This window comes from Exiguobacterium sp. AB2 (genome assembly GCF_000696055.1).
GTDB lineage: Bacteria > Bacillota > Bacilli > Exiguobacteriales > Exiguobacteriaceae > Exiguobacterium > Exiguobacterium alkaliphilum.
The window spans coordinates 1-57671 of the sequence record NZ_JNAA01000018.1 but is presented as its reverse complement, the minus strand read 5'-3'; the positions used below and the strand labels follow the sequence as shown (position 1 = coordinate 57671).

The window sequence follows — 57671 nt, the reverse complement described above, 5'->3', positions numbered from 1 at the left end:
CTGGTGCAGGGCGGGCATCCTCGTTGACCGAGAGCGTCCGTTCTGGCGGATGAACGATATCTTGATAACCGATCCATAGGCCGTATAGAGCCGTTCCTGTTAGAAAAATCGAGCCGATTAAAAACGCGTACCACTTTCGGTTTTTCATCTGATGACCTCACTTTCGTTGTTCTCATCATATCAAAAAAACGTGAACGTGCCCTATGTGAATGTTCGAATAGGACAGACTGGCATCGTCTCCGCTAGAATGGAAAAGAGGTGAGACGATGCAACCAACATTGAAGATTGATCAATTGACAAAAGTGATTGGGAAAAAGACGATTATCGACAATATGTCGTTCGACGTGTTCCCGGGTGAAGTGTTCGGCTTCCTCGGTCCGAACGGGGCCGGGAAGACGACGACGATTCGGATGATTGTCGGTTTAATCAAACCGACGAACGGGACCGTCTCGATCTGCGGCTATAACGTCGAACGAGAATTCGTCCAAGCGATGAACCAAATCGGGGCGATTGTCGAAAACCCAGAACTGTACAAGTTTTTAAGTGGTCGTGAAAACTTGGAAGTGTTCGCCCGCATGTTGCCGGATGTGACTGAGGCGAGAATCCAAGAAGTGATTGACCTCGTCGATTTGACGGCACGAATCGATGACAAAGTGAAGACGTACTCGCTCGGGATGCGGCAACGGCTCGGGATCGCCCAAGCGCTCCTCAACACCCCGCGCGTCTTGATCTTAGATGAGCCGACGAACGGACTCGACCCGATGGGGATTCGGGACTTGCGCCTTTTCATCCGCCGACTCGTCGAAGAGACTGGCTTAAGCGTGCTCGTCTCGAGCCACATTCTAGCGGAAATCGAACTGCTCGCCGACCGCGTCGCCATCATGTCTCGCGGCAAAATCGTCAAAGTCGGCACGGTCGGGGACTTGATCAACGAGCTCGCCTCGACGGTCGACGTTCATGTGCCGGACAGCTTCGAGGCGCTCCCGATTGTGCGCGGATTCGAGTCGGTGACCCAAGCCGATGTCATCGATGAACGAACGATTCGCGTCTCGATGAACTTGGAGGACACCGCCGACTTGAACCGCTATTTACTCGAGCGCAACGTCGCGGTCTCCGGTCTAGAGCGACGCGTCCAAACGCTCGAAGAGTTGTTTATTTCGTTGACCGGGGGTGACCACATTGTCTAATCCTTCAATCATCGGATTGATTCGAAACGAAGTGTTAAAGATTCATCGCAAACGACGGTTGCTGGTCGTCTCGACGATTCTCGTCGTCCTCGTCTCGATGTTCACGTATGCGAACTATCGACAGATCGAGAAGCAGCGGGAAGAACAGGGAACGATTGATTGGCGCGTCGATTTGCAACAGGAGATTATCGACACGCAAAACCGGCTCGCCTCGGCGAACGTCCAAGACGAGTTCCGGCAAATCCTCGAATTTCGGGTGCAACAGAACCAATATTACTTAGATAACGACATTAACCCGAGTTACCCGGGGGCACCGACGTTCATGCGCGTCTTCTTCTCCCAAGGGACGACGCTCGTCCTGCCGCTCTTCATCATCGTCCTAATGGCCGATATCGTCAGCGGCGAGCATAACGACGGGACGATTAAGACGCTCTTGTCGCGACCGGTCCGGCGCTTCAAGATCCTGCTCGCGAAATGGATGACGACGCTTCTGTATACGTCGCTCCTCATCTTTATCACGGCGCTCGTCAGTTATGCGAGCTCTGGTATCGTGCTCGGCTGGGACGGTTGGACCGCGCCGATACTGACCGGATTCCAAGCCTCGCCGACCGGTACGTTCTCGACCGACTTCGTCCATACGTTGCCGATGTGGCAATATCTACTCATGTCCGTCGGTCTCGCCTGGTTCGTCGTCGCCGCGGTCGGGACGATCGCACTCATGGTGTCGGTCATCGTCAAAAACACGGCGACTGGGATTGGCATCATGATGGCTGTCCTTATCTCAGGTCCGCTTTTGACGTCTCTCGGTTCGAACTGGGACAGTTCGAAGTACCTCGTCAACGTCAACTTCGGTCTTCATACCTATCTCGAGGGTCAAGCACCACCGATCGATGGGATGACGTTACCGTTCTCGCTTATCGTGATCACGCTCTGGTCACTGGCGGCACTCGCTTACGCGTTTTACCATTTCACGCAAAAAGATGTATATTGATTCGACGTCGCCCGTTACGGGTGACGTTTTTTTATACAGTGAGAAAGGCGCTGTCCTGATATACGAGTAGTCATATTTACTTAATATTTTAAATTATCAAAATAATCAAATGGTTGGATATCTTAATTGTGTGAAACTATGTAAAGTTTGAATCACCACATAAGGAGGGACACACAAATGAAAAAAGTATTATCCACATCCATCATCGCCGGCGTCTTACTCGTACCGCAACTCGTCGGGGCGAGCGAACTCAAATCAGGGACGTTGACGAAACCGTCAAACGAGGCACCGACGACAATCGTCAAAGAATATGCGAAAGCGAAAGGGCAATTCAAGACGCTCGAGTCGAAGCAAGACAAAGTCGGTCAAGTCGTCAAGTTACAACAGACTGTTGACGGGGTACCGGTCTTCGGTGGCATCGTCGTCGGCGTTGTCGATGAAGCGGGACAATTGAAGACGGTCGTCGATGACACGAAAGCTGTCAAAGGATTACATAAGTCAATCAAGTTGAACGAACAAAGAGCAATCAACCGCTATAAAGAGCTCGTCGGTCATCAAGGCGCCTATGAGCTTGAACCGAAAGCGGAACTCGTCGTCTATCCACAAGGCGACTCGGCCGTCTACGCGTATGAAGTGACGGGAACGATTCTTGACGCGGACGAGCCGTCACGTTGGACGTACTTCATCGACGCAGCGAGCGGAGAAGTCGTCAACAAGTTCAACCAATTGGCGCATGCGAAGCCGGTTAACGGTGTGACGGGCACGACGTACACGGGAACAGGCATCGATGTTCTCGGCCAAAGCCAGACGTTCAAGACGACGAAGAGCGGATCGTATTACTATCTTCAAGACTCGACTCGTGGTAAAGGAATTTACACGTATGATGCGAAGAACCGGACCCTCTTGCCGGGATCGCTCTGGGCCGACCTCGATAACGTCTTGAATACGACGTATGACCGGGCAGCAGTCAGCGCGCATGTCAACGCGACGAAGACGTATGATTTCTTCAAGAACACGTATGGACGGAACAGTTACGACAACAACGGCGCCGCGCTCAACTCGACGGTCCACTATAGCCGTAGTTACAACAACGCGTTCTGGGACGGTAGCAAGATGGTATACGGGGACGGGGACGGCCAAACGTTCACATACCTTTCCGGGGCGCTCGATGTCGTCGCGCACGAATTGTCGCACGCCGTCACGGAGTACACGGCAGGACTTATCTATCAAAACGAGTCAGGGGCCATCAACGAAGCCATCTCGGATATCTTCGGCACGGTCGCCGAGTACAGTGTCGGCTCGGATTTTGACTGGTTGATTGGGGAAGATATCTATACACCAGGCGTTGCCGGTGACGGACTCCGTTCAATGGCGAACCCGGCCGCATACGGCGACCCAGATCACTACTCGAAACGTTACACGGGGACGCAAGACAACGGCGGCGTCCATATCAACTCAGGGATCGTCAACAAGGCGGCTTATCTACTTGGAAATGGTGGCACGCATTACGGCGTCTCGGTCCAAGGCGTGGGCGTCATGAAGATGGGGGATATCTATTACCGTGCCCTCACAGTATACTTGACACCATCCTCGAACTTCTCGAGCCTCCGTCAGGCGGTCGTGCAGTCAGCGAAAGACTTGTACGGTGCGACGAGCCCGGAAGCCATCGCTGCGGCGAAGTCGTTCGACGCGGTCGGCATCAATTGATAGGCAGACATCGACTTCACAAGGGGTCGATGTTTTTGTGTGGGCGATACAGGCTCTGAACTTTTGGGTATAAGGAAGGGATATGAAAAAAGTGAGGTGAGCCCGAATGAATGATTTTGATGCATATAAAATTGATCAACAACAAACACGGCGACTTGAGGAATTCGATACATCCGTTTCCGACCGACCGACTGACGATGAATTAAAAAACAAACTGATTCCGGAAAGCATCGAACGATTGAAAGAACTGCATTGGAAACTATATGCCGAGGCGGAGACAGGAGTCATTGTCGTCTTACAGGCGCTCGATGCTGGGGGAAAAGACGAAGCGATCAGCTATATCTTTTCGAACTTGAACGCCCAAGGGTTGAAGACGAACGCCTTCCAGAAGCCGTCCGAAAAAGAAAAGAAACATGACTATTTGTGGCGCATGCACGACTTGATGCCAGAACGCGGGCAGGTCGGTATCCTCAATCGCTCCCATTACGAGGAAGTCATTGCCCCCCGAGTACACGATTTGCTCGGGGAAGAAGCGATTCCGGAAGAGACCGACAAAGAGGCGGTTTGGTCGTTACGTTATCGCCAAATCAATGATTTTGAGCGCTACTTGCATGAGAACGGGTTCGAAATCATCAAGTTCTTCTTCAACGTCTCAAAGGATGTACAACGAGACCGATTGCTGGAACGGTTAAAAGACCCGAAGAAAAATTGGGAGTTTTCCTTTAGCGACGTCAAGGAGCGACAGTATTGGGACGACTATCAGGCCATCTTTGCCGACATGCTCTCGAAGACGGCGACGGAACACGCCCCGTGGTATGTGCTCCCGGCCGATGACGAATGGTACGCCCGCTATATCGTCTCTTCGGTCATGATTGACGTGTTAGAGCAAATCGATCCCGAGTTTCCGACGTTCACGGAAGAAGAACAAGAAAAGATTGACGAGGCCATCCGGACGCTTGAGAGCGAGTGAATCAAGGCGTTCTCGTGAACAACAATTTCCCCTCTTGCATTGAAAGCGAATTCACAGTACAGTGGACATATCGAAAGACGTCTGACATCTGTACAAAGGAGTAATGCACGTGGGGAATATCAGTTTATTGTTTGGTGGCGTGGCGCTATTTTTAAATAGCCTCGTCTTATTCGGGAAAGTCGACGTGAAAAGCGCCGGCGCGTTCAGCTTGTTCACCGGTCTATTGCAAGCGTTCATCGCGACATGGCTCGTCGTCCATGCGACACCGGCCGAAGTGTTCGGTTATGCAGGAATTTATTTGTTCGCTTTCACTTATTTATACGTCGGTGTCACGTTCTTGTATGACTTAGACGGTCGCGGCGTCGGTTGGTTCTCCCTTTTCGTCGCGATTGCCGCATTGTTTTACGCAGGGATCGGCTTCGGACGGGCTGATTTTGTGGACGGGGCGATGTGGACGTTTTGGGCGTTCCTTTGGGCGCTCTTCTTCCTCGGCATGGGGCTCGGGCGCCCGATCGATGCGGTAACGTCACGGGTCGCGCTCGTCTTGAGCTGGTTGACGTTGATCGTACCGGCAATGGTCGGAATGTCTGGACTGGCGACACCGCTATATACGATCATGTGGTGGGCTGCGAGTGGTACAGCGGTTCTCTACTTCGGGTTCACGATGTGGCGATACCGCTTGATTGAAGTGACCTCATGAAGATGCTCCGAGCGAGCATCTTTTTTTTGCGTATTAATTTGTGTCTAATGTGTGAAAAGTGGGAATGGAGAAACAAAGGAGGCGGACACGAATGAGTGATGGACTAGTTTTATTGCTCGGCTTGCTATTATGTGGTTGGATGCTGTTTGCCGTCGTATTTGATGATACAATTAAACGAAGAATTTGACTGACCGTCTCCTTCCTGGAGCGGTCTTTCGTTTGAGGAGTGAGCTGGATGGAAAAAACACCCGTCATCGTGATTGTCGGACCAACTGCGGTCGGTAAGACGAAGACTGGAATCGAGTTGGCAAAAGCATTCAACGGAGAGATCGTGTCCGGTGACTCGGTACAAGTGTATCGCGGCATGGACATTGGATCGGCAAAAGTGACGGTCGAGGAGGCGGAAGGAATCCCGCACCATTTGATTGACATTTGTGACCCCGATGAACCGATGAGCGTCGCCAAGTTTCAACAACGGGCACGTCAGGCGATTGACGATATTTATGCCCGCGGTAAACTGCCGATTCTCGTCGGTGGCACCGGACTATACATTCGATCTATCTTATATGATTATGAGTTCGCTGAACGGCCAGTGAACGAGGCGCTGCGAGCGTCGCTTGAAGACGAGGCGAGTCGCCTCGGCGCGGACGCGCTGCATGAGCGGTTACGTGAACTCGACCCGAGACGGGCCGAACAAATCCATCCGAATAACGTGCGTCGTGTCATTCGCGCCCTTGAAGTCGCGATGCAAGGGGACAGTCAAGCAGTCGATAGCGCCCCGTCCGAACATTATGCCTATAAGCTGTTCGTCTTACACGCTGACCGGGACGTTCTCTATGAACGAATCAATGAGCGCGTCGATGTCATGGTCGAGACGGGTTTGGTCGATGAGGTCAAACATCTCCTTGACGCAGGATATGGGAATACACAGGCGATGCGGGCCATTGGGTATAAAGAAGTCGTCCCTTACATCGAAGGTCGCATCACGGAAGAACGGATGCGCGAGACGCTAAAACAACATACACGGCAATTCGCCAAACGACAATTGACGTGGTTCCGTCATCAATTTGATGGGATTTGGGTGGATATGGGAAGAAAATCATTTGAACTATCGTATAAAAATATTTATGATGAAGTTGAGGGGTTTTTTCGAAAATTCCGATTATTTGAAAGAGACACAGACTAGGGGGAATGCAACATGAAGGCAAGCTATAACATCCAAGACCATTTTTTAAATCAGTTGCGCAAAGAGATGGTACCGACGACCGTGTTTTTAGTGAGTGGGTTTCAAATTCGGGGAGTCATCAAGTCGTTCGACAACTTCACGGTCATCGTTGAGTCGGAAGGACGCCAACAGTTGATTTATAAGCATGCGATCTCAACGTTTTCACCAGCCCGTAACGTTACGCTGTATGAACCAGATGCAGTGGAAGTGACAGAAGGATAAGCCATAAAGAAAGAGCGGCCCGGGGACCGCTCTTTCTTTATGCCGTTTTTACGTCTTTGTCATGACCGACCGCCTCGAGCACGCGGTGGATGGCACAACCGCCAAGGATCGAGTCGAGTTGGTCGCAAAGTTGTGACGGTTTGGACCGATACAAGTGGGCGAACGTGCGCTTCCATGACCGCTCCGCCGACTGGATTCGGACGAGCAGGTCGGCGTGGCTGAGCTCTTTCAACTTTTCGATGTTCATACGGTTCGTCCGGGCGAAGGCGGACAAGACGAGCGCTTTTGCGAGCGGTGTCTGCACTGGATAGCCGAGGACGATTAGTGTCGCCATCGCGCCTTTTAGTTCATGGGTGATAATCGATTCGAACACCGCATCGTGCGTATATGGATTCCCGGCATGACCGGAGACGATTCGTTCGAGATCAGCCTCAGGCACCGGGCAGGCGGCTGCTTTGATGATTTGTTCAGTCGTCGGATGTTCACTCGCATAACGTGTCGCTTCCCCCGTCGCGATGAGCCGTTCATACGTGTCTATCAATGAAATCATTTCGATTCCCCCTTTTTATAGCTAACTCTATCGTATCAATACTCGTAAGCGCTTTCAATGAAATCTGAGATTTTTTTCGACCTATAACGAAAGTATGTTCGCCTAGCCTAATGAAAAACGGTACAATGGGCACAGATGCGAAGGAGGGGCTATGATGAACTATTATCAACAAATCGAACGAGTCACAGGGGACGGGTTTGACCGGAATATTTACCAAATCCCGGCCATGGAGCAATCGGACGTGCGCTTGGCTGATTTGACGGACGGGACGCCCGTCGATACGAAAGCGCTCGTCAGCACGGTCGAGGTGAAAGAAAGTAAGTCGGGCGCGAAGTGGCTTCAGTTGAACGTGACGACGGCGAGCGGTTTAATTCGCGCGAAGCATTGGCTGCGTGGCAATGAGGATCAGCTATTGCCGATTTACGAGTCGGGTGTCGTCGCCCTGTCAGGAAAAATCGACGTCTATCCGAAACCGGATGGCGCAAAATCCATCACGATTGACAAGGTGCAAGCCATCTCTCGCGACGAAGCGGTCTCGCTCTTACCTGGCCTGCCAAATGACGAGACGATTGACGCGTTCGCGGACGAATTGTTTGCAATCCTTGCGACGCTATCTCCAGACGCCCAAAAGATTGCCTATGCCCTGCTCGAGGACGTATGGGACGACTTCGTCTTGGCCCCGGCCGCCTTGTATCATCATCACAACTATGCTGGCGGGTTGTTGAAGCACACGACGTGCATGCTTCGGCTCGGCTATCGGATTCAGGAGCAAGACGACTACTTGGCGATGGCGTTCCGTGTCATCAAAGAGGCCGAGCAGTTGCACAAAGTAGACGTATGGAATACGATGAACGGTGTGAAAGTCGAGCAGGCGTTCAAAGGGACGTTCGAGTCGCTGTATGCGGCGTGTGAGGCGGTCGCCGAGCTGAAAGAACCGCTTCGGTGGGATGAACTCGCCCTCGGGATTTTGTTCCACGATATCGGCAAACTGTACGAATATAGTCATCTATTGTCGTCACCGCGTCGCTTCGAGAATTTGTTTGCCGTCTCGGGTACGAGCGAGACGACAGGGATTTCCATCAATCCGATGGGCAGTCTAATCGGTCATATGCCGTATGGAGGGCTGTTGTTCGAGAAGAGCCAGCGTCAGTCTGGCGTCACGTTACCGCTTGATGTCCATCATCGGATTTGGCATATGATTTTGTCCCATCATGGAAAGCGGGAATGGGGATCGAGCGTCCTCCCGGTGACGGCTGAAGCGTGGTTGCTCCATCTCATCGACCTGCTCGACGCTCGGTATGAGAAGTGGGCGCGTGTCCATGACAATCTATGAAGTGAGGTTTTTGCAATGATTCCCGTGCAACTTGTGACCGGTTTTTTAGGCGCCGGTAAGACGACTTATATGAACAGGCTGCTCGCGGCGACGAACGAGCGTATCTTGCTCATCGTCAACGAGCTCGGTTCCATCAATTTGGATGAGCAACTGATCGTCCAAATGGACCAAGAACAAATCGAACTATCGAACGGCTGCATTTGCTGCTCGATTCAAAACGATTTGAGCAAGACGTTTTATCAGCTCGCGGCCAAAGACAAGACGTTCGACCGAATCGTTATCGAGACGACGGGCGTCGCCGATCCGGCCCCGATCATCCAGACGATTTACTATGATGACTATTTACGAACTCATTTCAAGCTGACCGCGATTTTGACGGTCGTCGATGCGAGTCAAATGGACCGGGACTTGTTTATAGAAGGAATTCACCAAATCGCTTATGCCGATGTGATCCTGTTAAATAAGACGGACCTCGTGGACGAAGCGGTGCTCAGACGGGCGCATGAAAGGATTCGTACAATCAACCCGACCGTTCGTGTCGTCGAGACGGTACAAACGGAAGGGGACTACGATCTGCTCGAGGATACGTTCCAATTGTCCCGTGTCGATGAGCGACAGCTGTCCACGTTGACGGAAGGTCACGGCTCCGTGGCCACACTCCGTGCCGTCACGTTGACGACAGATGTTCCGCTTTCCCGGGAGCGTGTGACGCGTTACGTCCGAGAGGTGCTCATGCATTATGAAGATCAGCTCTATCGCTTGAAGGCGATTGTCCGACTTGACGGGGAACAATCCAAATTCGTCGTTCAGGCGACGAACCAGTTGATGGGTGCGACGTTCGCGAACGAACCGAGTGACGACACCCGTTCCGTGTTCGTCTGGATTGGGAAGGAACTTGACCGTGAAGCGCTCGCTCGCGGATTACATGCTTGTGAGGTGGATGAGACGTGAAACTGATGTTAGTAGATGGGTTCAACTTGTTGTCACGTTATTACTTCGCGACAGAGCGTCGCCGGGCGCTCGACCCTGATGTGACAGTGAAAGGATTGCTTCGAAAAGTCGATGGCTGGACGAATGACTTCTCCCACATTGCCTTCTTTTGGGACGGGCCGCGTGAATCGACGCATCGCTTCGCGCTGTTCCCTGAGTATAAGGCGACGCGGACCGGACTCCCGGAGCCGTTATTTGACGACTACGTCAAATTACGGGCGGCCTTGACGGAACGAGGCATTTTCCAGTCGGAACTTGCCGGCTATGAGGCCGACGACTTGATGGGGGCGGTGGCGACACACTTCCCGGGCGAGTCGTACCTCTATTCGTCGGACCGCGACCTGCACCAACTGTTATCGGATTCGGTCTTTCAAATCGTACCGAAAAAAGGGGAAGAAGTGCTTATGAACGGGACGCTGTTCGAGTCACTCTACGGCATCAAACCGCTCCAATTCGTCGATGTGAAGGCGCTCCAAGGTGACGCGTCGGACAACATCCCTGGTGTTCGCGGAATCGGACCGAAAACAGCGACGATTCTCGTTCAGTCGTATGATACGGTCGAAGTGCTATTTGATCGATTGAAGCATGATCAACTGCTCGAGGCGCACCGGAAGTTCTCAAAGAAGCTCGATGGACAGGAAGGCGTGGCGAAGTTGTCGAAACAGCTCTCGCTCATCGACATTCATGCCCCAATCGAGATGGACTGGGAGGCGTATCGCTTTGGTTCACATCTATTTTGACGCCGCCACGAATCAAGAGACCGCTCTGAACGGACTAGGTGTCTGGCTGCGGCAAACTGACGGCACGGTGTCGACGTATATGAAGAAAGTGTCGGGGTTGACGAGCGTTCAGGCTGAACTTGCCGCCCTCGACTTTGCGCTCGAACACGCGCACCAGCTCGAAGGTGAGACGACGTTCATGATATATTCGGATGCGGAGACGGTCGTGCGCGCCCTTGAGCATCGGTTTTTAAAAGATCAAACAATGCGTCCTTTGTTCGTTAAAGCGCTAACGCTCTATGACGAGTTGCCACATAAGTTCATCAAGTGGATTCCGCGTGCGGAGAATCGATCCCATGATGTGGCGAAACGAGCATTAATGATGGAGTGAAAGTCGGGCGTTGGCCCGACTTTTTGTCAATTGCAGGGGAATGATTTCTTTTTTGCAAAAGTTTCGCTAAAATGAAAGCGTAGTCAAAAAAAGAGGGGGAATTTTCATGGATTATCGGATTGAACGGGACACGATGGGGGAGATCGACGTTCTAGCTTCGGCGAAATGGGGCGCACAGACACAGCGCAGCCTAGAGAACTTTAAAATCGGGACGGAGAAGATGCCGATCGAGGTCATCTACGCCTTTGCCATCTTGAAAAAAGGAGCCGCGCTCGCCAATGCCGAACTCGGCGTCCTCGAACAAGAGAAGGCCGATGTCATCGCCGAAGTGGCCGATGACATCATCGCAGGGAAACACGATGCCGAGTTTCCGCTCGTCGTCTGGCAGACCGGTTCTGGGACGCAGTCGAACATGAACGTCAACGAAGTCATCGCCCATTTGGCGAACGACTTATTGAAGGCGCGCGGTCAAGCGCTCACGATTCATCCGAACGACGACGTCAACAAGTCGCAAAGTTCAAACGACACGTATCCGACCGCGATGCATATCGCGGCCATCTTGGCGGTCGAGGATCACGTCCTCCCCGCGATCGACGCGCTGCACGGGACGCTCGCGCGTAAGGCCGATGAATTCATGGATATCGTCAAGATTGGTCGGACCCATCTTCAAGATGCGACTCCCGTCACGCTCGGGCAAGAGATTAGCGGTTGGGTGCGTATGCTCGAACTCTCGAAACAGATGATTGAGCGGACGATCGAACCGTTGACGGAACTTGCGCTCGGGGGTACGGCTGTCGGAACGGGCATCAACGCCCATCCGCGTTTCGGGGAAGTCGTCGCGGAGAAGATTTCACACGAGACCGGTAAACCGTTCGTGACGGCAGTGAACAAGTTCCATGCGCTCACGAGTCATGACCAGCTCGTCTTCACACACGGCGCGTTGAAGGCAGTTGCCATGGACGCGATGAAAATCGCGAACGATGTCCGATGGCTCGCCTCGGGACCACGTGCTGGAATCGGAGAGATCACCATTCCTGAAAATGAGCCGGGTAGCTCGATCATGCCAGGTAAAGTGAACCCGACGCAAAGTGAAGCGTTGACGATGGTCGCCGCGCAAGTGCTCGGCAATGACGCGACAATCGGATTCGGCGCGAGCCAAGGGAACTTCGAGTTGAACGTCTTTAAGCCCGTCATCATGTATAACTTCTTGCAGACGTGCCGCCTGTTGACGGACAGTCTGCACTCGTTCGATACGCATTGCGCGGTGGGCATCGAGCCGGATCGTGACGTAATCGCCCATAACGTGGAGCGCTCGCTCATGCTCGTCACAGCGCTCAATCCGCATATCGGTTATGAAAATGCGGCGAAAATCGCGAAACTGGCCCATAAAGAAGGCGTATCGCTTAAAGAAGCGGCGCTGAAAACGGGTCTTCTCAGTGAGGAACAATTCGACAAGTGGATTCGTCCGGAAGAGATGACGTCACCAAACTTAAAAGTCGAAAAATAAAACAAGGGCGGCCGCAAGGTCGTCTTTTCTTTATGGTATTTTAGGGCGTAAGTACTAACTATCTGTCAAACAATAGGAATAAAATGAGGAAATAGTTGTATTTTCGTGGGCGAAGTCGCATAATCGAAGACAGAAGCGAATTTCGGGGAGACCGAAACTGGGGGGTCGGGAATGTTGCATCAACCTACAGCTCGTATACACGAGATCTTGTCCAAGTTGACAGAAGCGCGCCAACTGCCAAAACAAGACATCGACTATTTATTGGATTGGATGAAAACCGAAGTGAAGAAGCGACGATTCATGCATTTACTCGAGATTTTCAGCCGAGTTGAAGCGGATGCACGTGATTTGCCGGCTGTCCTATCCCAAGCGGAGGCGACGGCTTTGATTGCCCCCGTCAAACGATACATACATACGATTCTCGGCATCGACCAAGAAGACGAAGACCTCGTCCTTATCTTATCGACGAGTTTCTCGACGTTCAGTCGATACAAACCACGTGTCGAAAAACTCGGGGCGCGGCCAGTTTTTTTACAAACGCTCGCCGAAGCGGTCGAATATGATTACGAGGACGTCCCGAAAGCGATCATGATGGACGTCGAGCTTTGGTCGAACTTCCGAGAGCGCGACATCCAGTCGTTCGTCAGCAAGATGAAGAAGCTATACGTCCCGCTCATCGTCATCGGTACGAACGAACATTACCGGCTAGCGGCGTATTCATATGGCTTCGATGACTATTGGGAGTCTTGGATCCCGATGGAAGAGCGCCTCGTCCGGCTCGGACATCATATCGAAAAAGCGCGGCTCGTTTCGAAAGCACTCCTCGTCGATGAGTTGACCGGTGCGTTCAACCGTAAATATTTGAAAGCGACGTTCGGCCGGTTCATGTCCCGGCTAGAGCGTTCAGGTGAGAGTTTCACGCTCGCTTTGCTCGATATCGATCACTTCAAGCAATTGAACGATACGTTCGGTCATGCGTATGGAGACGAAGTGTTACATCGCGTCGCCGAAGAGATTCGGCTCGCCATTCGCTCAAGTGATGAACTGATTCGGTATGGGGGCGAAGAGTTCCTTGTCATCTTGAACGTCTCGGACAGACAAATCGTCGATGCCGTACTCGAGCGTGTGCGGACGCGCATCGAACAGATGACCTTCCCTTATGAACATCATCTCACCGTCTCGATCGGGTACACTCGCGTGTGCGAGACCGGTCTGACGCTCGGTGAATGGTGCGCGTACGCGGACGAGGCGCTGTACAAGGCGAAGCGGGACGGACGTAACCGCATTATCCGTTATTCGACAGCCGTCCGCGAGGAGAAACGCCTCGCCTACGTCACGATGAGCCCGAGAAAGTATGCCCGTTTGGCCGACCAGCTACCGAAGCAACATCGGCGCTATGAAGTCGTGTATCGCCCATACGGGGCATACGTCTGTAACGATCACGTTGAAATGTTCGTGCTAGATGAATCAGGATCAAATGAGGCGCGGACGCTGTCGGCCGTGAAAGAACAACGGGGCAAATATAGCCATATTTTGGCCGTGACATCGCGGACGGCGGCGGAGATTGGGCTATATGACGACGTGTCTGAGGCGGATAGTGAAGCTGCCATCACCGAGAAAATTGAACAGTGGCTCGAAAAGTTGCCGGACTAAAAAAGACATCGAACTCAATCGATGTCTTTTCTGTCGTATTGGTAGAACGTGAAGCTGTGGTCGTGTCGCTCATCGGCCGGATGGAACTGTTCGGACGTGACGACGACGTTAGGCAGCGTCGGATAGAACGTATCCGCCTCGAACGACCCATCGACGGCCGTGACGTAGAAGCGGTCCGTCCACGGCATCGTCTGCTCATACAACGTGGCACCACCGATGACATAGAGATCGTCGTCATCCGCCTGTTCACGGATTCGCTCGAGATTGTGCCACACCTCGACGTTGTCGGCGCTAAACGTTTTATCTGACGTCACGACGATGTTGCGCCGGTTCGGGAGGGCCCCCCCGATTGACTCGTAAGTCTTGCGGCCCATGACGATCGTCTGTCCCGTCGTGATGGCTTTGAACTGTTTCAAGTCATCTGGCAAGCGCCAAAGCAACGCATTGTCTTTTCCGATTTCGCGGTTGAGGCCATAGGCGACGACATGGATGATCATACGCTGACGGCTCCTTTAATGTGCGGATGCGGATCGTAGTCGATAATCTCGAAGTCCTCGAACCGGAAGTCCTCGATCGAGGTGACGTCCCGGACGATTTTTAGTTGCGGGAGCGGGCGCGGTTCTCGAGTCAACTGCAGGTTTACTTGCTCGAGATGGTTATGATAAATATGGGCGTCGCCGAGCGTATGGACGAAGTCGCCGACCTCAAGGTTCGTCACATGCGCGACCATATGCGTGAGTAGGGCATAGGACGCGATATTGAACGGGACACCGAGGAACGTGTCGGCGCTCCTTTGATAGAGCTGGCACGAAAGCTTGCCGTTTGCCACGTAAAATTGGAACAAGAGGTGGCAAGGCGGGAGTGCCATGTCTTCAAGTTGACCTGGGTTCCAAGCCGAGACGATGAGACGACGTGAGTCGGGATTCGTCTTAATCTGTTCAATCACTTGGGCGAGCTGGTCGACACTCGTACCGTCCGGTTTCGGGAACGAGCGCCACTGTGCGCCATACACAGGTCCGAGATTACCGTCCTCGTCTGCCCATTCGTTCCAGATCCGGACGCCGTTGTCTTGCAAATATTTGACGTTCGTCTCCCCTGAAATGAACCAAAGGAGTTCATGGATGATGGAACGGGTATGTAATTTTTTCGTCGTGATCAGGGGGAACCCGTCCTGAAGGTTGAATCGCATTTGATAACCGAAGACGCTCGTCGTCCCTGTACCAGTCCGGTCCTCTTTCACGACCCCGTGTTCGAGGATATGGGCGCATAAATCATGGTATTGCTTCATGTGGGAAATCCCCTTTCTCATTCTAGATATTCAAAAAGTCGCACTCATTATAACACAATATATTGGGAAAACGATGGATGTTTACGGGCAAATCGTTCTAAATATCGATTTCTCTCCGAATGTTTCATGTAGCGAATATCGGAAAAAGAAGACTAAATGAGAAGACGATTTCGCTGACTCAGATTCGTGAGGAGGGATAGGATGAAAGCAGTCATCTGTACCGCGTACGGACCCCCGGATGTGCTCGAGCTTCATGAAGTGGAAAAGCCTGTTCCGAAGGCCGATGAACTATTGATTCGCGTCCACGCGACGGCCGTCCATTCAGGCGACCGGCGGCTTCGGGCGCTCGATGTCCCAGCTGCCGGTAAGCTTCCGATGCGGGTCGTCGTCGGTTTCAAAGCGCCGCGTCAACCGATTTTAGGTGTCGTCTTGGCAGGAGAAGTCGTCGAGACGGGAACACGTGTCAACACGTTCAAGGCAGGGGACCGGGTCTATGCGCTGACGGGAATGCGATTCGGGGGCTACGCGGAATATGCATGTGTCAACTCGCACAAGTGCGTCGAACACATGCCTCGCCATGCTAGCTATGAGGAAGCGGCGAGCCTGCCGTTCGGTGGCACGACCGCCCTCCATTTTTTACGCAAGGTGAACATCGAACAAGCGGAGACCGTATTGATTTATGGGGCATCGGGAGCAGTCGGGTCGATGGCCGTCCAAATCGCCAAATACTTCGGGGCTCACGTGACGGCAGTCTGTCAAACGCGAAACTTCGAACTCGTGAAACGGTTAGGTGCTGACGTTTTGATTGATTATAAGACGGAAGGATACGACAGCAGGCTACTCACGTATGATGCCGTGTTCGACGCGGCCGGGAAAATCGATAAGCGGATCGCTCGGAAGCACGTCAGAGCGGGAGGGAAGTTTCGTTCCGTCGCCGGTCAAGGTGTCTCGAGTGAACGGAAAGACGACCTGACTTTCTTGAGCGAGCTGTTCGACGAAGGGCACATAAATGCGGTCATCGACTCGATTTACCCGCTCGAGGAGATCGTCTCGGCCCATCGTTACGTCGATGCGGGCGGGAAGGTCGGGAACGTCATCGTGAGCGTCGTGCGGCCGAATGAATTGACGTCAGACTAACCAATCGTTTTGTTTTCGCGGCGTAGCTTTTAGGGTATACTTGTGAAGGAAATGAAAGGGAGGGATTCGATGAAATTACAAGGTAAGAACGTCTTGCAGATTGTCAGTGACGACTTCGAAGACTTGGAGTTGTGGTATCCGGTCCATCGCCTACGTGAAGAGGGCGCAAACGTCATCCTCGCCGGCGAGAAAGGGGCGTACGTCTACACAGGAAAGTACGGGGTCCCGGCCAAGTCGGATGTGGCATTTGAAGACGTCGATATCACGTCGTTCGATGCGATTCTCGTGCCTGGTGGCTGGTCGCCAGACTTGTTGCGTCGCTTCGACTCGGTGAAAGGTTTCGTCCGTTATATGCACGAAGAGAAACGTCCAATCGGTCAAATCTGCCACGCGGGCTGGGTCTTAATCTCGGCGAATATTTTAGAAGGCGTCAACGTCACGAGTACGCCGGGCATTAAAGACGACATGGAGAACGCCGGAGCGATTTGGCATGATGAGCCAGTCGTCGTGGACGGACATATCGTCTCAAGTCGTCGCCCACCTGATCTTCCAGACTATATGCGCGCTTTCGTCGATGTCATGGCACAGCGCTAACAAACAAAGGAGCTTATGAACGTTGCTTAAATCTAATCCAATTCTTCGCAAATCAATGGAGTCCACCGCTTACGCGACCGCGCCGATGACAAAGGCCGGCACGTGGTCTAAAATTTTCACGCTGCTCATGCTCGTCACCGCTTCGGCTGGCGTCATGTGGACGCTCGTGCCGACGATTGGGGAAGGACTTCTCTTCCCGCTCATGATCGGGTCAGCCGTACTCGGCTTGGTGCTTGCGCTCGTCATCACGTTCAAACCGAATACGGCACCGGTCGTCGCACCACTTTACGGGATCATCCAAGGGGTCTTCGTCGGAACGGTCTCGTACTTTTTCGAATCGATGGCGCCGGGAATCGTCGGTCGTGCCGTCATGACGACGTTTATCGTCGCATTCGCGATGTGGTTCGTCTATTCGACCGGACTTGTCAAAGTGACGCAAAAGTTCCGCGCCGGCATCATGGCCGCCATTTTCACGGTCATGCTATTGTATCTCTTCCAAATCGGGATGAGTTTCTTCGGGACCGGGCTCCCGTTCATGACCGGCTCTTCGCCGCTCGCGATCGGTGTCCAGTTCGTGATTGTCATCATCGCCTCGCTCGCGCTCGTCCTCGACTTCGATTTTATCGCTCGTCAAGTCGAAGCGCGGGCACCGAAGCATCTCGAGTGGGTCGCGGCGTTTGGGTTAATTGTGACGCTCATTTGGCTCTATATCGAATTGCTCGACTTGTTATATCGCCTCGCAAATCGAGACTAAAATCATCGGCCATTTGGCCGGTGATTTTTTCAGGAAGAAAGGAACGAATCGACATGAAAAAAATAGTCATTATCGGTTCCGGCATCGTCGGAATCTCGGCTGCGTATCATTTGGCCGAAAAAGCAGACGTGACGGTCATCGACCGGAAAGACGCCGGTCGGGCGACCGACGCGGCGGCGGGTATCGTCTGTCCGTGGATCGCGCAACGTCGAAATAAAGCGTGGTATGCCTTGGCAAAAGGCGGGGCACGCTATTACAAGGAAGTCGTCGATGCGTTGCTGCAGGCGGGCGAGACGGACACCGGCTACAAACGGGTCGGGACGCTCGCCTTACATGAAGATAAAAAGCTGAACGAAATGCTTGAACGGACGAAAGTCCGTCGTGAAGACGCACCGGAAATCGGTGAGATGACACGATTGTCGGTCGAAGCGGCACGTTCGCTCTTCCCTCCACTATCCGAAGACTATGAGGCGCTTCTCGTCGAAGGTGGGGCGCGTGTCGATGGGGAGCGAATCCGGTCCGCGCTCGAGCGCGTCGCCATCAAGCGCGGCGTAAACGTCGTCAACGGGTCGGCGCAACTCGTCAAAGGAGACGGTTATCACGTCTTATGCGACGGGGTGCGTTATGAGGCGGATGAAATCATTCTCGCCTGCGGGGCGTGGCTGAAGGAATTGCTCGAGCCAATCGGCTATACGACGAGTGTCAAGCCGGAAAAAGCGCAAATCGTCCACGTGAAGCTACCGGACACGGATACGTCCGACTGGCCTGTCGCGATGCCTCCACGTCGACGTTACTTGCTCGGGTTCGAAGACGGGAAGGTCGTCATCGGCTCGACGCATGAGAAAGAGAAGGGTTTTGATGTCCGACCGACGGCCGTCGGCGTTCACGAAGTGCTCGCGAAAGGACTAGAATCGGCCCCGGGACTCGCTGAAGCAGAGCTCGTCGAGACGCGGGTCGGATTGCGTCCCGTCACGCCGAATTCGATTCCGGTGCTCGGTCGAGTCCCTGGAGCGGAACAGTTGGTCGTCGCGAACGGACTCGGCTCTTCGGGTCTGACGGTCGGGCCGTTCATCGGCAAAGTGCTCGCTGACCTCGTCCTGACAGGGGACTGTGAGCTCGACATGTCGCTTTACCCGATTGAGGAGACGGTGTTTCCAATCGATTGAATGAAAGACGCTCCTCATGCTGGTATGGGGAGCGTCTTTTCGTCATTTGAGAATACCGTGGAGAAAAAAGTGAAAGTATTCATGCATCGTCTCGGTCATCTGTGTCATCGACAGCTCCGGGTCCGACAAAATCGCCTGCTGCATCAGTTGAACGTAACGAAGATAAGCGTCGGTCGAGATATTCGAATCGATGGCTCCACTCATCTTCCCGTACTCGATGAGCTGACGGAACGCGGCATAGCCACGCGCCGCGAGTTCATGCCAAGAGGGGTCCGACGTGACTGTCGCCAATACGGCGTCATCGAAAAGTACGGCCGACTCGATCTTTCGTTTCAAAATGTCGAGCAGCAACGTATCAAATGGAGCGTCGCGCTCGATTTCATGTTCAATCCAATCCATCTCACGTTCGGTCAGGCGGGTGAGCACGAGCAAGATGACTTGTTCTTTGGACCCGAAGTAGTTGTAGATTGAGACCGGGGACACCGAGGCGGCACGGGCGAGCTCGTTTATGGTGAAACGCGACTGTTTTTGTTGCATCAACGTTTTAGCGGCCGTGAGGATCGCCTCTCGCTTCTCCTCGGTGCGCTTCGTGAAACCGTCCATGGCACAACCTCCTATTCGCTTGTTTTGTAATCAATATACCATTTCCATTTCAAAAAAGAACGTGATATACTAGTTTTGTAATGAATAATTGATTATATTTCAAAAAGGAGGCGGGATGATGATACAGATTGATCGCTTGACAAAGCGGTTCGATGCCATTCATGGTATTTTCGACGTGACGCTGCGCGTTGAACCGGGCTCTGTCTTCGGCTTTATCGGACCGAACGGGGCCGGCAAGTCGACGACGATTCGCCATTTGATGGGGTTACTTCATGCGGATTCCGGCAAAGCGAGTGTCATGGGGCATGATTGCTGGCGTGAGAGTGAACAGGTGAAGGCATCGGTCGGCTATTTACCTGGCGAAATCAATTACCCACAGGACATGACGGGTGAAGAAATCATTCGTTTGACGAGCCGGTTACATCGTACCAGCAGAGAACGAGAGGATCGTCTCCGCACGATTTTCCCTTTCGACACGTCGTTGAAAGTCCGCAAGATGTCAAAAGGGATGAAACAAAAGCTCGGGATCGTCACTTGTTTTATGAAAGACGTCCCGGTCTACGTACTCGACGAGCCGACGAGCGGGCTTGACCCGCTCATGCAAGAGCGACTGATTGAATGGGTACTCGCTGAGAAGGCAGCCGGGAAGGCGATCTTGATGAGCTCACATCACTTTCCGGAAATGGAGAAGACGTGTGACCGGGCGGCGCTCATTCGAGACGGCCGGATCATCATCGAGGCCGATATAGATGAACTGAAGCGACGGAGCGTGAAAGCGTACCAAATCGGTCTGAAAAGTGAAGTCGAGGCGCAGGCGCTAGCGGACAAGGTCGGGATTCGTGACGGGCGTACCGTCACCGTCACCGTCTCAACATCGGATGAGTTGAACGCATTGATCGCGACGTTGACATCGTTCGAGGTGGAGTCGCTCACAAGCGGTGCCGACGAGCTCGAGCATATGTTCATGGAATATTATGGGGAGGTGACGTCATGACGTTAGTCCATTCGTTATTCAAGCAGAATCGGAGCTGGATTTTCGGGTACGCGTTCGGGACGAGCCTCTATCTGTTCTTTTTAGCGGCCGTCTTCCCGTCGATTCAAGAGACCGGCCTCATCGAAGGGAAACTTGATTCGTTGCCGCCGGAACTGCTCGAGGTATTTAAAATCGATCCGAGCATCGCGATGGACAACGTCGTCAACTTACTCGCCGGAAACTACTATGGCCTCATCTTCTATGTGCTCGCCATCTTGTTCGCCTTGACGTTTGCCTCACGCCTCATGGCGAAACCGGTCGATTCGGGTGAGGTCATGTTGTATTTGGCGGCACCGATTTCCCGGAGCGCCTACGTCACAGCGAGCCTCGTCGTGTTGTTGTTTGCGACCGTCTTGTTCGTCGCGTCAAACGGCCTCAGCCTCACAGTTGCCGATCTCTTGTTTGATCTCGGAATCGATTATGGTGTCATGTGGACGTTACAGTTGAATGCGGGGCTATTGTTATTCGTCCTCGGTGCGATTGCGTTCGTCATCGCGAGCCTGTTCGACGACAGCAGTCGCTCGTATATGGTGACCGGCGGGTTGTTCGCCCTGTTTTTAATCGCCAACATCTTCTCCGGGTTCAGCGATACGTTCGCATGGCTCGAACGCCTGTCTGTCTTCAGTTTGTTCGATGCTAACGCACAACTGCAAGGTGATGTCCCGACGTTGTCGTTCCTTGTCCTGGTCGGTCTGCTTGCGTTGGCGGTTGTCGCCTGTTATGCGCGATTCACTCGAAAAGATTTGACGATTTAGTTTTTCGGAATAAGTTCTCGGGTATGATACAATCAGCTCGAACAGCTGAAAGGGGAATGAGTGTATGCAATTCGTAACGTTACGCAACGGGGTTCAAATCCCGATGATCGGATTCGGTGTCTGGCAAGTCGACAATGAGACAGAGGCGCCTGACGCGGTCGCTGAGGCACTTAAGGTCGGGTATCGTCATATCGATACGGCTGCCGTCTATAAGAACGAAGAAGGGGTCGCCAAAGGGATTCACGCATCCGGCGTCAATCGTAGCGATATCTTTTTGACATCGAAGATTTGGAACGAGGAAATCCGCCAACGCCGGACGAAAGAGGCGTTTGAAGAATCACTCATTCGACTCGAGACGGACTATTTGGATTTATGTTTACTCCATTGGCCAGTCGACGGGTTCGTCGAAGCGTGGGAAGCGTTGATTGAATTATATGAAGCCGGAAAAATCAAAGCGATCGGTGTCTCGAACTTCAAAGAGCATCATCTCGAGGCGTTGAAAGAGGCCGGTCTGATGACGCCGCTCATCAACCAAGTCGAGTTGCATCCACAGTTGCCGCAACCAGACCTCGTCGAATATTGTCAAGATGAAGGGATTCAAATCGAGGCGTGGAGCCCACTCATGCAAGGGAAGTTCCTCGACATCCCAGCCTTCGCCGAGATTGCTGAGAAGCATGGGAAAACACCGGCACAAGTCGTGTTACGTTGGCATCTCGACACAGGGAACGTCGCGCTTCCGAAGTCGGTCACGCCACATCGTATCCAAGAAAACTTTGACGTCTTCGACTTTGAACTGGATGCAGACGACATGGCGAAATTAGATACCGTGGCGACACACGAGCGACTCGGACCAGACCCGGACCACATCGATTTTTGAACACATTGAGACCCAGCGCTGGGTCTCTTTTTTCGTTTTCGATTGTGTATGAGCGGAGTCACATGGGTATACATTACTATGTTGAAAAAGGAGGTGGCAGATCTTCATTTGAAGATCGCGCATATGGACTTATCAAAATGGCCATTGGTCAACTGGTTGGCATTTTTGGCGACCGTCGTCATCAACTATTTCGCGAGCGGAGACAATGCGGCCGTGTCGGACCGAATTGATATTTTCTTCAAACCGGCCGGATACGCGTTCTCGATTTGGGGACTCATTTATCTCGGACTCGCCGTCTGGCTTGTGTTGCAACTGAAGAAAGGGTCGGTTGCGAACCGGCAGGCGAATCGGATGAAGGCGGGCTTTGTCGTCTCTTGTATCTTGAACGGACTTTGGCTCTTGACGTTCACGAACGAATGGTTCATCGCTTCGCTCGTCGTCATGGTCTTGTTCTTAGGAACGCTCGCTTGGCTGTACCATGTCGCTTTTCGGACATCGACGAGCTGGTTCGATCGTCTTCCGTTCTCGCTCTATATCGGGTGGGTCTCGGTCGCAACGATTGTCAACGTGTTCGTCGTCATGAAGACCGAGCGCATCACGACGGTGCTCGGTCTCGATGAACTGGCCTGGACGTCTCTCATGCTCATGGTCGGCGTCGTCCTTGCCCTCGTATTCATGTGGTGGCACCGTGACTTCATCTATCCGCTCGTGTTCGTTTGGGCTTATATCGCCATCTTTGCCCGAATCGAGAACGCGACGCTCTACGTCGTCCTCGTCAGCGCGCTCATCCTACTCGCGCTCGGTTATGTCGGCTTGATTATTTGGAAACGGCCACGCGGGTTCTTACATCATACAGGGAAAACGGTTTAGGAAGACGTCTGCAAGACGTCTTTTTTTGTGGTCAAAAGAACTCGTTAGTTAATATATGTAGTGGATAAATATTCTTTATTTATTATAAGTTGTTTTCGGAAAAAGCTTGGTAAAGCTATTGAATACGCTTACATCTTCAATACATCGAGATGGTATTATGCAAAAATGTATACATCTCTCTTGATTTTTCAGAATATTTAGAACAAAATAAAACTTACGAAACAGTACGAGAGAGAGGGGTTGATTCGATGAAACGGACGAGTTTATACGATTCACGATTCGAGAAAGACGCTTGCGGCATCGGCCTATACGTCAACCTGAATGGAGAGAAGAAACACGAGATTGTCAGTCGGTCGTTGTCGATGCTATGTCGACTTGAGCACCGCGGGGGGCAAGGGGTCATCGACGCCGGAGACGGTGCCGGCATCATGACGGAGATTCCACATGAGTTGTTCTTGCAGACGATGAATTTGCCAGCACCGGGACTTTACGCGGTCGGGATGGTTTTCTTCCAACCGGAGGAGACGGCGCTCAGTGAGAAGCAACAACAGATGGAGCGTCTCGCCGAAGACCTCGATGTCGCGACAATCGCCTGGCGTGAAGTGCCCGTCGACCCGCTCGCGATCGGTGAGCATGCACGCACGACCCAGCCGACGATATATCAGTGGTTCGTCGCCTGTCCGTTTTTGGATTATGAGACGAATGAGCGAACGCTTTACGAGCTACGCCGCAGCATCGAAAAAACCGAGACGTTAAATTTATATATGCCGAGCTTCTCGACGAAGACGATCGTCTATAAAGGGATGCTCACACCGGAACAAATCGAAAGGTTCTACCTCGATTTACAGTCACCGTTCTATAAGAGCGCGTTCGGCATCGTCCACTCGCGTTTCTCGACGAACACGTTCCCGTCGTGGGAACGGGCGCACCCGAACCGGATGATCGTCCATAACGGTGAGATCAACACGTTACGCGGCAACATCGATGCGATGCGCGCCCGAGAAGGGGTGACGGAGACCGACCTGTACGAGAACGTCGAGCGACTATTCCCGGTTTTGCAAGAAGAAGGGAGCGACTCGTCGATGCTCGACAACGCGTTCGAGTTCTTCACACGAACGGGACGTTCAATCGCCCACACGGCGATGATGCTCATCCCGGAGCCGTTCATCGAAGGCACGATCGATCGCTACAAACGCGACTTTTATCAATATCACTCGTCAATCATGGAGCCATGGGACGGCCCGACCGGGGTCGTGTTCACGGACGGCCGGCAAATCGGCGCCATCCTCGATCGGAACGGGCTCCGGCCGATGCGCTACATCGAGACGGCAGACGGCGAGTTGATTTTGTCATCCGAGAGCGGCGTCATCCCGGTTCAAGCCGAAAACGTGGTCAAGAAAGAACGGTTGCGCCCAGGGCAACTGCTCTTGATTGACTTGGAATCGAAACGACTCATCCCGGACGCAGAAATCAAACAGACGATTGCGCGCGCCGAGCCGTATGGCAAATGGTTGAAGCAGATGAAGACGGTCGAGGACGGGGCTGTCGTCGAGCCCCCTGTCGACGATTTGCAGCGCAAACAACGTGCCTTTGGCTATACGAAAGAAGACATCGAGCAGTATATGGTACCGCTCATCAATGAAAAGAAGGATCCAATCGGGTCGATGGGACATGACCAACCTGTCGCTGTCCTGTCTGAGCGGTCGCGCTCGTTGTTCCACTATTTCAAACAACACTTCGCGCAAGTGACGAACCCGCCGATTGACGCCCTGCGGGAAAAAATCGTGACCGCGACGTTCACATGGCTTGGCCCGCAATCGAACCCGGTCCATACCGGCCGTGGCCATGCCCGCCGCGTCTGGCTCGCACATCCGATTTTAGATGCGTCCCGGCTTGTCGGCATCGAGAAAGAGCTGCGCGTGAGCCGTGTCGATGCGACGTATGCGAGCGGTTTAGAGGCGTCCTTGGAAGCGTTGTTCGAGCGCGTCGAGGCCAAAGTCCGGGATGGTGCGGAAGTCATCGTCTTATCGGACCGCGGTACGAACGCCGAGCGAATCGCCATGCCGGCGCTCCTCGTCATGAGCGCCGTCCATCAACGACTCATCCGTTCGAACTTACGGGCGTCCTGTAGCCTCGTCAGCGAGAGCGGCGAGTTACGTGAAGTCCATCAAGCGGCAGCACTGATCGGTTATGGCGCGGACGCGGTCTATCCTTATCTCGCCTACGCGACGATTGACGAAGCGATCCGTTCGAACCAACTCAGCCACTCATTCGATGAAGCGGTGCGTCGTTATCAAGCGGCCACCGTCGACGGAATCGTGAAAGTCATGTCGAAGATGGGGATCTCGACCGTACAAAGTTATCGTGGGGCCCAAATCTTTGAAGCGGTCGGGTTAGACCGGGGCCTTGTGGAGACGCATTTCCGGGGAACAACGTCACAACTGTCAGGAATCGGGTTTGAGGCAATCGAAGCAGAAGGCCGGGCACAACACGTGGCGGCCTATGACCGGGACCGCCCACTCGACGCAGGGGCTGACTTCCAGTGGCGCGCCGACGGGGAAGAGCATGCGTTCAACCCGAAGACGATTCACTTGCTGCAGCGTGCCTGCCGTGAGAATGAACGACATTACTATGATGCATACGTCCGTCTCCATGAGTCTTCCGGGCAGTTCTTAAGACAGTTGTTCAGCTTCACGGAGCGACAACCCGTCCCGCTCGAAGAAGTCGAATCGGTCGCCTCCATCGTCAGTCGGTTCAAGACCGGGGCGATGTCGTTCGGTTCCTTGTCGAAGGAAGCGCATGAGACGCTCGCCATCGCGATGAACCGAATCGGGGCAAAGAGTAACTCGGGTGAAGGCGGCGAGGACCGCAACCGGTTCGTCCCGGATGAGGATGGGTCGGAACGAGTCAGTCGCATCAAGCAAGTGGCGAGCGGCCGTTTCGGTGTAACGGCCGAGTACCTGTATCACGCCGATGAGATTCAAATCAAGATGGCCCAAGGCGCCAAACCCGGCGAAGGCGGTCAACTCCCAGGCAACAAAGTGTACCCATGGGTGGCCGAAGTCCGTGGCTCCGTTCCTGGGGTCGGTCTCATCTCGCCACCCCCGCACCATGACATCTACTCGATCGAAGATTTGGCGCAACTCATCTTCGACTTGAAGCACGTCAACCCGAACGCGAAGATTAGTGTCAAGCTCGTCTCGAAATCGGGTGTCGGCACGATTGCGGCCGGTGTCGCCAAGGCAAACGCCGATACGATCGTCATTTCAGGCTATGATGGCGGTACGGGCGCTTCGCCACGGACGTCGATTAAACATACCGGTCTCCCGTGGGAGCTTGGCCTCCTTGAGACGCACCAGACCCTCGCCTTGAACGGGCTCCGAGGCCGCGTCACCCTTGAGACGGATGGGAAGCTCATGACCGGTCGCGACATCGTGCTCGCTGCCATCTTCGGCGCTGAGGAGTATGCGTTCGCGACGGCTCCGCTCGTCGTCCTCGGTTGCATCATGATGCGTGCTTGTCACTTGGACACGTGCCCGGTCGGTGTCGCGACGCAAGACCCGGCCCTCCGTGCGAAGTTCATGGGGAAACCAGAACATGTCGTCAACTTGATGACGTTCCTCGCCGAAGACGTCCGCGAGATTTTGGCGTCGCTCGGCGCGCGCACGCTCGATGAAGTGATCGGGCGGACGGATCTTCTCGAAGAGAGCGAATGGAAACAAACGCATGCGAAAGCGTCATCGCTCGACTTACACCCGATGATCGCCATGCCGACGCCGCTTCCGGAGAAGGAAGAGCTGCCGCATCCGGCGTTCAAATCGTATGACCACCGAAAATTGATGCCGGCCGTGTCACGTTCCATCAAATCGGGCCAACCGACGTTCTTCGTCGGCCGAATCCGAAATACGGACCGGGCCGTCGGGACGATGCTCGGCTCGGAACTGACGCGGGTGCACGGGAACGTCGGACTGGCCGAGGACACGATATCGATTCGCTTGAGCGGGTCGGCCGGGCAGAGCCTCGGCGCGTTCTTGCCGAAAGGAATCACCATCTCGGTCATCGGTGACGCGAACGACTACGTCGGCAAAGGGTTGAGCGGCGGGAAAATCGCCCTCATCGCTGAAAAGCATGCCCCGTTTGACGAGAGCGAGCAAGTCATCGCCGGGAACGTCTGCCTGTACGGGGCGACGAGCGGGATGGCGTTCTTCAACGGTCATGCCGGTGAACGCTTCGCCGTCCGTAACTCTGGCGCCGTCGCGGTCACGGAAGGGGTCGGTGACCACGGTTGCGAATACATGACCGGGGGGACGGTCGTCGTCCTCGGTCAGGTCGGCCGCAACTTTGGAGCCGGTATGTCGGGCGGGGTCGCCTATTTGTATGGCGATCAAGACTACGACGAGCTCGTCAACCACGAACTCGTGGCGGTCGACTCGTTGACGGATCAAGACGCCGAAGAAATTTATTCGCTGCTCGAGCTTCATCAGTTCCACACCGACAGTGTCAAGGCGCGGTTGATTCTCGACTCGTTTGAGAACGAGCTGAGCCGTTTCGTAAAAGTCGTGCCGAGAGATTATGCGAACGTCCTCGATGTGATGCGTCAGCTCGAAATGACGCGACCTGAATTGAGCGAGGCTGACCGGGCATTAGAACTGTTCCGAGTCGTCACAGAAGGAGGGGCAGTATGAGACACAACTTTTTAAGCATTCCGCGTGAGACACTCCCAGAACGGGGTGTCAAGGACCGGATTCACGATTATGGGGAATATGCGTCACGGATGGAAGACGGTCCGATCGTCAAGCAAGCCGAGCGTTGTATGGACTGCGGCACACCGTTTTGTCATGTCGGCGATCTGATTGGCCAAGAGACGATCGGCTGCCCGATTCACAACTTGATCCCGGAATGGAACAGACTCGTGAGCGACCAGGATTTCTTCCGTGCTTACGAGCGCTTGATGGAGACGAACAACTTCCCGGAGTTCACGGGTCGGGTCTGTCCGGCGCCTTGTGAAGGGTCGTGTACGCTCGGCATCAGTGAAGACCCGGTTGCGATCAAGTCAATCGAACGGACGATTATCGACCGCGCCTTCGAACAAGGATGGGTCAAGCCTCGTCACGTGCGTCAGCGTACCGGGTATCGCGTCGCCATCATCGGGAGCGGTCCGGCCGGTCTCGCTGCGGCCGACCAGTTGAACCAGCTCGGCCATACGGTCACCGTGCTCGAGAAAGCCGATGAAATCGGCGGCCTCTTGTATTACGGCATCCCGAACATGAAGCTCGACAAAGGCGTTGTCCGACGTCGCGTCGATTTGCTCGAGGCGGAAGGGATTCGATTCAAGACAGGCGTCAACGTCGGGGAAGACGTGACGGTCGAGGCGCTCCGGGGCGAGTATGACGCCGTCATCTTAGCTACCGGTGCCCAAAAGCAACGAACGCTCGGCATCGACGGGGACGACGCTTCAGGAATCGAACTGGCGATGGACTACTTGACCGCTTCGACGAAACAGTTGAACGGAAAAGATTTAGATTCACGCCATGATGCGGAAGGGAAACATGTCATCGTCATCGGTGGCGGCGACACGGGAGCGGACTGCGTCGCGACGGCCATCCGTCAAGGCGCGGCATCGGTCACGCAGTTCGGGAAACACCCGGAGAAAGGGCTATACCGGGCGCCGGAACGGCCATGGCCGCTCCAGCCGGACACGCTGTCGACCGATTACGCGTACGCCGAGGCAATCGGACAATACGAGGCGGACCCGCGCACGTACTTGATTCGCTCGAATCAGATTGTGACCGAAGGCGACAAGGTCGTCGGCATCGAGACGGAACGGATGGAGAAAATCGTCAAACCCGACGGTCACGCTACGTTCTTCGTCGTCGAAGGGTCAGAGAAGACGTATCCGGCCGATCTCGTCCTCGTCGCCATCGGCTTCGAGCGACCAGAGCCGGAACTGAGAAAACTCGGGGTCGAGTCAAAACGTGATTACGTCACGGACGTTGACGGCGTATTCGTCGCCGGTGACGCCCGGCGCGGTCAAAGCCTGATCGTGTGGGCGATCCGTGAAGGGCGTGAAGTGGCAGAAAAGGTCGACGCCTACTTGGAAACTTGTCAAACGGAGCTAAAAACTTCATCATGAAAAGGAGCGACGCCAAGCGTCGCTCCTTATCTTTTTGTCACAGGAGGAAAGCGATGATTACAGAGATCCTCATGTATACAGGATTTTGGTTTTTGCTCGTGCTCGTCTTACTCGGGACGATTTATGCACGGCGCAATCGAAAGTGATTACAACACCATCGCCGCAATCAGTCCGAAGACGATGAGCGGGATGTTGTAGTGTAAGAACGTCGGCCACACCGTCTCGCGGAGGTGGTCGTGTTGACCGTCGGCGTTCAAGCCGCTCGTCGGGCCGAGCGTCGAGTCGCTCGCCGGACTACCGGCGTCACCGAGCGCGCCGGCCGTCCCGATGATGGCGATCGTCGCCTCGACCGAGAAGCCGTATTGGATGCACAGTGGGACGAAGATGGCCGCGATGATTGGGATCGTCGAGAAACTCGAGCCGATTCCGAGCGTGATGACGAGTCCGACGAGCAACATGACGAGCGCTGCGAGGAACTGCGAATCGCCCATGAGCCCAGACGCACCGTTGACGAGGGGCTCGATCGCCCCGGTCTCACGAATGACGGCCGCGAAGCCGCTTGCCGCGATCATGACGAACCCGATGAACGCCATCATGCGCATGCCGCTCGTGAAGATGTCATCGGCTTCAGACCAAGGAATTAACCGGAGCACGCTCAAGAGCACGAGACCGGTCACGGCCGAGGCAATCATCGAGTCGGTCTGCAACTGGACGACGAGGACGACGAGAACGACAGCGAGTGTCAATCCGATCTTCAACGGGCTCAATTGACGCAACTCGTAATCTTTCGGGCCGAGTGCGATCGTCTCGTAGTCGCGCGGCTTCCGATAGTGGATGAAGGCGGCGATGAGACCGAATACCATACCGAGAGCCGGGATGGCCATGATGCCGACAATATTGACGTCGCCGACGGCCATCCCGTTCGTCTCGACGTTCGGCAGCAAGATTTCATTCAAATAAATGCCCCCGAAGCCGACAGGCAAGAGCATGTACGGCGTGACGAGTCCGAACGTGAGAATGGTCGCCACGAGGCGTCGGTCGAGCTTCAACTCGTTAAATAAGACGAGTAAAGGCGGGACAACGATTGGGATGAATGCGATGTGAATCGGCAAGACGTTTTGTGAGCTGATCGCGAGTAAAAGGAGGAGCGACAGCAAGAGCGCCTTGACGAACAAGACGTTCTTCCCGGTGACGTCACGACCGGACATGGCGATCAACCGTTCGGCCAAGACGTCCGGGAGTCCCGTCTTCGAGAGACCGACGGCGAACGCACCGAGGAGCGCGTAGCTGAGCGCGATGGACGCGCCACCGCCGAGCCCGTCGCTAAACGCGGTGAGCGTATCGTTGAAGCCAAGCCCTCCGACGAGCCCTCCGACGATGGCGGCTAAGATGAGCGATAAGACAATGTGCACGCGACTGATGGCGAGCGCGAATAAAACGATGACTGCTAATAAGACAGCGTTCATAAAAGACAACACCTTTCTCCAAAACTCTTTCTCTTATTATCACTTTAATATGATAAAGACTTTTGAAATTTAACATATGAGACCATGCTTGTCAAATCAAGTGTTGAAAAAAGCGATAACTCCGAAAAGTTATCGCTGGCTCGTCATAATTCGACGTTGTGATATACCTGGCGCACGTCCTCGAGGTCTTCGAGCACGTCAAGGAGCTTCTCGAACTGCTCTTTCGACGCGTCGTCGAGGGTGATCTCATTTTGTGGGAGCATCGTCAGTTCGGCGACTTCGAACGAGTCGATACCGGCTGATTTGAATGCGGTTTGGACGGCGTGGAATGCTTCCGGATCAGCATAGACGATGACCGTGTCTTCTTCTTCAAGCACGTCACGCACGTCAAGGTCATGTTCCATCATGAGTTCGAGCACGTCGTCCGCACTCATGCCAGAGACGCCGATGACGGCCGTGGCATCGAACATGTAGGCGACCGAACCGCTCACACCCATATTGCCGCCGTTCTTCCCGAACGCGGCACGGACTTCAGACGCCGTCCGGTTGACGTTGTTCGTAAGCGTGTCGACGATCATCATCGAGCCGTTCGGACCGAATCCTTCATAGCGCAACTCGTCAAAGTTCTCTTCGTCGCCACCTTTCGCCTTGTCGATGGCGCGGTCAATGATGGCACGAGGGACGTTGTACGTCTTCGCGCGCTCGACGACGAACTTGAGCGCTTGATTCAGTTCAGGATCTGGCTCGCCTTGGCGGGCGACGATGTAGATCTCCCGACCGAACTTCGCATAAATCCGGCTCGTGTTGGCGTCTTTTGACGCCTTTTTCTCTTTGATGTTGTTCCATTTACGACCCATTGCATGTCATCTCTCTTTCCATAGTTCGATTGATTCACTGTCGATTATATAAGAAGCGCGGGACATTGACGAGTAAAAATCATCCCTCGCTCTTGTCCATCTTCTCGACAATCTCGGTCAGTGTCTTCAAGCTATCAATCAATCGTGCGGTCTCGTCCTCATCTAAAAAGGCGAGGCGATCTTCGAACAGGCGGCGGAACGAATCGCGTCGTTCCCGAAGGACCTGTTCGCCTTTCTCGGTCAATTGATTCCAGATGACGCGGCGGTCACGCTCGTCCGGCACACGGGTGATGTATCCTTCATCGACGAGTTTCGTGATGAGCGGCGTCACGTTCGGTGGGGCGATTGATAACGTCTCGCTAATGTGTCCGTTTGTGACGGCACCCTCGTCTTCAATCAACATCAATAGATGAAAATGAGAGAAGTTCAAGTTCGGGATTTGGGGCAAGTCCGAGCGGCGAAGTAATTTTCTACGAATCAATGGGATCAGTTTAACGAACTGATCGGCTGCATCTTGTCTAGGCATAGGTCTATTCACTTCCTAATCAGGTTCTACTTCCCATTATACACGAGTGGGGGACAGCTTGGACGACCAATCCTCATTCCGTGACATTTTGCACAGCGCTTCCGTCGCATCGTGGACATAACGTTTGTAAGCGTTTACATATCGTCTGTACCTTATTTTCATGAAAACGAATAAGATTTTACTGAGCATCATCTGAAAAAGCAATCCCTATCCTCATTCTTCTAAAAAATCTTGTGAAACAGTTCACATTGTTGTCACGCACAAAATCGGAAAATCGGTGTATTCTATGAATGTGAAGGAAAGCACAAACTCTTCTTGAACTAACTGATTGCCCCGTGCTCTCCATCAAGTCAGACTTATCAGCTCTCATTCATGAGGAGGAAACCAACATGGCAGTTAAAGAGAAAGCAGTAGTAGAGACATCAGCAGAACAGATGGTCGACACGCTCGTCACACAAGCGCATAAAGCGCTCGATACGTTGATGACGTTCGACCAAGAGAAGATCGATGCGATCGTTCAAGCGATGGCGCTCGCCGGACTCGAACAGCACGTCGCTCTCGCAAAACATGCATATGAAGAAACAGGTCGTGGTGTATTTGAAGACAAGATGATCAAAAACATCTTCGCGACAGAATATATTTACAACTCGCTCCGTGGCGAGAAGACGGTCGGCGTCATCGAAGACGACGAGCAAAACGGCATCACGTACATCGCCGAGCCGGTCGGTGTCGTCGCTGGGGTCACACCGGTGACGAACCCGACGTCAACGACGATGTTTAAAGCAATCATCGCCATCAAGACGCGTAACCCGATCATCTTCGGTTTCCACCCGTCGGCACAACAGTGTTCAAGCGAAGCGGCACGCATCCTTCGTGATGCAGCCATCGAAGCTGGCGCACCGGAACACTTGATTCAATGGGTCGAAAAACCGTCACTCGACGCGACGAAAGCACTCATGAACCACCCAGGCGTCGCCATGGTCCTCGCAACAGGTGGAGCGGCGATGGTGAAATCGGCTTACTCGACTGGTAAACCGGCCCTCGGTGTCGGACCAGGTAACGTACCTGCTTATATCGACAAAACAGCAAAAGTGAAACGTGCCATCTCGGACGTTATCTTGTCGAAAACGTTCGATAACGGTATGATCTGTGCGTCTGAACAAGCGATTATCGTCGACCAAGAAGTGTATGAAGAAGTGAAAGCGGAAATGACGGAACTCGGCTGCTACTTCTGCTCACCAGAAGAGAAAGCGAAACTCGAGACACTCGTCATCAAAACAGACTCATGTGCGGTCAACCCGGAAATCGTCGGGAAACCGGCAGCCTGGATCGCCGAGAAAGCTGGACTCAGCGTTCCGGCCGACACGAAGATCTTAATCGCCGAACTCGAGACGGTCGGTGCGACAGAACTTCTCTCACATGAAAAATTAAGCCCGGTGCTCGGTGCCTATAAAGTTCAATCGCGTGAAGAAGGGTTCGCCATCGCTGAGAAGATGCTTGAAATCGGCGGCCTCGGTCATACGGCAGCGATTCACTCGACAGACGAGGACGCCATTATCGCGTTCGGACTCCGGATGAAAGCTTGCCGCATCATCGTCAACTCGCCAACGGCACACGGCGGGATCGGTGACCTCTATAACGAAATGACACCGTCGCTCACGCTCGGTTGTGGGTCGTACGGGAAAAACTCCGTCTCTGAGAACGTGACGGCGAAACATCTACTCAACGTGAAAAAGGTGGCGAGACGTCGCGTGAACATGCAATGGTTTAAAGTCCCTGAAAAGATTTACTTTGAGAAAAACTCAGTCCAGTACCTTCAATCGCTCACATCGAAAAAACGGGCGATGATCGTCACGGATGAAATGATGGTCAAACTCGGATTTGCCGATAAAGTCGTTAAAAACTTGCCTGCTGGCGTCGAGTACCGCATCTTCGACCAAGTCGAGCCAGACCCATCCGTTGAGACGGTCATGCGCGGTGCTGAAGCGATGCGTCACTTCCAACCAGATATGATTATCGCGCTCGGTGGCGGTTCGCCGATGGATGCCGCGAAAGGCATGTGGCTCTTCTACGAACGCCCAGAAGAGAAGTTCTCGAACCTTCGCCAAAAATTCATGGATATCCGCAAACGGACGTACAAGTTCCCGACGCTCGGTAACAAGTCGATGTTCGTCGCCATCCCGACAACATCAGGTACGGGTTCTGAAGTGACACCGTTCACGGTCATCACAGATAAGAAGAAAAACGTGAAGTACCCGATCGCTGACTACGCGATCACACCGGACGTCGCCATCGTCGACCCTGAGTTCGTCATGACGGTCCCAGCGTCAATCACGGCCGATACAGGAATGGACGTGTTAACGCACGCCATCGAAGCGTACGTCTCAGTCATGGCTAACGATTATACAGACGGACTTGCGCTCCGTTCGATGAAGATGATTTTCGATTACCTCCCGAAAGCGTATGAGAACGGAAGTGACGCCGAAGCCCGTCAGAAAGTCCACAACGCATCGACAATGGCTGGTATGGCGTTCGCGAACGCGTTCCTCGGCATCAACCACTCGATCGCTCACAAAATCGGTGGCGAGTTCCACGTCCCACACGGACGGACGAACGCGATTCTCATGCCACACGTCATCCGCTACAACGCGACACGCCCATCGAAACTCGCGGCGTTCCCGAAATATGAGTCGTTCATCGCCGACGAGCGTTACGCAGAAATCGCGCGCTACCTCGGACTTCCAGCGAGCACGACGGAAGAAGGCGTCGAGTCACTCATCCAAGCTGTCATCGAGCTCGGTCAGCGCTTGAACATCAAGCTCTCGTTCAAAGCACAAGGCATCAAAAAAGCGGACCTCGACGCGAAAGTCGACAAGATGGCGGTCGACGCGTTCGAAGATCAATGTACGACGGCCAACCCGAAAATGCCGCTCGTTGAAGAATTGAAAGAGATCATGTACGCTGCTTACGAAGGCGTATAACCAACACAGGCGACCACTCAAACGAGTGGCCGCCTTTTTTCATTCGAGCAGGGAGAGTCCCATGAACAAGACGATGATGAGTAAAGCGATGACGTTGAACCAGACGACAAACTTGATGGCGATCTCGGCCCACCTTTTTTCTTTTAATGGAACCGGCGTCGGGACTGAAACGGCCGAGATGCTGACGGATGGCCAAACCGTGACGATCGAACCGTATGAATCGGAAATGCCCTATACGGAATTCGTTCAGACCGGGACGACAGATGAGGAAGTGATTGTGATGGCACGACTCGATAGCAGTGGATACGGGGACCATGCGTTAACTGGCCTCGGTGGTGCCTCGATTCTGTATCAAGTCATTCAAGCGATGGATGACGTCAAGACGAAGGCGACGATTCGCTACGTCTTTTTGAACGGGTACGGGGAAGGGTACGAGGCGAGCACGCATTACCTTGGCATGTTGGAAGAGCGCGACGTGACAACGAGAACCGTCATGTTGCTTGACTTGATTGGGACAGGTGATACGGACCGCTTCGTCAAAACGCACGGCATGAAGTCGTATCCGTTCATGGACAGTGCAGCGTTTGAAGATGTCGAAGTGAGAAGTTTAGGGGTGTCGATTTTAGACGAATATCGACAAGCCGGCATCGATGTCATCTCGATGAACGATTCGCTCACAGCGAGCCAGGATGTTTTTACCGAGGACGACACGATCGATCGGCTATCGGATGACGCGATGCGCGAGCATGTAGACTGGATAGTCGAGTGGTTAACGACACAATAAACGAATGAAAGACTGCTGACGAGACATGGTCGGCAGTCTTTTCTATATGAAATAAAAAGATGAATAAACATCTGAACAGAGCTTTATCTATACATTGATTACATAATAATGGAAACATGGTACGCTCGTTTGTAGGGATTGAGGTTCGAAAATCTAACTGATGAAAGGATGAGACAAATGAAAGATACAATTCAAATATATAAGCTGACGATGCTCACGATCATCGCGATCAGCAGCGGCTATATCGCTTGGCACGTCGATGAGCTGATCAATGCATTACTTCATATTTCCTCCGCACTACAAGCGTTGACCTAATCCATTTATATTTCTTGAATCATAGTTAGAGCTCGGTCAAAGACGTCTGCATGGACAAAGCATGCTAGAAAAGTTCCATCGCCCGCAATGCAAGGAATAGATAATATAGCGTCGGGATGAACGTGAGCACCAACCCCATCGATTTCGTTCGTTGCTTGAATTGCAACAGGAACCCAATCGTCCACAGCAGGAACCATAACATGAAATACCAGCGATAGTCTGGCGTGTCCGTTTCGGCTATGCCTGGACCGCTCAACCAAAGTGAACAGGCCAACACAAACAAACCGGATAGGACGTTCCAGCCATACCGAACCATTTTTTCGAACACTCTCTCATTCCTCTCGTAATTTGACTTGTCGTCTCCATCAGATGACGCTATGTGTTCTTTCGACAAATGGTAGTATTATCCTTTTAATTTATACGATCAAAGAAGAGGGATGGGGATGCCCCACCTGTCCGTTCATCAGTTTTGCTCGATACGTCTCGTGATGTCCGGTATGATGAAAGAGGAGGCGATACGATGGAACAAAACTTAACGATTACAAGACCTTACGGTGAATTGATTGGAACACTGCAATTACATGACACGCCGCGAAAGACGGTCGTCATCTTGAGCGGGAGCGGACCGAGTGACCGCGATGGGAACATGGGTCCGTCGTCGTTCGGAACGTATAAAAAATTGGCAGAGGCACTGTTCGAGATGGGCGTCAACGTCTTTCGATATGACAAACAAGGGATTGGCGAATCGGACGGCGACTTCAACAAAGTCGGGCTGCACGACTTGATCGACGATGCGATCGCCGTCGTCAATCAAGTCAAGCGTTTGCCAGAGGTGACCGACGTCGTCATTCTCGGTCATAGCGAAGGGGCGGTCATCGCACCGGCCGTTCAACTCGAGACGAAAGCGACGGGTTTGATTCTCTTAGCCGGATTTAACGACGCGTCGAAACAGATGTTTTTGCTTCAAGCCGATGCGCTCGCCAATGAGATCGGGTCCGTCAAAGGGTTGAAAGGGATGTTTTATCGCTTGACCGGCGTCCCGGCGAAAGTGCGCAAACGGCAAGATGAATTGTTCGAACGCTCGCTGCGGACGAACGTCGCCTCATTCAAATTCCGAGGCCAAATCGTCAATGCGAAGTGGATTCGGGAGCACGCCTCGTATGACGTCCGCGAGCGGCTCGAGCACGTGCGTGTACCGGTCCTTGCCATCACCGGTGACCGTGACGTCCAAGTCCCGCCGGAACACGTTCATTCCGTCAGGACGAAAGGGGACGTTACGAGTGACATCTTGAAAGACATGAACCACTTGCTCGTCGAGCGGACCACGCCGCACTCGTTGCTTCAGTTGCATAAAGAATATCGTGATGCCATCGAGGCGCCGCTACACCCTGTTTTAATCCAAAAGATTGACGAATGGCTCCAAAAGCAACAATGAACAGTCAAAAACGGTCACTAGTTGACCGTTTTTTATGTTATAATTGTGACAATTAAAAAATAAATGAACGAATATGAATGTTTTTGATTGTTTTTTGAATGTAAACGCTTTATATTATAACTACGGAGGGAATATGATGTTAACGAAACAACGACATCAATTAATTTTGCAACGGTTATCGGAACAACGGATCGTCAAATTGAAAGAACTGGTCGAATTGACAGAAGCGTCAGAGTCGACGATTCGTCGTGATTTGACCGATCTTGAGGCAGAAGGTTATTTAGAACGGGTCCACGGTGGCGCCACGCTCGTCATTCACCCGGAAGAAGAACCGACGTTTGAAGAGAAGCGTGACCGTCACGTCGATGAGAAAGTCGCGATCGCACGGAAGGCCGCGACGTTCATCGAGGATGGGATGTCCGTCTACCTCGATGCCGGGACGACGACACAAGCGATGGTCCCGTTCTTAACCGGAAAACAAGTCATCGTCGTCACGAACAGTCTTCCGATTGCGAACGACTTGTTCGACCTCGATATTAAAACGTTCGTTATCGGTGGTGAACTGAAGCGTTCGACCCAGGCGCTCGTCGGCTATAACGCCCGCGAGAGCATGATGAACTATCGGGTCGACCTCGCATTTTTAGGCATCAACGGCGTCGACCTTGAAGCCGGTTATACGACACCGGATCCAGAAGAAGCCCTCGTCAAAAAAACGGCGATTGAACTCGCTCGTACGGCGTACATCTTGGCAGATGACTCGAAATTCGGGAAACGATCATTCAGTCGAGTCGCGCCGCTCGAGGCGGCGACGCTCGTCACACTGTCAGATGTCGCGTACGTCCGTTCAATCGAATCTACTACAAAGGTGGTGAACGCCCAATGATTTACACGTTAACGCTCAACCCTTCGATCGACTACTATGTCACGTTACCAGAAGTCGTGCTAGGAGAAGTGAATCGGATTCAAGAGACAACACAAACCGCAGGCGGCAAAGGAATCAACGTCGCGTTCGTCTTGCGTGAATATGATGTCGAGACGGTCGCGCTCGGTTTCGTCGGTGGATCGACCGGTGAATTTATTAAACAAGCGCTAAAAGACAAGGGTGTCCAAACGGACTTCATCGAAGTCGCGGGCGAGACCCGAATCAATGTCAAGATTCGGGCCAAAGAAGAGACGGAGCTCAATGCGAGCGGCCCAGTCATTCAAGATAGTGAGCTCGAACAGCTGACGAAGCAGTTCGAACACGTGAGCCCAGGTGACATCGTCGTCCTCGCGGGCAGCATCCCGGGCAACTTACCGAGCACGCTCTACCGGACGCTTGCCGAGAAGGTACGGGCCAACGGGGCCGAATTCGTCGTCGATACGACGAAGGAAGCGATGCTCGAAGTGTTGTCGCTCGAGCCGCTCATGATCAAACCGAACCATCACGAGCTCGGCGAACTGTTCGATACGGACATCGAGACGTTCGAACAGGCACTCCCCTTTGCGGAGAAGCTCGTCGAACGTGGAGCGCAAAACGTCATCGTTTCGTTCGCCGGTGACGGCGCGATGCTCGTCAACGCGAGCGGAGCCTATACGGCCAATACGCCGAACGGGAAGCTCGTCAACTCGGTCGGAGCCGGTGACTCGCTTGTCGCCGGGTTCGTCGCCAACATTCTCGACCACGACGCGTCGGAGGCGTTCCGCTATGCGGTGACGACCGGCAGCGCGTCTGCCTATACGTTTGGCCTCTGTACGAAACAAGACGTGGACCGCTTGGTCGGCGAAGTCGACGTCACCCCACTATCTCGATTGGAGGAAACAACATGAACATCACGGATCTGCTCAAAAAGGACACGATTCAATTGAATCTCGGCAGCCGTACGAAAGCCGACGTCATCGAAGAACTCGTCGACGTGCTCGACCGGGCAGGAAAACTTTCGGACCGGAACGGCTATCGTGACGCCATCCTGGCGCGTGAAGCGCAAAGCACGACCGGTCTCGGAGAAGGAATCGCGATTCCACATGCGAAGACGAAAGCGGTCAAAGAGCCGGCAATCGCGTTCGGACGCTCGGAAGGCATCGATTATGAGGCGCTTGACGGGCAAGACAGCCGCTTGTTCTTCATGATCGCAGCGGGTGAGCATGCGAACAATGAGCACTTGGAAACGTTATCGAAATTATCTGTCTTCCTTATGGACCCGAACTTCCAAGAACGCCTTTACGCTGCGACTTCTGCCGATGACGTCATTCGGGCCATCGAAGAGAAAGAAGCGGCTGAAGCGGCTCCGGTCGAAGCGAAAGCGGTGAACGAAGACGCGCCATACATTCTCGCTGTCACGGCGTGTCCGACAGGGATCGCGCACACGTACATGGCCGCCGATAGCTTGAAACAAAAAGCGGACGCGATGGGCGTCGAGATGAAAGTCGAGACGAACGGATCGACCGGAGTGAAAAATGAATTGACTTCGGCTGACATCGCGAAAGCGACAGCGATCATCGTCGCGGCGGACAAGGCGGTCGAGATGGACCGCTTCGCCGGCAAACACGTCATCGAAGTTCCGGTCGCCCAAGGGATCCGGAAACCGGAAGAATTGATTAACCGTGCCGTGAAGCAAGATGCGCCGGTTTATCAGTCGACTGGTAAATCTGGTGGCGAGAAAAAAGAACAGCGCACCGGTGTATACAAACACTTGATGAGCGGGGTCTCAGCGATGCTTCCCCTCGTCGTCGCGGGTGGTCTCTTGATCGCACTCAGCTTCTTCTGGGGCATCAACTCGGCGAATCCGGACGATCCGTCATACAACGAATTTGCCGCACAACTCATGACGATCGGTGGCGCCGCGTTCGGGTTCCTCGTTCCAGTCCTTGCCGGTTTCATCGCGATGTCCATCGCCGACCGTCCGGGTCTTGCACCAGGTCTCGTCGCCGGTTTCCTCGCAAGTGAGGGTGGGGCAGGGTTCCTCGGTGGTCTCATCGCCGGTTTCCTCGCAGGTTATGTCGTCGTGTTCTTGAAGCGTGCGCTCGCGAATTTGCCGGCCTCACTTGAAGGAATCAAGCCAGTTCTCTTGTTCCCGCTACTCGGTTCATTCATCTCAGGGATGATCATGTTACTCGTCGTCAACGAACCGATTGCCGCGTTCATGACATGGCTCATGGAAGTGCTCAACGGCATGAGCGGTGCGAACGCCGTCTTGCTCGGCGTCATCGTCGGAGGCATGATGGCAGTCGATATGGGTGGTCCGATCAACAAGACCGCCTACGTCTTTGGTACAGCAGCCCTCACGGCCGGAAACCAGGAAGTCATGGCGGCTGTCATGGCCGGTGGGATGGTCCCGCCACTTCTCGTCGCACTCGCATCGACTGTGTTCGCACGTCAGAAGTTCTCGAAACAAGAGCGTGAGGCAGGGAAGACCGCCTACGTCATGGGTGCATCCTTCATCACGGAAGCAGCCATCCCGTTCGCAGCGGCTGACCCGATTCGCGTCTTGCCGTCAGCGATTCTCGGATCTGCCATCGCCGGTGGATTGTCAGCATTCTTCGCCATCCAATTGCCTGCACCGCACGGCGGCATCTTCGTCTTCCCACTCCTTGAAGGAGCCGGAAACGTCGTCATGAGCATGGGGCTTTACGCACTTGCGATTCTCGCTGGTGCCTTGATTGGAGCACTCCTCCTTTCATTCTTGAAAAAACCACTTACGACTGCGACCGCTACACCTACACCGAAACAAGACGTCGCGTAAGATGAACGACCGTGGACAGACCACGGTCGTTCTTTGTCGCTAAATTGTCTTTGGATTTGCTTGGCTAATGGATTGCAAGGTGGCGATTTGTGGTAAAATACTTGTAAAACTTATGCTAGGAGGGGGCCGAGATGATTATACGAGTAGCTGAACCGAAAGATGCGTATGGAATCGCACGCGTCCGAGTGAACGGTTGGCGGACGACGTATCGGGGCATCGTGCCGACCGATTTTCTATTGAAGTTGTCATCGAACGCGGTTGAGTGGGCCGAGAAGGTCCGCGACGCCCTCTCGCAACGGGAAGTGGACGGATATGTCGCCGTCGTCGATGAAGAAATTGTCGGCTTCGTCCTTTATGGCGCAGAGCGGACAGGGAAGTATCCAGAACATTCGAATGAAGTGTACGCCATCTACGTGCTCGAAGAACATCAAGGGAACGGTCTCGGCTCACGTTTGCTCGAGAAGGCAGTCGAAGCGATGAGTAGCTCAGGGATGATCATCTGGGCGCTCGAGTTGAACCCGCATCGCTCGTTTTACGAGCAAAAACAAGGCGAAGTGATTGACGAAAAAGAGCGCACGTTCGGGGAAATCGCGCTTCGCGAAGTCGCCTACGGGTGGACGAAGGCCAATTATGATGCCATTATCGGTGCTTGAACGGACGTGACCTCGTTGTCGCGTCTTTTTTGACGACTTCCAATCAAAAGGAGAAGATGACTGGATGTATATATACAGTGTGACGAAATACAATCCTGACACGAGAGGGAAGATTGACGAATGGATCGATATGTCATGCATCGGTGACACGTATGACGGGATTGTCTTCACGCTTGAAGAATATCTACGTGTGGAAGCCAATTATATTGAAGTGATTGAGCGAATGATGGATGATTTGGGCGTGAAAACGTTGACCGTCTCCTACCTTGAGCGACGTTTCCATGACTATGCGTATCACCCCTCTTCAAGACGTGCGTTCAATGCGCTCTATCCGATTCGAATGAGAGACATGCGTAAAAAAAATGAAGACAGGCAACGTCCTATCGCGGCGTCACAGTCACATCCCGAACATGCTACGACTCATGTTAAGGAATGGGCTATACGCCGAGTTAGAACATAAGGCGGAAGGCTCAGACGAAGCGTATATGTTCAAAGTGTTCATCGGATACGACTACATGATGGGTGTTCATTCAGCGGTTGATCTCTCGTCACTTCAAGACGAGTTGCGCCAGTTAGCTATGTATCTTGAAGACTAAAGGGGGGGAGGGGAATAGCGTATGAATACGATTCCAGTTGAAGTTTCATTTCGAGCACGAGACGAACCAACAGACAGCTCGCGACGTGTTAAACATCATGACGGACTATGGTCTAGTCATAGACAAATTAGGTTTCTATGAGCCGATCAACACCCCGTTTACAATTGAAACGTTTCTAAAATGGAATAGAATTGGAACAGCATGCTATCGCCTCTTTTATAGATTCTATAAAATACCAACCGTTGAAATCCTATAAAGAAATTGTCTCGGCATTTTTAGTTTTTATCAAAACTGAGAGGAGCTTGTTTATGGACGGTCGAATCGATACGTCATCAAAATGGATTCCGTTTTCTTCTAAGGAGATTTATGAATCATTTCTCGACCCAAGACGACTTGAGAAATGGTTGGCGCCAAAAGGGATGTCCGCGCAGATTGACGTGTTTGACCCACAGGCCGGTGGCATGTATCGTATCGTTTTGACGTATGAAGACGAAACCGTAACTGGGAAGACGTCGTCACATACAGACGTCTCGAAAGGGCGATTCGTCGAGCTCGAAACGAATCAGAAGATTGTCATGGCCGGTACATTCGAGACTGAGGATCCCACATTTTCAGGTGAGATGGTGCAAACATGGTATCTCGAGGAAATTGATGACGGGACCAACGTAACGGTCGTTTGTGAGAACGTACCGAGCGGCATTCGCAAAGAGGACCATTTAAACGGATTAAGAGCGACGTTAGACCAACTTTTGTCGTTTCTTCAGGATAACCGCGATGGATAATTGCTCTATTCGAATGAGGAGATTGTATTGGCATTCTTGCTATTTATAAACCGACATGGAAAAAGGCATAATTAGGCTCCACAAACACAGCCTTTACACCTGCGCGAGCAGGTGTTTTGTCGTTTGTTGACTGCAAGCTGGAATGAAAAGGTTTTCAATTATGAACATTTTAACTAGCGAGAAGAATTTTAGTGAGGGTTATTAAGAAACACAGATTTTGTCCGATATTGTCAGTAACGTGACGAGCGATCGCTCGAGATTGGAGTTGTTTTATGAACCGAAAGTCAACACGCACGATCAGCATCAAACAGAAATTGATTATCATGTCTGCACTCGTTTTACTCATTCCCTCTTTATTGATTGGACTTGTCGCCTATGGTCAGGCGAAACAGAAAATCAAAGATCAAATTTTGCAGTCTGCCCACTTGGGTGTGGAGCGGATGGATGTCGAGATCAACAATTTGATTGGTCCGATTAAAGGTGACGTCGATTTCTTTGCCGAGCGCATCGATGCGACGCTCTACGAGTCGGGAGGTGACAATCTGGCATTAGAAGAGAAGCTCCTCGAGTATTTGGCGACACATCCGAAAGTCACCAACATCTATTATGCATCTGGCGAAGGCGAGATGACCATCTATCCTGAACAGACACTTCCGGATGACTACGACCCGCGGACGCGTCCGTGGTACGAGGCGGCCGAAGCGGCAGCTGGGCAAGTCGTCATCACCGACCCGTACGTCGACGCCGCGTCAGAGAAGATGATGGTCACCTTGTCGCGCGAAGCGACTGATGGACGAGGGGTCATCGCGGTCGATGTCGACGTCAATGACATCGCAGCCGTCGCGGCGAGCATTCAAATCGGGAAAGACGGCTATATCACGATTCTCGACCGGACTGAGCGGTTCGTCACCCATCCGACGCTCGCAGCTGGGGAAGAGGCATCGGGCGACTGGGTCGAACCGCTCTACAGCAAAGAGGCGGACAGCTTCGCCTATACGCTCGAAGGTGACGCGAAACAAATGGATTTCATGACGAACGGACTGACCGGTTGGAAAGTCGCCGGTACGCTTTACGAAGCCGAGATCGACCAAGAGACGGTCGGCATTTTGTGGACGACGCTCGCGGTCATCGCGGGGATGATTCTCATCGCGTCGGCTCTACTCTATTTCGTCATTCGCTCCATCGTTCGTCCGCTCAATCGTTTGACCGCCGGGGCCGCACGCATTCAACAAGGTGATTTGACGGAACAGATTCCGGTTGACTCAAACGACGAAATCGGGCGTGTATCCGAAAGTTTCAATGCGATGACCCAATCTTTGCGTACGATTGTTTCAAGACTTGATGCATCAATCGGTCAAGTGGCGGCATCGTCGCAGGAACTGATGGCCAATTCCGCTCAAAACACGGCGTCCTCTGAACAGATTGCCGGTGCGATTCAACAGATGGCGGCCGGCGCGGACGACTCAAAACGTCAACTTGACGATAATGCCGTCTCACTTCAAGCCATCACTTCGGGAATCATGCGCATCGCAGAGAGTTCGACGGACGTGTCAGAGCTCTCGCGCGAGACGGCGATGGAAGCAGAGGATGGGACCGCTGCCGTGACGAAGAACGTGGCCCAGATGCGCGCCATCGATACGTCGGTCGAATCTTTCGCTCACGTCATCGAGTCGCTGTCAGACCGCTCAAACGAGATTGGGAATATCGTCGACGTCATTAACGGAATCGCGGCGCAGACGAACTTGCTCGCCTTGAACGCAGCAATCGAGGCGGCCCGGGCCGGCGAGAACGGCAAAGGGTTCGCGGTCGTCGCGAGCGAGGTACGGAAGCTCGCCGAACAATCACAACAGTCGACGAAACAGATTGCCCATTTGATTGAACGCATCAAACAAGAGACCGAACAGTCGGTTGTCTTGATGAAAGAAGTGTCGGGTCATACGAAAGCAGGGCTCGAGACGACGGAGAACACAGCGGCCCGGTTCCATAAAATCATGGCCCGGACGCAAGCGATGACCCCGCGCATCGAGGACGTGACGGCGACGGTCGAAGAGATCGCCGCGAACGTCGAAGAAGTATCAGCTGCGGCGACACAAATCGCGCACATCGCCGATGAGAACTCGAGTGCCTCGAAGCAAGTGGCCGCGACGACCGAAGATCAACTCGGTTCGATGGAGGAAGTGTCACAATCCGCGAAAGCACTCGCCGATATGGCAGAAGAACTACAAGAACTCGTTTCACGATTCACGATTTAACGACAAAGCGTCGCGAACTCCAAACTCGGAGAATTGCGACGCCTTTTTTCATTGCTTGCTTGAGACTTGATTCCGACCGTGGTGTTTTGCCGCATATAACGCTTCGTCCGCGTCTTGTAACACTTGCTCGACCGATTTGCCGCCGGCGAACGAACTGACGCCGAACGAGCACGTTACGTGAGGGACTGGCCCGAACGGTTCGTCGTTCACGGTTTGGCGGAGCTTGTCGGCCAAACGGACCCCGTCGGCGAGTGAGGAATGCGGGGCGACGATTAAAAACTCTTCCCCGCCCCAGCGGCCAATCGCATCGGTCTTCCGGATGTTTCGTCGGAGTAGCTGGGCGATTGAGCGTAAGACGAGATCTCCTGTCGGGTGGCCGAACGTATCGTTGACGAGCTTGAAATAATCGATATCGAGCATGATGACCGCGGCATCCGTTGAGGCATCGGGACGCTCGGCCACGGCTATCAACAAGTCGCTCACTTTCTTACGGTTGTACAGTTCGGTCAACGGATCGAGGGAGGACAGCTGTTCCATCCGTTCTTCGTAACGCCGCTGCTCGGTCGCGTCTTCGAGCACGCCGACGCCTCCGGTCACGCGGTCGTTCTGGAAACTTGGCGACATCGTCGTCCGAAGGAAGCGGGCCTGCTCGTTCGAGCGATGGTGCCATCCGGCAAGACGGACCGTCTCGCCTGACAAGACGCGTTCTGCTGCCTCACTCAAATTCAATTGAACAGACGTGCATCGTTCAAATGAAGGGTAATCATGCACGGACAGACCGAGTAGTACGATGAACGCCTCGTTGTAGCTGATGATTCGGCCGGACCGGTCAAATGAGAACAGTCCGACCGGAAGTTCGTCCCATGAGGAAGGATCGATTCGTGCTGCAGTTGCTTCATGTTGGTCTCTAGGATCAGCCATAGGTGACATATGCGCGAACGCATACTTCCTCCTTTCCGAGTGGAAATTGAAAGCTTAGGACGTTCGTATTGATACTTTATACCCTGAATTGGAATTGGATTAGCTAAAAAGATAGAGAAATGTGCTGAATCTAAAAAACTGTCAAGGATTAGTCAAATCGAATACAAAAATTGAGGCACGTGCTGCTAGTCAATCAACGCAGAGAAAAAGAGGATGCGAACGAGGCACCCCCTTTTGTCTTAAGTTGAATCACGTAAAGATGTCGTCCTTATTTTGGAGGAGGATTGCGACCTGTCGTCTCACACGGGGAACGGAATCGTTTCGTTCGTACGCAGTCAACACCGGTTCGATTTCGTCGAGATGCGTCTCGAGGATGCGGGGCGATTGGGTGTCGACATACAACCCACCATGGCCTTCTACACAGCTGACCATCGCTTCAAGCGCGACTAAACTGAACGGCCGTCCACGTTCTAACCAGGCATTCATCCGATGCCACGTCGGCATGCTGACGGCAGCGAGTCTCGCCCAGTTCGAATCGAACGCGTCACAGTTTGACTCGATCCAATCGAGCACGTCAGGCGAACGGAAACGATATAAACATAAGAATGCGACACTCGGAAGTTCTTTCGGTTCAATCGCGTCCAACTTGTCGTAAACGCGTTTCAACCCTTCTTCGGTCGGTAGACTGGTCGCGGTCGCAGAAGCGAGTGAATCGAGTAGCTCTACGTCGACATCATGCCAGAGGCTGCGTACCCAGTCGGCTGCCGGTGTTTGGATGACGTCAGCGACGATTTCGAGCAGACGGGCCTTCACGTCGAGGTTTGGCGTCTGCTCATATCTTGTCTTCAAGGCATCGAGCAGCTCAAGCGCGTCGTGTTGCTTCAAAGCACTGATGACTTCGTCCTCGACATACCACCTCGTTACGGCAAACGAAAGGAGCGCCTCGACATCGGATTGGGCTTGCTCAAGCGAAGGGGGCAAGTCCTGTCTCGTCACGATGACTTCTGTTTCCGGTTGACACGCCGTGCCATCTTCATCGTATAAGTCGTCATGTAGCATCGGCTTAAACGATCCATGTACACTTGCCAAGTTGTACCACTCGATCGGGCGCAAGGCATAGTCCATCAGTCGTTCATGGCACGAGGCGCACAGACGGTACGGTTGAACCGGGTCATCGGTCGTCTCGATGACATCGACTGCTCGGTGCTGACAGGCTTCACATATGGATTGATTTGACAACATACTTCCTCCTATTCATTGTTCACTATTGAAAAGTCCGCTCTCCGATGAGAAGCGGACCATTCTGACATTATAAGATTGGACTGAGCAGGCGTGACACGCCTTCTCGCATCCGGACGGTCCATTTCCGTTCGGCGTAATCTTCGACCGTGTAGCGTCGGCTGACGGCAATATCTGACTCGAACAGCGAGGCGAGCTCGAGGGCGACTTGTTTGTCATAAATGAGGGCGTTCACTTCGAAATTCAAGCGGAAACTTCGGGCATCGAGGTTCGTCGTCCCGACCGTCGCAATCTCATCATCGACGACGAGCGTCTTCGCATGTAAGAAGCCTTGGTCGTACATATAGACGTTCGCCCCGTAATCGAGCAGCTCGCCGAGGAACGACAGCGACGCCCACATGACGAACGGATGGTCCGGTTTCCCGGGAATCATGATGTTCATCTCGACGCCGGAAAGGAGCGCCATCTTGCAGGCGTCCATGAAACTCGCGTCGGGGATGAAATATGGCGTCTGAATGATGACACGATGTTTCGCCGACATGATCATTTTGATCATCATGTTCTTCAAATGCTCCGTGTCCGAGTTCGGACCGCTCGTCACGATTTGCATCGGCGATTTGGTCGAGATGTCGTGCCGGACAAAACAGAACGTGTTTTCCGGGTCGTGCTTATCGTGTCCTGAATAGTTCCAGTCCAAGATGAAACGGTGCTGCAGATGATAGACGACGTCACCCTCAACCCGGAGGTGGGTATCGCGCCAATACCCGAACTTCTCGACGAGGCCGAGATATTCGGTCCCGACGTTGAAACCGCCGACATACCCGATCTTCCCGTCGATGATGACGAGCTTGCGGTGGTTTCGGTTGTTCAGTTTGAAGTTGATGATTCCGAGCGTCGGTGGAAAGAAGACGCGGACCTCACCCTTATGGGCGATCAGTTCTTTAAAATCGGAGTTCCGCAAGCTGCGTGACCCGACGGCATCATACAATAGACGTACTTTGACGCCGGCCTTGGCGCGTTCGATCAATTCGTGGATGAGCGCCTTGCCGAGGGCGTCCCGCTGGATGATGTAATACTGGATATTGATTTCGGTCTCGGCGTTCCGGATGTCATCCATAAGCGCCTTGAATTTCTGTTCCCCATCATGTAAGATGGACGACTTGTTGTGGACGCTGACGAGTGATTTCGAGGAGCGTAGGTTCATCTCGAGCAGTTGCTCATACTTCTCGAATAACGGTTGCTGGAGCGCCGTCTCTTTCCGGCGCAATTGTTCGATTTGACTCTCGACTTGAAGCGAGTGGAACGAACGCTCCTCGACGCTCAAGTTGAAGAAGTTGTCTTTCTTCAATTGGCGTCCTAAAAACAAATAGACGATAAAGCCGAGAATCGGCAAGAAAAATAGGACGAGGAGCCACGCCCAGGTGGCCCCGACGTCACGGCGCTCGGCGAAGATGACAGCGAGCGCGAATAATAAGTTCAACCCAAGGACGACATACAATCCCCAGCTGATAATGACGGACCAATCCATAATCCACTCTCCTAACGACAATTTGAACATCTAGCATTATCATACCTCATTACGGGGAATAGTATGCTATCGAAACAAAGGGGGAGAAACAAGATGCATATAAAACTGGACTGGAAACAAGGAATGGCGTTCGAATCGATGACGCCATCGGGGCACCGGGTCACGCTTGACGCGGGGGAAGACGTCGGCGGATTGAACCTCGGTCCACGACCGACCGAGATGCTTTTACAGGCGACGGCCACATGCACCGGAATCGACATCGTCTCGATTCTTCATAAGATGCGGCTACCACTCGAGACGTTCGAGATGGAGATTGACGGCGTTCGGGCGACGGAACACCCGAAACGGTTCACGGCGATTCACCTTCTGTATGTGCTCAAAGGCGATATGCCCGAAGAACGCGTCCGCCGCGCCATCGAACTATCGGTCGACCGGTATTGCTCTGTCTCACACAGCTTGAACGCGACGTTCACGTACAGTTATCGGTTGAACGGGGGAGAGGTCGTCTTGTTCCGGGCGGATTAATGAAGCAAGATGGTTGAAATCGGTCAGACACGTCCGTTATATTGGTATTTCAAATACTGTATGACTAAGGAGGACGTTATGATTCGACTCGCGACGAAACGCGATGCCTCAAACATCGCGAACTTAATCGAACAACGAGCCGTAGCGCTAAATGAACAAGGAAGCGACCAATGGACGGAATATTTGGAGCAAGATTTGTTGAAACGGGTAGAGACCGACATCGCTAGCGGTGACGTTTATGTATATGAACAAGCAGATGCCATATTGGCCTCGATCGCCTTGCTTCCACCGGACGAGTGGGACCATGCCTTATGGGAAGATGGCGAGCGCGGTCAATATATTCACCGCATCGTCGTCAGCGAACAGTTGAAAGGGCAAGGGGTCGGACAACGGTTGATGCAACACGTCCTCGAAGAAGCGGACGGGGACGAGCCGATCCGTCTCGACTGTGTCGCAGACAACGCGTTTTTGAACGACTATTACCCCCGGTTCGGCTTCGTATATGTCGGCTCGAGGAATGGGTACAATACGTTTGAATACAAGCTCGAGGCGAGCGTCAGTGCATGAGAGGTCAAACGACCTCTCTTTTTGCTATACTAAAGGATGACCGATAGGAGGAGAGTACATGATCAACACGATTTTAGTCGGATTCGGATTCTCGGCGACGACGTTTCATTTACCTTTTTTAAAGGCGTTAGACGAATATAACGTGACGGGTGTCGTCTCATCACGGCCGGACGACGTGAAGCGCGAGTTACCAGATGTGACCGTGTACGCGTCACTCGAGGCGGCAGTCGAGAGTGAGGCGACACTGTTCGTCATCACGACGCCGTCGCATCTACATAACGACATGGTCGAGGCGTGTTTAAAGGCCGGGAAAGACGTCCTCGTCGAAAAACCTGCGTTCTTGAGCGTCAAGGAAGGCGAGAAGCTCCGCGACCTTGAGGCGAACAGTCGAGGCATCGTCAACGTGTTCCATAATCGCCGGACGGACGGAGACTTCTTGACAGTCAAGGCGCTACTTGAAAAGGGGGAACTCGGGGACTGGAAAGTATTCGAGTCCCGATTTGACCGTTTCCGGCCCGCCGTCCGTGACCGGTGGCGGGAGAACGCAGGGCCTGGGTCGGGTATCTTGTTCGACCTCGGCAGTCATTTGATTGACCAAGCGCTCGTCTTGTTCGGTGTTCCAGACCGGGTGCAAGCGGACGTGATGATTCAACGCGACGGAGGGCAATCGGACGACGGCTTCTTCATCACGCTCCATCATGGAGAGAAGCGGGTGTATCTGCGCTCGAATCCGTTCATCGCCGGCGAGGCACCTCGTTTCGAGTTGCACGGGACAAAAGGAAGTTTCATCAAACATGGGCTCGACCCGCAAGAAGCGGCACTGCGGAACGGGAATCTGTCGCCGGACGTCCTCGAGACGGGAACGCTCAGCCAAGACGAGACGAGTGCGGTCGCGATCGAGTCTGGTCGCTACACCGACTTTTACCGGGAACTCGCAGCTAGTTTTATCGCCCGCCGTCCGCTCGTCCCGCTAAGTGACGCGCTCTTGACGACACGAGTCATCGAGCTGGCCCGTTTGTCTTCAGACGAACAACGTACAATCGATTTCTAACCAAAAAAATTCGACGTCCCGTCGGGACGTCCGAATTTTTTATTGTCTGCTTCTTCTGCTTCAATCGTCTTCTCGCTTTGCGAGACGATCGGGAAGTTTTTAAAGAGCTTGCTGCCGACGAGACCGGCGACGATTCCAATCCCGAAGACAATCACAGCCGTCACGGTGACGGTTTGCCAATCGTTGAACCCATACATGACGAGGAGACCAGGGACACCTGCGGCCGAGCCCGGCGCGTTATTGACCATTCCCGTCATCGCGACGACGAGACCGGCCATGGCGCCACCGATAAAGTTGACGCTATAGATTGGAATCGGGTTGGCCGAGATGAGGTCAGCTTGCGTGAGCGGTTCGATCGCGACCGACAACTGGTCTTTTTTCGTCCCGATATTCAAGCGTTTGAACAGTAAAAAGTTCATTGAGATCGATGCTGTCAAGGCGAGCGCGGCGATGGCCATCGGCACGCCAGTCAGGCCGAGCATGGCCGTGAGTGCCATCGAACTAAGTGGTGACGTCGAGACGACCGTCACGATTCCACCGAGGACGAGCCCCATAATAATCGGATTCTGTGTTGCCGCGAGTTCGATGACCGCCCCGATTTGGGCGAGCGTGTTCGAAACGATTGGGTCGACGCCAATCGCGACGAGTCGAGCGAGCGGTGCCATGATGATGACGTAGAAGATCATGTCGACACCGGCCGGTAAGTGTCGATCCATCCGACGACCGACCAATCCGAGGATATATCCGGCGAAGAATCCCGGCAAGATCCCGAAACCAGCGACGGAAAGTCCGAGCATGAGCGCATAGACCGGGTTGATCCCAAGCGCGATGGCGACGAGTGCCGCGGCAGCCGGTCCCGAGAGCGACCCGGCGGCTTGGCCGACCTCTTCATAGAGCGGGAGAGGCAACAGCCCTCCGATCGCATAGGCGTTGAACGCCTCGACCAAGAACGTGGCGATGGCGGCCCCGGCGAGCGCCCCCATCGCTTTCATGCCGAACGGGGCCTTGTAACTGAACAATGTAAAAAGTGCGAGAATCAATAGTAACAGTGCTATCCCTTGTATGATCACCATGGTGTTGTACCTCTTTCTCTCTGTTTGTATTTCTTCTATATTTAAATATTCGATCGCTCCTGTAAAGCTATTTCATCGAACTGACATAAGAAATTCCGATGATAACGTTTCCAATCATATGGTTGGAAAAATATAGTTGGTCAAATATGAAAATGTGCTGAAAAAAAGTGTGAAAATGTGTCAGGATGCGCCGGAGTGGGAAACATGAAGTAGAAGTAGATTTAGATAGAAGGAATTGGAGGAGGAGAAGCAGAGATGGAGATCGAGAATCAAAAGTGGCACGCCCTCGAACCGGACCAGGTGAGGGAGCATCTCGAGACAGACGTCGACAACGGCCTATCAAAAGAGGAAGTGTCGAGCCGTCAAGAAAGATACGGGAAGAACGTGTTACCTGAGAAGGAGAAGACGCCAGAAATCATCAAGTTCTTACGACAGTTTAATGACGTCCTCGTCTACGTCCTTCTCGGTGCCGCCGTCGTGACCGGATTCCTCGGGGAATATATCGACACGATTGTCATCTTGCTCGTCGTGACAATCATCGCGGTCGTCGGGTATCTTCAGGAAAACAAAGCCGAACAGGCACTAGAAGGAATTAAAAAATTGCTTGAGACGAAAGCGAGCGTCATCCGTGACGGGAAACAGATTCAAGTCGATTCGAGTGACCTCGTCGTCGGTGATGTCATGGTGCTCGCGGCAGGAGATAAAGTACCTGCCGACGCCCGCGTCGTTCATGCCGAGAAGTTTAAAGTCGAAGAGTCCGCACTGACGGGTGAAGCGACGACGGTCGAGAAAAAGATTAAAGTCGTACCGGAAGACGCAGTGCTCGGAGACCGGAAGAACATGATCTACTCCGGGACGAGTGTGGCGACCGGCAGTGCGAAAGCACTCGTCACGTCCATCGGAGAAGGCACGGAGCTCGGTCAAATCAACGCCTCGATCGCTGAAGTCGAGACCGTGAAGACACCGCTCATCCGTCAGACGACGAAGTTCGGTCAAACGGTGTCAATCGCCATCCTCGTCATTTCAATCGCCATTTATGCGTTTGGCTATTTCTTCCGTGATTATGACCCGATCGAACTGATGCTGACGACGATCGGTCTTGCGGTCGCTGCCATCCCAGAAGGTCTCCCGGCCGTCATCTCGATTATCCTCGCGCTCGGCGTCCGCAACATGGCCGAGAAGAAAGCGATTGTACGAAGTCTGCCGTCAGTCGAAACGCTCGGTGCCGTTTCCGTCATCTGTACGGATAAGACCGGGACGTTGACGAAGAATGAAATGACCGTCAAACAAGTCGTGACGGCAAACCATGATATCGAAGTGTCAGGGAGCGGGTATGCCCCGGACGGCGACCTCGAGCTTAACGGACAACCGTTCGACCTCGATGATGACCCCTCGATGGTCGATTTGCTCACGGTCGGTAAGACGTGTAACGACGCCCAACTGTATCAAGAGGAAGGCAAATGGGTCGTCAACGGGGACCCGACCGAGGCGTGTTTGTTAACGCTCGCCGAGAAAGCCGAGCAACCGATCGAACGGTTGAAGGTCATCTCGAAGATTCCGTTTGACTCAGAATATAAATATATGGCCACCCTCGTCGACTATAAAGACGAGCGGATGATCTTCATCAAAGGGGCCCCGGATCGTCTGTTTGATATGGCGGAGAGTGCTGATTTCGACCGTACGTATTGGGATGAGAAACGGAAAGAGATCGCCGACCGCGGTCAGCGTGTACTCGGTGGCGGCTTCAAACGTGTCGATTCTTCAAAAGAGACGGTCGACCATGAAGACGTCGAGGACGGAGTCACGTTCCTTGGCCTGTACGGAATCGTCGATCCACCTCGCCCAGAGGCGATTGAAGCGGTCGCGGCTTGTCGTGACGCAGGGATTCGAATCAAGATGATTACCGGTGACCATAAAGACACCGCCGTCGCCATCGCCCGTGAGCTCGGGATGGAAGTCGAAGGGGCACTCGAAGGGAAAGAATTGACGAACATGTCCGACGAGGAGATTAAAGAAGCCTCGGTCCATAACGACGTCTTCGCACGCACGAGCCCGAACGACAAACTGCGTCTCGTCAAAGGGCTTCAACAGAACGGGCTCATCACGTCGATGACCGGTGACGGTGTCAATGACGCCCCGGCTCTGAAACGGGCCGATATCGGGGTTGCGATGGGGATTAAAGGGACGGAGGTCGCAAAAGAAGCGTCGCAGATGGTCCTTGTCGATGACAACTTCAAAACGATTTACAACGCCGTCCGTGAAGGGCGTCGCGTCTACGACAACTTGAAGAAGACGATCCTGTTCCTCTTACCGACGAACGGTGGACAGGCGCTCCTCGTCGCCATGAGCATTTTGCTCGGGGCTTCCGCGCCGCTCAGCCCGGTCCAGATTTTATGGGTCAACATGGTCGTCGCCATCACGCTCTCGCTCGCGATCGCCTTCGAGCCGCTCGAGGAGAGTACGATGAAACGCCCGCCGCGCCCGGCGAACGTGCCGCTCTTGAGTAAGTATTACGTCTTCCGAATCATTTTCGTCTCGATTTTAATTGGGGGAGGGAGCCTCGCTATCAACTATTTACTCGCCGACTATGATTTCTCGACGGCGAAGTTGCAGACGATTACGCTCAACACGATCGTCATGGCCCAGTTGTTCCACTTGTACAACTGTCGGACGGAACTCGCGCCAGCGTTCAATCGCCATTTCTTCGATAACAAGATTGCGTTTCTCGTCTCTGGCCTGTTGATCGCGCTTCAACTGTTCATCACGTATGTGCCGTTCATGCATACGTTGTTCGGAACAGCCGCGCTCGAGCTTAGTGACTGGTTCTTCCCCGTCGTCTTCGGGTTCATCGTCTTTGTCATCGTTGAAATCGAGAAAGCCATCTCGCGTCGCGTGATTGGCAACAAAAACATTCACTGACGTTTCAGAAGTCTGACGCGGTGGAAAGAATGAATTATCGCAAAGGAGGGTTGCTTGATGAAACGTGAAGAATCTCAGCCAGGGGTCCATCCAGACCCGGAGCCAGACGAACAATCCGATCCAGCTAAAAAACCGGCGCCGACCCAACATCCTGACCCGGACCCGGAAGAAGATAACGAATAACAAAAAGGAGAGGACCTTCGATCAGGTCCTCTCCTTTTGCGTTCATTTTTTCTTGACAGCCTTGAACTCATTCATGCGGTCAAACTCTTTTTCGTTGAAGTACTCGACGATGACGAAGTCACCGACCGGGCATTCCCAACGGTCTTTGGCGACTTGGCACTCCTTTAAGCTGACGTTCTCTTCATACATGTCGAGTTCGAGCATGTCTTTTAAAAATTGGTCGACCTTTTTCTCAGGCACTTTATGGTACTCGCTGAGGATGACTTCCTCTTGCTTGTCGTTCGTATGTGTCATGACTTTAAAATAACGCATCGTTTCATTCCCACTTTCTCTTGCACTTTTCTAAGTGCTTTTGTCTCAACGTCCATCATACCTTAATCAAACAACAGAAGAAACACGGACGCCCTAAAACGTAATCTACGCGTCGGGCGTCCGTGTCTTATGCGTGCCGGGGGCGCCTTGTTGGCGCTTCGTTGAACGGCTGCTTATGGCGAATGATGAGCCAAAACAACAATCCGAATAGCGGGATGTATGGGAGTGGCCAGAGGCTCATTTTGTATCGCTTCGCGTCACGGTTCATGAGCGTGATTTGAATGAAGGCGAGTAAGAAAAAGTCGACCGTCATCGTCCGGACGAACTGATTCTGTTCCACGTACGACCAATACGTTCCGACGTCACCGGTCGTCGCGGCTGCGATGAATAACCCGATCGTCACGGCGAGCAAGACGACGCCGAGGATTCGTGTCGGAAGCGGCTTGATTGGTGTCGGATAAGGCGACTGCCGGGCGAAGGCCAAGTAAGGCGCGATGATAAAACCACCGACGACGAAGCCGGTCGCTGCCGGTAAGAGCGGGTTTGGACGTAATTGATTGACCTCCGACCACATAAGTGGGAATAAAGCGAGCGGATATACGCCCAAAATACTGAATAAGGATAAGGAATACCCTTCGTAAACGTCCGTGTTATACGTCAGAAAATCGAGTAAGAACCTGCTCGAGAACGGTTCGTTCGGTCCGAGGACGGCGATGGCAATCGCCACGCCCCAAGGAATCAATAAAAACTTTCTCGTCATGCCAACACCTCACGTCTAATCCTGTTTCAACTAGTATACCCCGTTTTCAAAGAACGAAAAATGAGAAAGTGTCGATTTGACACTCTCTCATTGGTTTTCGCGTGCATAGGATTTAATCATCGTCACGAGCTGTTGCGTCTCTTCCGCGTTCGTATCAAGCATGATTCCGTAGTCATACAGGCTCCCCATCTGACTGCGGTGCCGTACATGGCCCGTCACTTCGATTGCTTGTAGCATCGGGACGAGGTCGAGGGTGACGGTCACCTTCAACCCTTCAGACAAAGGGAAGAGGTAGTCACAACGCAATTTCATACCGTGGGAGCTGATGTTCAACAACATCGCTTCGCCGTCATGCAATTCTTTGTCTTCCCATACGAGGCGGTACGGGATAAAACGAGGATTTGGTAGGATGTAGCGAAAAGTCTCTTGGCGTCGATAACGCATCAATTCACCTCATTTCTCTACTCCATGTATCGGCTAAATCCTAGAAAAGTTAAAGGCTTGAATCTACAAACTCAGCAAGGCGCGGTTTACAGAAATACGAATAGTTTTTATAATAAAGACATGGATTGGGTCGAAGGAGGGAATCGTGTGAACGTCAAGGAGTTACTAACACGTTACTCGATCGACGAGCCCGTCGTTTATGTGAAAAAACGCGGGGAGTGGGTCAAGATGGAACGCTTGCCACCTTACACCATACTCGAGGTCAGCACGACCGAAGACACCATTGAAGCACTCGCCATCGACGCCTACGTTGCGCTCGCCGTCTGTCGAGAGACGTCTACCGTCGAAGACGCAAGACCATATGCCGTCCGACTCAAGATTCGGGCAAAATAAAACGCCACGACTGCTCGTGGCGTTTTCTATTA

General features: G+C 53.2%; 56 protein-coding genes (1 of these 56 running past the window's edge). 40 read left to right on the top strand and 16 right to left on the bottom strand.

Translation table 11 applies throughout. The features are described from left to right. Window positions 1–148 carry the beginning of a GDSL-type esterase/lipase family protein gene (locus DI14_RS02510; protein WP_034804789.1) on the bottom strand. It extends 602 nt beyond the left edge of the window, so 148 of the gene's 750 nt are visible here — the first part of the coding sequence; its start codon is at window positions 146–148; its stop codon lies beyond the left edge, outside the window. A 118-nt stretch (window positions 149–266) separates the two neighbouring features. On the opposite strand from DI14_RS02510, the gene DI14_RS02505 reads away from it, so the two are divergent. The 7 genes from DI14_RS02505 (at window position 267) to hfq (ending at window position 7002) form a co-directional block, all read left to right on the top strand. Then, complete coding sequence (locus DI14_RS02505; protein ID WP_034804786.1) at window positions 267–1187, top strand: ABC transporter ATP-binding protein; 921 nt, start codon at window positions 267–269, stop codon at window positions 1185–1187. After that, window positions 1180–2178, top strand: coding sequence for an ABC transporter permease (locus DI14_RS02500; protein ID WP_034804783.1), 999 nt, complete (start codon window positions 1180–1182; stop codon window positions 2176–2178). Before DI14_RS02505 ends, DI14_RS02500 begins: the two co-directional genes overlap by 8 nt. A gap of 177 nt (window positions 2179–2355) precedes the next feature. Further along, the gene (locus tag DI14_RS02495) at window positions 2356–3885 is read left to right on the top strand and encodes a M4 family metallopeptidase (protein ID WP_034804781.1); all 1530 of its coding nucleotides are present in this window, start codon (window positions 2356–2358) and stop codon (window positions 3883–3885) included. 106 nt (window positions 3886–3991) lie between these two features. Next, window positions 3992–4855, top strand: coding sequence for a phosphate--nucleotide phosphotransferase (locus DI14_RS02490; RefSeq protein WP_034804779.1), 864 nt, complete (start codon window positions 3992–3994; stop codon window positions 4853–4855). A gap of 109 nt (window positions 4856–4964) precedes the next feature. After that, window positions 4965–5555, top strand: a complete 591-nt coding sequence (locus tag DI14_RS02485; protein WP_034804777.1) for an AmiS/UreI family transporter — start codon at window positions 4965–4967, stop codon at window positions 5553–5555. Window positions 5556–5790: 235 nt separating this feature from the next. Further along, window positions 5791–6741: a tRNA (adenosine(37)-N6)-dimethylallyltransferase MiaA gene (gene miaA / locus DI14_RS02480; protein WP_034804775.1), complete on the top strand. Its 951-nt coding sequence runs from the start codon at window positions 5791–5793 to the stop codon at window positions 6739–6741. 12 nt (window positions 6742–6753) lie between these two features. After that, the gene (gene hfq / locus DI14_RS02475) at window positions 6754–7002 is read left to right on the top strand and encodes an RNA chaperone Hfq (RefSeq protein WP_012726185.1); all 249 of its coding nucleotides are present in this window, start codon (window positions 6754–6756) and stop codon (window positions 7000–7002) included. Window positions 7003–7039: 37 nt separating this feature from the next. Here hfq and DI14_RS02470 read toward each other — a convergent pair whose 3' ends face one another. Continuing rightward, the gene (locus DI14_RS02470; protein ID WP_034804773.1) at window positions 7040–7552 is read right to left on the bottom strand and encodes a hypothetical protein; all 513 of its coding nucleotides are present in this window, start codon (window positions 7550–7552) and stop codon (window positions 7040–7042) included. A gap of 154 nt (window positions 7553–7706) precedes the next feature. Here DI14_RS02470 and DI14_RS02465 point away from each other — a divergent pair, with 154 nt between their 5' ends. From DI14_RS02465 to DI14_RS02440, 6 genes are all read left to right on the top strand, one after another. Further along, window positions 7707–8885, top strand: a complete 1179-nt coding sequence (locus tag DI14_RS02465) for an HD domain-containing protein (protein ID WP_034804770.1) — start codon at window positions 7707–7709, stop codon at window positions 8883–8885. A 15-nt stretch (window positions 8886–8900) separates the two neighbouring features. Beyond that, entirely contained in the window at window positions 8901–9836 is a 936-nt protein-coding gene (locus DI14_RS02460) for a GTP-binding protein (protein WP_034804766.1), read from the top strand. Window positions 9837–9841: 5 nt separating this feature from the next. After that, window positions 9842–10615, top strand: coding sequence for a 5'-3' exonuclease H3TH domain-containing protein (locus DI14_RS02455; protein ID WP_034804950.1), 774 nt, complete (start codon window positions 9842–9844; stop codon window positions 10613–10615). After that, window positions 10596–10985, top strand: coding sequence for a reverse transcriptase-like protein (locus DI14_RS02450; RefSeq protein ID WP_034804763.1), 390 nt, complete (start codon window positions 10596–10598; stop codon window positions 10983–10985). The genes DI14_RS02455 and DI14_RS02450 overlap by 20 nt, the downstream gene beginning before the upstream one ends. Before the next feature lie 106 nt (window positions 10986–11091). Next, complete coding sequence (gene fumC / locus DI14_RS02445) at window positions 11092–12492, top strand: class II fumarate hydratase (protein WP_034804761.1); 1401 nt, start codon at window positions 11092–11094, stop codon at window positions 12490–12492. 171 nt (window positions 12493–12663) lie between these two features. Further along, window positions 12664–14145, top strand: coding sequence for a diguanylate cyclase (locus tag DI14_RS02440; RefSeq protein WP_034804759.1), 1482 nt, complete (start codon window positions 12664–12666; stop codon window positions 14143–14145). Between the two features lie 14 nt (window positions 14146–14159). Here the strand turns inward: DI14_RS02440 and DI14_RS02435 are convergent, their stop codons facing one another. Continuing rightward, window positions 14160–14642, bottom strand: coding sequence for a dihydrofolate reductase (locus DI14_RS02435; RefSeq protein WP_034804756.1), 483 nt, complete (start codon window positions 14640–14642; stop codon window positions 14160–14162). Beyond that, on the bottom strand, window positions 14639–15433 hold the full coding sequence (locus tag DI14_RS02430; protein WP_034804753.1) for a thymidylate synthase: 795 nt from the start codon (window positions 15431–15433) through the stop codon (window positions 14639–14641). The genes DI14_RS02435 and DI14_RS02430 overlap by 4 nt, the downstream gene beginning before the upstream one ends. Before the next feature lie 201 nt (window positions 15434–15634). On the opposite strand from DI14_RS02430, the gene DI14_RS02425 reads away from it, so the two are divergent. From DI14_RS02425 to DI14_RS02410, 4 genes are all read left to right on the top strand, one after another. Next, window positions 15635–16570 (top strand): NAD(P)-dependent alcohol dehydrogenase, encoded by a 936-nt coding sequence (locus DI14_RS02425; RefSeq protein WP_034804750.1) that lies wholly within the window; start codon window positions 15635–15637, stop codon window positions 16568–16570. Between the two features lie 69 nt (window positions 16571–16639). Beyond that, window positions 16640–17164 carry a type 1 glutamine amidotransferase domain-containing protein gene (locus DI14_RS02420; RefSeq protein ID WP_034804747.1) on the top strand — a complete coding sequence of 175 codons (525 nt, stop codon included), beginning with the start codon at window positions 16640–16642 and terminating at the stop codon, window positions 17162–17164. Window positions 17165–17186: 22 nt separating this feature from the next. Next, on the top strand, window positions 17187–17918 hold the full coding sequence (locus tag DI14_RS02415) for a Bax inhibitor-1/YccA family protein (protein ID WP_034804744.1): 732 nt from the start codon (window positions 17187–17189) through the stop codon (window positions 17916–17918). 53 nt (window positions 17919–17971) lie between these two features. Further along, entirely contained in the window at window positions 17972–19084 is a 1113-nt protein-coding gene (locus DI14_RS02410) for an FAD-binding oxidoreductase (protein WP_034804741.1), read from the top strand. Window positions 19085–19126: 42 nt separating this feature from the next. Here the strand turns inward: DI14_RS02410 and DI14_RS02405 are convergent, their stop codons facing one another. Further along, a complete protein-coding gene (locus tag DI14_RS02405; RefSeq protein WP_034804738.1) occupies window positions 19127–19687 on the bottom strand; it encodes a TetR/AcrR family transcriptional regulator in 561 nt (186 codons plus the stop codon). A gap of 118 nt (window positions 19688–19805) precedes the next feature. On the opposite strand from DI14_RS02405, the gene DI14_RS02400 reads away from it, so the two are divergent. The 6 genes from DI14_RS02400 (at window position 19806) to DI14_RS02375 (ending at window position 29355) form a co-directional block, all read left to right on the top strand. Then, window positions 19806–20681: an ABC transporter ATP-binding protein gene (locus DI14_RS02400; RefSeq protein WP_034804735.1), complete on the top strand. Its 876-nt coding sequence runs from the start codon at window positions 19806–19808 to the stop codon at window positions 20679–20681. After that, window positions 20678–21475 (top strand): ABC transporter permease subunit, encoded by a 798-nt coding sequence (locus tag DI14_RS02395; RefSeq protein WP_034804732.1) that lies wholly within the window; start codon window positions 20678–20680, stop codon window positions 21473–21475. The genes DI14_RS02400 and DI14_RS02395 overlap by 4 nt, the downstream gene beginning before the upstream one ends. Window positions 21476–21539: 64 nt before the next feature. Beyond that, window positions 21540–22352 carry an aldo/keto reductase gene (locus tag DI14_RS02390; RefSeq protein WP_034804729.1) on the top strand — a complete coding sequence of 271 codons (813 nt, stop codon included), beginning with the start codon at window positions 21540–21542 and terminating at the stop codon, window positions 22350–22352. A 108-nt stretch (window positions 22353–22460) separates the two neighbouring features. Further along, complete coding sequence (locus DI14_RS02385) at window positions 22461–23222, top strand: tryptophan-rich sensory protein (RefSeq protein ID WP_235193372.1); 762 nt, start codon at window positions 22461–22463, stop codon at window positions 23220–23222. 248 nt (window positions 23223–23470) lie between these two features. Further along, window positions 23471–27907, top strand: coding sequence for a glutamate synthase large subunit (gene gltB / locus DI14_RS02380; RefSeq protein WP_034804723.1), 4437 nt, complete (start codon window positions 23471–23473; stop codon window positions 27905–27907). Further along, a complete protein-coding gene (locus DI14_RS02375; RefSeq protein WP_034804721.1) occupies window positions 27904–29355 on the top strand; it encodes a glutamate synthase subunit beta in 1452 nt (483 codons plus the stop codon). Before gltB ends, DI14_RS02375 begins: the two co-directional genes overlap by 4 nt. Before the next feature lie 146 nt (window positions 29356–29501). On the opposite strand, the gene DI14_RS02370 is transcribed toward DI14_RS02375, so the two are convergent. The 3 genes from DI14_RS02370 to DI14_RS02360 form a co-directional block, all read right to left on the bottom strand. After that, window positions 29502–30821, bottom strand: a complete 1320-nt coding sequence (locus DI14_RS02370) for a Na+/H+ antiporter family protein (RefSeq protein ID WP_034804719.1) — start codon at window positions 30819–30821, stop codon at window positions 29502–29504. 143 nt (window positions 30822–30964) lie between these two features. Next, window positions 30965–31678, bottom strand: a complete 714-nt coding sequence (locus DI14_RS02365) for a YebC/PmpR family DNA-binding transcriptional regulator (RefSeq protein WP_034804718.1) — start codon at window positions 31676–31678, stop codon at window positions 30965–30967. Window positions 31679–31757: 79 nt separating this feature from the next. Beyond that, a complete protein-coding gene (locus tag DI14_RS02360) occupies window positions 31758–32204 on the bottom strand; it encodes a MarR family winged helix-turn-helix transcriptional regulator (RefSeq protein WP_034804716.1) in 447 nt (148 codons plus the stop codon). Window positions 32205–32593: 389 nt separating this feature from the next. On the opposite strand from DI14_RS02360, the gene adhE reads away from it, so the two are divergent. The 3 genes from adhE to DI14_RS15410 all read left to right on the top strand — a co-directional run bounded on the left by adhE (window position 32594) and on the right by DI14_RS15410 (window position 36284). Beyond that, entirely contained in the window at window positions 32594–35185 is a 2592-nt protein-coding gene (gene adhE / locus DI14_RS02355) for a bifunctional acetaldehyde-CoA/alcohol dehydrogenase (RefSeq protein WP_034804715.1), read from the top strand. 61 nt (window positions 35186–35246) lie between these two features. Continuing rightward, complete coding sequence (locus DI14_RS02350) at window positions 35247–35969, top strand: M28 family peptidase (protein WP_034804713.1); 723 nt, start codon at window positions 35247–35249, stop codon at window positions 35967–35969. Between the two features lie 177 nt (window positions 35970–36146). Next, on the top strand, window positions 36147–36284 hold the full coding sequence (locus DI14_RS15410) for a hypothetical protein (protein WP_156028770.1): 138 nt from the start codon (window positions 36147–36149) through the stop codon (window positions 36282–36284). Window positions 36285–36348: 64 nt separating this feature from the next. On the opposite strand, the gene DI14_RS02345 is transcribed toward DI14_RS15410, so the two are convergent. Further along, window positions 36349–36612: a hypothetical protein gene (locus DI14_RS02345; protein WP_034804710.1), complete on the bottom strand. Its 264-nt coding sequence runs from the start codon at window positions 36610–36612 to the stop codon at window positions 36349–36351. 192 nt (window positions 36613–36804) lie between these two features. On the opposite strand from DI14_RS02345, the gene DI14_RS02340 reads away from it, so the two are divergent. The 8 genes from DI14_RS02340 (at window position 36805) to DI14_RS02300 (ending at window position 45724) form a co-directional block, all read left to right on the top strand. Then, complete coding sequence (locus tag DI14_RS02340; protein ID WP_034804707.1) at window positions 36805–37719, top strand: alpha/beta hydrolase; 915 nt, start codon at window positions 36805–36807, stop codon at window positions 37717–37719. Between the two features lie 136 nt (window positions 37720–37855). Further along, complete coding sequence (locus tag DI14_RS02335; protein ID WP_034804704.1) at window positions 37856–38602, top strand: DeoR/GlpR family DNA-binding transcription regulator; 747 nt, start codon at window positions 37856–37858, stop codon at window positions 38600–38602. Then, complete coding sequence (pfkB, locus tag DI14_RS02330) at window positions 38599–39528, top strand: 1-phosphofructokinase (RefSeq protein WP_034804701.1); 930 nt, start codon at window positions 38599–38601, stop codon at window positions 39526–39528. Before DI14_RS02335 ends, pfkB begins: the two co-directional genes overlap by 4 nt. Further along, complete coding sequence (locus tag DI14_RS02325; RefSeq protein ID WP_034804698.1) at window positions 39525–41441, top strand: PTS fructose transporter subunit IIABC; 1917 nt, start codon at window positions 39525–39527, stop codon at window positions 41439–41441. Before pfkB ends, DI14_RS02325 begins: the two co-directional genes overlap by 4 nt. A 131-nt stretch (window positions 41442–41572) precedes the next feature. Further along, complete coding sequence (locus DI14_RS02320) at window positions 41573–42094, top strand: GNAT family N-acetyltransferase (protein ID WP_034804695.1); 522 nt, start codon at window positions 41573–41575, stop codon at window positions 42092–42094. A 362-nt stretch (window positions 42095–42456) separates the two neighbouring features. Then, the gene (locus DI14_RS15325) at window positions 42457–42690 is read left to right on the top strand and encodes a hypothetical protein (RefSeq protein ID WP_152545855.1); all 234 of its coding nucleotides are present in this window, start codon (window positions 42457–42459) and stop codon (window positions 42688–42690) included. Between the two features lie 308 nt (window positions 42691–42998). Beyond that, entirely contained in the window at window positions 42999–43472 is a 474-nt protein-coding gene (locus DI14_RS02305) for an SRPBCC domain-containing protein (RefSeq protein ID WP_034804693.1), read from the top strand. Between the two features lie 272 nt (window positions 43473–43744). Further along, window positions 43745–45724 carry a methyl-accepting chemotaxis protein gene (locus DI14_RS02300; protein WP_034804692.1) on the top strand — a complete coding sequence of 660 codons (1980 nt, stop codon included), beginning with the start codon at window positions 43745–43747 and terminating at the stop codon, window positions 45722–45724. A gap of 48 nt (window positions 45725–45772) precedes the next feature. Here DI14_RS02300 and DI14_RS14960 read toward each other — a convergent pair whose 3' ends face one another. From DI14_RS14960 to cls, 3 genes are all read right to left on the bottom strand, one after another. Then, window positions 45773–46645: a sensor domain-containing diguanylate cyclase gene (locus DI14_RS14960; RefSeq protein WP_051622507.1), complete on the bottom strand. Its 873-nt coding sequence runs from the start codon at window positions 46643–46645 to the stop codon at window positions 45773–45775. Window positions 46646–46894: 249 nt separating this feature from the next. After that, entirely contained in the window at window positions 46895–47887 is a 993-nt protein-coding gene (locus DI14_RS02290) for a hypothetical protein (RefSeq protein ID WP_034804691.1), read from the bottom strand. Between the two features lie 67 nt (window positions 47888–47954). Further along, window positions 47955–49412 carry a cardiolipin synthase gene (gene cls / locus DI14_RS02285; RefSeq protein ID WP_034804690.1) on the bottom strand — a complete coding sequence of 486 codons (1458 nt, stop codon included), beginning with the start codon at window positions 49410–49412 and terminating at the stop codon, window positions 47955–47957. 93 nt (window positions 49413–49505) lie between these two features. On the opposite strand from cls, the gene DI14_RS02280 reads away from it, so the two are divergent. The 3 genes from DI14_RS02280 (at window position 49506) to DI14_RS02270 (ending at window position 51555) form a co-directional block, all read left to right on the top strand. Continuing rightward, complete coding sequence (locus DI14_RS02280; RefSeq protein ID WP_034804689.1) at window positions 49506–49937, top strand: OsmC family protein; 432 nt, start codon at window positions 49506–49508, stop codon at window positions 49935–49937. A gap of 78 nt (window positions 49938–50015) precedes the next feature. Continuing rightward, a complete protein-coding gene (locus DI14_RS02275; protein ID WP_034804688.1) occupies window positions 50016–50504 on the top strand; it encodes a GNAT family N-acetyltransferase in 489 nt (162 codons plus the stop codon). A gap of 58 nt (window positions 50505–50562) precedes the next feature. Continuing rightward, window positions 50563–51555, top strand: a complete 993-nt coding sequence (locus DI14_RS02270) for a Gfo/Idh/MocA family oxidoreductase (protein WP_034804687.1) — start codon at window positions 50563–50565, stop codon at window positions 51553–51555. Here DI14_RS02270 and DI14_RS02265 read toward each other — a convergent pair. Then, window positions 51552–52628, bottom strand: a complete 1077-nt coding sequence (locus DI14_RS02265; protein WP_051622506.1) for a PTS sugar transporter subunit IIC — start codon at window positions 52626–52628, stop codon at window positions 51552–51554. The two genes, DI14_RS02270 and DI14_RS02265, sit on opposite strands and share 4 nt — an antisense overlap. Before the next feature lie 255 nt (window positions 52629–52883). Between DI14_RS02265 and DI14_RS02260 the strand changes: the two genes are divergently transcribed. After that, window positions 52884–55547, top strand: coding sequence for a cation-transporting P-type ATPase (locus DI14_RS02260; protein ID WP_034804684.1), 2664 nt, complete (start codon window positions 52884–52886; stop codon window positions 55545–55547). A gap of 57 nt (window positions 55548–55604) precedes the next feature. Beyond that, a complete protein-coding gene (locus DI14_RS15655) occupies window positions 55605–55730 on the top strand; it encodes a hypothetical protein (protein ID WP_034804681.1) in 126 nt (41 codons plus the stop codon). Between the two features lie 42 nt (window positions 55731–55772). Here the strand turns inward: DI14_RS15655 and DI14_RS02250 are convergent, their stop codons facing one another. The 3 genes from DI14_RS02250 to DI14_RS02240 all read right to left on the bottom strand — a co-directional run bounded on the left by DI14_RS02250 (window position 55773) and on the right by DI14_RS02240 (window position 57246). Next, window positions 55773–56042 carry a hypothetical protein gene (locus tag DI14_RS02250; protein WP_235193371.1) on the bottom strand — a complete coding sequence of 90 codons (270 nt, stop codon included), beginning with the start codon at window positions 56040–56042 and terminating at the stop codon, window positions 55773–55775. 127 nt (window positions 56043–56169) lie between these two features. Continuing rightward, entirely contained in the window at window positions 56170–56802 is a 633-nt protein-coding gene (locus tag DI14_RS02245) for a hypothetical protein (protein WP_034804678.1), read from the bottom strand. Window positions 56803–56889: 87 nt separating this feature from the next. Beyond that, a complete protein-coding gene (locus DI14_RS02240) occupies window positions 56890–57246 on the bottom strand; it encodes a PilZ domain-containing protein (RefSeq protein ID WP_034804675.1) in 357 nt (118 codons plus the stop codon). 147 nt (window positions 57247–57393) lie between these two features. On the opposite strand from DI14_RS02240, the gene DI14_RS02235 reads away from it, so the two are divergent. Next, complete coding sequence (locus tag DI14_RS02235; RefSeq protein WP_034804670.1) at window positions 57394–57639, top strand: hypothetical protein; 246 nt, start codon at window positions 57394–57396, stop codon at window positions 57637–57639. Window positions 57640–57671: the final 32 nt, after the last annotated feature.

Bases quoted from the DNA above. Each gene is read 5' to 3' on its own strand.
- DI14_RS02405 (WP_034804738.1), bottom strand. From the start codon at position 19,687: ATGGACGGTTTCACGAAGCGCACCGAGGAGAAGCGAGAGGCGATCCTC.
- DI14_RS02390 (WP_034804729.1), top strand. From the start codon at position 21,540: ATGCAATTCGTAACGTTACGCAACGGGGTTCAAATCCCGATGATCGGA.
- DI14_RS02250 (WP_235193371.1), bottom strand. From the start codon at position 56,042: ATGCGTTATTTTAAAGTCATGACACATACGAACGACAAGCAAGAGGAA.
- DI14_RS02270 (WP_034804687.1), top strand. From the start codon at position 50,563: ATGATCAACACGATTTTAGTCGGATTCGGATTCTCGGCGACGACGTTT.
- DI14_RS15325 (WP_152545855.1), top strand. From the start codon at position 42,457: ATGAAGACAGGCAACGTCCTATCGCGGCGTCACAGTCACATCCCGAAC.
- cls (WP_034804690.1), bottom strand. From the start codon at position 49,412: ATGGATTGGTCCGTCATTATCAGCTGGGGATTGTATGTCGTCCTTGGG.
- DI14_RS02350 (WP_034804713.1), top strand. From the start codon at position 35,247: ATGAACAAGACGATGATGAGTAAAGCGATGACGTTGAACCAGACGACA.
- DI14_RS02440 (WP_034804759.1), top strand. From the start codon at position 12,664: ATGTTGCATCAACCTACAGCTCGTATACACGAGATCTTGTCCAAGTTG.
- DI14_RS02280 (WP_034804689.1), top strand. From the start codon at position 49,506: ATGCATATAAAACTGGACTGGAAACAAGGAATGGCGTTCGAATCGATG.
- hfq (WP_012726185.1), top strand. From the start codon at position 6,754: ATGAAGGCAAGCTATAACATCCAAGACCATTTTTTAAATCAGTTGCGC.
- DI14_RS02275 (WP_034804688.1), top strand. From the start codon at position 50,016: ATGATTCGACTCGCGACGAAACGCGATGCCTCAAACATCGCGAACTTA.
- DI14_RS02420 (WP_034804747.1), top strand. From the start codon at position 16,640: ATGAAATTACAAGGTAAGAACGTCTTGCAGATTGTCAGTGACGACTTC.
- DI14_RS02340 (WP_034804707.1), top strand. From the start codon at position 36,805: ATGGAACAAAACTTAACGATTACAAGACCTTACGGTGAATTGATTGGA.
- DI14_RS02245 (WP_034804678.1), bottom strand. From the start codon at position 56,802: ATGACGAGAAAGTTTTTATTGATTCCTTGGGGCGTGGCGATTGCCATC.
- DI14_RS02395 (WP_034804732.1), top strand. From the start codon at position 20,678: ATGACGTTAGTCCATTCGTTATTCAAGCAGAATCGGAGCTGGATTTTC.
- DI14_RS02460 (WP_034804766.1), top strand. From the start codon at position 8,901: ATGATTCCCGTGCAACTTGTGACCGGTTTTTTAGGCGCCGGTAAGACG.
- DI14_RS02455 (WP_034804950.1), top strand. From the start codon at position 9,842: ATGTTAGTAGATGGGTTCAACTTGTTGTCACGTTATTACTTCGCGACA.
- DI14_RS02320 (WP_034804695.1), top strand. From the start codon at position 41,573: ATGATTATACGAGTAGCTGAACCGAAAGATGCGTATGGAATCGCACGC.
- DI14_RS02360 (WP_034804716.1), bottom strand. From the start codon at position 32,204: ATGCCTAGACAAGATGCAGCCGATCAGTTCGTTAAACTGATCCCATTG.
- adhE (WP_034804715.1), top strand. From the start codon at position 32,594: ATGGCAGTTAAAGAGAAAGCAGTAGTAGAGACATCAGCAGAACAGATG.
- DI14_RS14960 (WP_051622507.1), bottom strand. From the start codon at position 46,645: ATGGCTGATCCTAGAGACCAACATGAAGCAACTGCAGCACGAATCGAT.
- DI14_RS02325 (WP_034804698.1), top strand. From the start codon at position 39,525: ATGAACATCACGGATCTGCTCAAAAAGGACACGATTCAATTGAATCTC.
- DI14_RS15410 (WP_156028770.1), top strand. From the start codon at position 36,147: ATGAAAGATACAATTCAAATATATAAGCTGACGATGCTCACGATCATC.
- DI14_RS02305 (WP_034804693.1), top strand. From the start codon at position 42,999: ATGGACGGTCGAATCGATACGTCATCAAAATGGATTCCGTTTTCTTCT.
- DI14_RS02425 (WP_034804750.1), top strand. From the start codon at position 15,635: ATGAAAGCAGTCATCTGTACCGCGTACGGACCCCCGGATGTGCTCGAG.
- DI14_RS02495 (WP_034804781.1), top strand. From the start codon at position 2,356: ATGAAAAAAGTATTATCCACATCCATCATCGCCGGCGTCTTACTCGTA.
- DI14_RS02400 (WP_034804735.1), top strand. From the start codon at position 19,806: ATGATACAGATTGATCGCTTGACAAAGCGGTTCGATGCCATTCATGGT.
- DI14_RS02260 (WP_034804684.1), top strand. From the start codon at position 52,884: ATGGAGATCGAGAATCAAAAGTGGCACGCCCTCGAACCGGACCAGGTG.
- pfkB (WP_034804701.1), top strand. From the start codon at position 38,599: ATGATTTACACGTTAACGCTCAACCCTTCGATCGACTACTATGTCACG.
- DI14_RS02300 (WP_034804692.1), top strand. From the start codon at position 43,745: ATGAACCGAAAGTCAACACGCACGATCAGCATCAAACAGAAATTGATT.
- DI14_RS02335 (WP_034804704.1), top strand. From the start codon at position 37,856: ATGTTAACGAAACAACGACATCAATTAATTTTGCAACGGTTATCGGAA.
- DI14_RS02470 (WP_034804773.1), bottom strand. From the start codon at position 7,552: ATGATTTCATTGATAGACACGTATGAACGGCTCATCGCGACGGGGGAA.
- DI14_RS02365 (WP_034804718.1), bottom strand. From the start codon at position 31,678: ATGGGTCGTAAATGGAACAACATCAAAGAGAAAAAGGCGTCAAAAGAC.
- gltB (WP_034804723.1), top strand. From the start codon at position 23,471: ATGAAACGGACGAGTTTATACGATTCACGATTCGAGAAAGACGCTTGC.
- DI14_RS02410 (WP_034804741.1), top strand. From the start codon at position 17,972: ATGAAAAAAATAGTCATTATCGGTTCCGGCATCGTCGGAATCTCGGCT.
- DI14_RS02290 (WP_034804691.1), bottom strand. From the start codon at position 47,887: ATGTTGTCAAATCAATCCATATGTGAAGCCTGTCAGCACCGAGCAGTC.
- DI14_RS15655 (WP_034804681.1), top strand. From the start codon at position 55,605: ATGAAACGTGAAGAATCTCAGCCAGGGGTCCATCCAGACCCGGAGCCA.
- miaA (WP_034804775.1), top strand. From the start codon at position 5,791: ATGGAAAAAACACCCGTCATCGTGATTGTCGGACCAACTGCGGTCGGT.
- DI14_RS02430 (WP_034804753.1), bottom strand. From the start codon at position 15,433: ATGAAGCAATACCATGATTTATGCGCCCATATCCTCGAACACGGGGTC.
- DI14_RS02240 (WP_034804675.1), bottom strand. From the start codon at position 57,246: ATGCGTTATCGACGCCAAGAGACTTTTCGCTACATCCTACCAAATCCT.
- DI14_RS02505 (WP_034804786.1), top strand. From the start codon at position 267: ATGCAACCAACATTGAAGATTGATCAATTGACAAAAGTGATTGGGAAA.
- DI14_RS02435 (WP_034804756.1), bottom strand. From the start codon at position 14,642: ATGATCATCCATGTCGTCGCCTATGGCCTCAACCGCGAAATCGGAAAA.
- DI14_RS02465 (WP_034804770.1), top strand. From the start codon at position 7,707: ATGAACTATTATCAACAAATCGAACGAGTCACAGGGGACGGGTTTGAC.
- DI14_RS02370 (WP_034804719.1), bottom strand. From the start codon at position 30,821: ATGAACGCTGTCTTATTAGCAGTCATCGTTTTATTCGCGCTCGCCATC.
- DI14_RS02490 (WP_034804779.1), top strand. From the start codon at position 3,992: ATGAATGATTTTGATGCATATAAAATTGATCAACAACAAACACGGCGA.
- fumC (WP_034804761.1), top strand. From the start codon at position 11,092: ATGGATTATCGGATTGAACGGGACACGATGGGGGAGATCGACGTTCTA.
- DI14_RS02265 (WP_051622506.1), bottom strand. From the start codon at position 52,628: ATGGTGATCATACAAGGGATAGCACTGTTACTATTGATTCTCGCACTT.
- DI14_RS02375 (WP_034804721.1), top strand. From the start codon at position 27,904: ATGAGACACAACTTTTTAAGCATTCCGCGTGAGACACTCCCAGAACGG.